This is a genomic window from Pseudomonas sp. GW821-FHT07G06 (genome assembly GCF_058986625.1).
The window spans coordinates 1-57,671 of sequence record NZ_JBYSVW010000021.1; the positions used below are offsets into that span (position 1 = coordinate 1).

General features: G+C 61.0%; 47 protein-coding genes (1 of these 47 running past the window's edge). 24 read left to right on the forward strand and 23 right to left on the reverse strand.

Annotated features, from left to right (window positions below):
* A partial coding sequence (locus AC3WJW_RS26575) for a hypothetical protein (protein WP_493728037.1) occupies window positions 1-357 on the forward strand: 357 nt, incomplete at its 5' end.
* Between the two features lie 397 nt (window positions 358-754).
* Window positions 755-1,456, forward strand: coding sequence for an EthD domain-containing protein (locus AC3WJW_RS26580; protein WP_493728038.1), 702 nt, complete (start codon window positions 755-757; stop codon window positions 1,454-1,456).
* 69 nt (window positions 1,457-1,525) lie between these two features.
* On the opposite strand, the gene AC3WJW_RS26585 is transcribed toward AC3WJW_RS26580, so the two are convergent.
* A complete protein-coding gene (locus AC3WJW_RS26585) occupies window positions 1,526-2,461 on the reverse strand; it encodes a LysR substrate-binding domain-containing protein (RefSeq protein WP_493728039.1) in 936 nt (311 codons plus the stop codon).
* Between the two features lie 90 nt (window positions 2,462-2,551).
* Between AC3WJW_RS26585 and AC3WJW_RS26590 the strand changes: the two genes are divergently transcribed.
* Window positions 2,552-3,502, forward strand: a complete 951-nt coding sequence (locus AC3WJW_RS26590) for a DMT family transporter (protein WP_493728040.1) — start codon at window positions 2,552-2,554, stop codon at window positions 3,500-3,502.
* Window positions 3,503-3,567: 65 nt separating this feature from the next.
* On the opposite strand, the gene AC3WJW_RS26595 is transcribed toward AC3WJW_RS26590, so the two are convergent.
* Genes AC3WJW_RS26595 through AC3WJW_RS26605 form a run of 3 tightly spaced genes read right to left on the reverse strand, consistent with a single transcriptional unit; the run spans window position 3,568 to window position 7,407 of the window.
* Window positions 3,568-4,995, reverse strand: coding sequence for a diguanylate cyclase (locus AC3WJW_RS26595; RefSeq protein ID WP_493728041.1), 1,428 nt, complete (start codon window positions 4,993-4,995; stop codon window positions 3,568-3,570).
* Window positions 4,996-5,018: 23 nt separating this feature from the next.
* Window positions 5,019-5,978, reverse strand: a complete 960-nt coding sequence (locus AC3WJW_RS26600; RefSeq protein ID WP_493728042.1) for an alpha/beta fold hydrolase — start codon at window positions 5,976-5,978, stop codon at window positions 5,019-5,021.
* A 16-nt stretch (window positions 5,979-5,994) separates the two neighbouring features.
* Complete coding sequence (locus AC3WJW_RS26605) at window positions 5,995-7,407, reverse strand: NAD(P)/FAD-dependent oxidoreductase (protein ID WP_493728043.1); 1,413 nt, start codon at window positions 7,405-7,407, stop codon at window positions 5,995-5,997.
* Window positions 7,408-8,221: 814 nt separating this feature from the next.
* Here AC3WJW_RS26605 and AC3WJW_RS26610 point away from each other — a divergent pair.
* Complete coding sequence (locus AC3WJW_RS26610) at window positions 8,222-8,503, forward strand: DUF2790 domain-containing protein (protein ID WP_493728044.1); 282 nt, start codon at window positions 8,222-8,224, stop codon at window positions 8,501-8,503.
* Window positions 8,504-8,771: 268 nt separating this feature from the next.
* Entirely contained in the window at window positions 8,772-9,425 is a 654-nt protein-coding gene (locus tag AC3WJW_RS26615) for a hypothetical protein (protein WP_493728045.1), read from the forward strand.
* A 102-nt stretch (window positions 9,426-9,527) separates the two neighbouring features.
* On the opposite strand, the gene AC3WJW_RS26620 is transcribed toward AC3WJW_RS26615, so the two are convergent.
* Both AC3WJW_RS26620 and AC3WJW_RS26625 read right to left on the reverse strand, forming a co-directional pair.
* A complete protein-coding gene (locus AC3WJW_RS26620; RefSeq protein WP_493728046.1) occupies window positions 9,528-9,827 on the reverse strand; it encodes a hypothetical protein in 300 nt (99 codons plus the stop codon).
* A gap of 243 nt (window positions 9,828-10,070) precedes the next feature.
* On the reverse strand, window positions 10,071-10,712 hold the full coding sequence (locus tag AC3WJW_RS26625; protein ID WP_493728047.1) for a response regulator: 642 nt from the start codon (window positions 10,710-10,712) through the stop codon (window positions 10,071-10,073).
* A 339-nt stretch (window positions 10,713-11,051) separates the two neighbouring features.
* Between AC3WJW_RS26625 and AC3WJW_RS26630 the strand changes: the two genes are divergently transcribed.
* From AC3WJW_RS26630 to AC3WJW_RS26645, 4 genes are all read left to right on the forward strand, one after another.
* Window positions 11,052-15,914 carry a response regulator gene (locus AC3WJW_RS26630; protein ID WP_493728048.1) on the forward strand — a complete coding sequence of 1,621 codons (4,863 nt, stop codon included), beginning with the start codon at window positions 11,052-11,054 and terminating at the stop codon, window positions 15,912-15,914.
* Window positions 15,911-17,041 (forward strand): ATP-binding response regulator, encoded by a 1,131-nt coding sequence (locus AC3WJW_RS26635; protein ID WP_493728049.1) that lies wholly within the window; start codon window positions 15,911-15,913, stop codon window positions 17,039-17,041. Before AC3WJW_RS26630 ends, AC3WJW_RS26635 begins: the two co-directional genes overlap by 4 nt.
* Before the next feature lie 116 nt (window positions 17,042-17,157).
* On the forward strand, window positions 17,158-17,898 hold the full coding sequence (locus tag AC3WJW_RS26640; RefSeq protein ID WP_493728050.1) for a Mut7-C RNAse domain-containing protein: 741 nt from the start codon (window positions 17,158-17,160) through the stop codon (window positions 17,896-17,898).
* A 293-nt stretch (window positions 17,899-18,191) separates the two neighbouring features.
* On the forward strand, window positions 18,192-19,172 hold the full coding sequence (locus tag AC3WJW_RS26645) for an alpha/beta fold hydrolase (protein WP_493728051.1): 981 nt from the start codon (window positions 18,192-18,194) through the stop codon (window positions 19,170-19,172).
* Window positions 19,173-19,254: 82 nt separating this feature from the next.
* Here AC3WJW_RS26645 and AC3WJW_RS26650 read toward each other — a convergent pair whose 3' ends face one another.
* Together AC3WJW_RS26650 and AC3WJW_RS26655 are read right to left on the reverse strand one after the other, a co-directional pair.
* On the reverse strand, window positions 19,255-24,771 hold the full coding sequence (locus AC3WJW_RS26650) for a trifunctional serine/threonine-protein kinase/ATP-binding protein/sensor histidine kinase (protein ID WP_493728052.1): 5,517 nt from the start codon (window positions 24,769-24,771) through the stop codon (window positions 19,255-19,257).
* An 83-nt stretch (window positions 24,772-24,854) separates the two neighbouring features.
* The gene (locus AC3WJW_RS26655; RefSeq protein WP_493728053.1) at window positions 24,855-25,526 is read right to left on the reverse strand and encodes a response regulator transcription factor; all 672 of its coding nucleotides are present in this window, start codon (window positions 25,524-25,526) and stop codon (window positions 24,855-24,857) included.
* Window positions 25,527-25,819: 293 nt separating this feature from the next.
* Between AC3WJW_RS26655 and AC3WJW_RS26660 the strand changes: the two genes are divergently transcribed.
* The gene (locus AC3WJW_RS26660) at window positions 25,820-26,848 is read left to right on the forward strand and encodes a GlxA family transcriptional regulator (protein WP_493728054.1); all 1,029 of its coding nucleotides are present in this window, start codon (window positions 25,820-25,822) and stop codon (window positions 26,846-26,848) included.
* A gap of 10 nt (window positions 26,849-26,858) precedes the next feature.
* Here AC3WJW_RS26660 and AC3WJW_RS26665 read toward each other — a convergent pair whose 3' ends face one another.
* A complete protein-coding gene (locus tag AC3WJW_RS26665) occupies window positions 26,859-27,794 on the reverse strand; it encodes a LysR substrate-binding domain-containing protein (RefSeq protein WP_493728055.1) in 936 nt (311 codons plus the stop codon).
* 324 nt (window positions 27,795-28,118) lie between these two features.
* On the opposite strand from AC3WJW_RS26665, the gene AC3WJW_RS26670 reads away from it, so the two are divergent.
* From AC3WJW_RS26670 to AC3WJW_RS26680, 3 genes are all read left to right on the forward strand, one after another.
* Window positions 28,119-28,511, forward strand: a complete 393-nt coding sequence (locus tag AC3WJW_RS26670; RefSeq protein WP_493728056.1) for a response regulator transcription factor — start codon at window positions 28,119-28,121, stop codon at window positions 28,509-28,511.
* A gap of 231 nt (window positions 28,512-28,742) precedes the next feature.
* Window positions 28,743-29,945 (forward strand): NAD(P)/FAD-dependent oxidoreductase, encoded by a 1,203-nt coding sequence (locus AC3WJW_RS26675; protein ID WP_493728057.1) that lies wholly within the window; start codon window positions 28,743-28,745, stop codon window positions 29,943-29,945.
* 78 nt (window positions 29,946-30,023) lie between these two features.
* Window positions 30,024-30,941 carry an MBL fold metallo-hydrolase gene (locus tag AC3WJW_RS26680; RefSeq protein WP_493728058.1) on the forward strand — a complete coding sequence of 306 codons (918 nt, stop codon included), beginning with the start codon at window positions 30,024-30,026 and terminating at the stop codon, window positions 30,939-30,941.
* Window positions 30,942-31,064: 123 nt separating this feature from the next.
* Here AC3WJW_RS26680 and AC3WJW_RS26685 read toward each other — a convergent pair whose 3' ends face one another.
* From AC3WJW_RS26685 to AC3WJW_RS26710, 6 genes are all read right to left on the reverse strand, one after another.
* Window positions 31,065-32,063 carry a 3-hydroxybutyryl-CoA dehydrogenase gene (locus tag AC3WJW_RS26685; RefSeq protein WP_493728059.1) on the reverse strand — a complete coding sequence of 333 codons (999 nt, stop codon included), beginning with the start codon at window positions 32,061-32,063 and terminating at the stop codon, window positions 31,065-31,067.
* Window positions 32,063-33,169 (reverse strand): NAD/NADP octopine/nopaline dehydrogenase family protein, encoded by a 1,107-nt coding sequence (locus AC3WJW_RS26690; protein ID WP_493728060.1) that lies wholly within the window; start codon window positions 33,167-33,169, stop codon window positions 32,063-32,065. Before AC3WJW_RS26690 ends, AC3WJW_RS26685 begins: the two co-directional genes overlap by 1 nt.
* A gap of 96 nt (window positions 33,170-33,265) precedes the next feature.
* The gene (locus AC3WJW_RS26695; RefSeq protein ID WP_008001107.1) at window positions 33,266-34,240 is read right to left on the reverse strand and encodes an AraC family transcriptional regulator; all 975 of its coding nucleotides are present in this window, start codon (window positions 34,238-34,240) and stop codon (window positions 33,266-33,268) included.
* Between the two features lie 85 nt (window positions 34,241-34,325).
* Complete coding sequence (locus tag AC3WJW_RS26700; RefSeq protein WP_102701151.1) at window positions 34,326-35,687, reverse strand: spinster family MFS transporter; 1,362 nt, start codon at window positions 35,685-35,687, stop codon at window positions 34,326-34,328.
* 160 nt (window positions 35,688-35,847) lie between these two features.
* On the reverse strand, window positions 35,848-37,098 hold the full coding sequence (locus AC3WJW_RS26705) for an OprD family outer membrane porin (protein ID WP_493728061.1): 1,251 nt from the start codon (window positions 37,096-37,098) through the stop codon (window positions 35,848-35,850).
* Window positions 37,099-37,736: 638 nt separating this feature from the next.
* Complete coding sequence (locus AC3WJW_RS26710; RefSeq protein ID WP_493728062.1) at window positions 37,737-38,087, reverse strand: BON domain-containing protein; 351 nt, start codon at window positions 38,085-38,087, stop codon at window positions 37,737-37,739.
* 554 nt (window positions 38,088-38,641) lie between these two features.
* Here AC3WJW_RS26710 and AC3WJW_RS26715 point away from each other — a divergent pair.
* The 4 genes from AC3WJW_RS26715 to AC3WJW_RS26730 all read left to right on the forward strand — a co-directional run bounded on the left by AC3WJW_RS26715 (window position 38,642) and on the right by AC3WJW_RS26730 (window position 42,001).
* Window positions 38,642-40,264 carry a DUF1254 domain-containing protein gene (locus AC3WJW_RS26715; protein WP_493728063.1) on the forward strand — a complete coding sequence of 541 codons (1,623 nt, stop codon included), beginning with the start codon at window positions 38,642-38,644 and terminating at the stop codon, window positions 40,262-40,264.
* A gap of 394 nt (window positions 40,265-40,658) precedes the next feature.
* Window positions 40,659-40,853: a hypothetical protein gene (locus AC3WJW_RS26720; protein WP_493728064.1), complete on the forward strand. Its 195-nt coding sequence runs from the start codon at window positions 40,659-40,661 to the stop codon at window positions 40,851-40,853.
* Between the two features lie 196 nt (window positions 40,854-41,049).
* A complete protein-coding gene (locus tag AC3WJW_RS26725) occupies window positions 41,050-41,703 on the forward strand; it encodes a hypothetical protein (protein WP_095967121.1) in 654 nt (217 codons plus the stop codon).
* Window positions 41,704-41,794: 91 nt separating this feature from the next.
* Window positions 41,795-42,001, forward strand: coding sequence for a co-regulatory protein PtrA N-terminal domain-containing protein (locus AC3WJW_RS26730; RefSeq protein ID WP_407802004.1), 207 nt, complete (start codon window positions 41,795-41,797; stop codon window positions 41,999-42,001).
* Window positions 42,002-42,605: 604 nt separating this feature from the next.
* Here the strand turns inward: AC3WJW_RS26730 and AC3WJW_RS26735 are convergent.
* The 7 genes from AC3WJW_RS26735 to AC3WJW_RS26765 all read right to left on the reverse strand — a co-directional run bounded on the left by AC3WJW_RS26735 (window position 42,606) and on the right by AC3WJW_RS26765 (window position 49,552).
* A complete protein-coding gene (locus AC3WJW_RS26735; protein WP_493728065.1) occupies window positions 42,606-43,313 on the reverse strand; it encodes a hypothetical protein in 708 nt (235 codons plus the stop codon).
* A 400-nt stretch (window positions 43,314-43,713) separates the two neighbouring features.
* On the reverse strand, window positions 43,714-44,463 hold the full coding sequence (locus tag AC3WJW_RS26740; RefSeq protein WP_493728066.1) for a hypothetical protein: 750 nt from the start codon (window positions 44,461-44,463) through the stop codon (window positions 43,714-43,716).
* 102 nt (window positions 44,464-44,565) lie between these two features.
* Complete coding sequence (locus AC3WJW_RS26745) at window positions 44,566-46,212, reverse strand: DUF5666 domain-containing protein (protein ID WP_493728067.1); 1,647 nt, start codon at window positions 46,210-46,212, stop codon at window positions 44,566-44,568.
* Window positions 46,209-47,051 (reverse strand): DUF6502 family protein, encoded by an 843-nt coding sequence (locus AC3WJW_RS26750; RefSeq protein WP_493728068.1) that lies wholly within the window; start codon window positions 47,049-47,051, stop codon window positions 46,209-46,211. Before AC3WJW_RS26750 ends, AC3WJW_RS26745 begins: the two co-directional genes overlap by 4 nt.
* 130 nt (window positions 47,052-47,181) lie before the next feature.
* Window positions 47,182-47,865 (reverse strand): hypothetical protein, encoded by a 684-nt coding sequence (locus AC3WJW_RS26755; protein ID WP_493728069.1) that lies wholly within the window; start codon window positions 47,863-47,865, stop codon window positions 47,182-47,184.
* Window positions 47,866-48,287: 422 nt separating this feature from the next.
* A complete protein-coding gene (locus AC3WJW_RS26760) occupies window positions 48,288-48,719 on the reverse strand; it encodes a glycine zipper domain-containing protein (protein WP_007971259.1) in 432 nt (143 codons plus the stop codon).
* A gap of 242 nt (window positions 48,720-48,961) precedes the next feature.
* Window positions 48,962-49,552: a CGNR zinc finger domain-containing protein gene (locus tag AC3WJW_RS26765; protein ID WP_493728070.1), complete on the reverse strand. Its 591-nt coding sequence runs from the start codon at window positions 49,550-49,552 to the stop codon at window positions 48,962-48,964.
* Between the two features lie 129 nt (window positions 49,553-49,681).
* Between AC3WJW_RS26765 and AC3WJW_RS26770 the strand changes: the two genes are divergently transcribed.
* On the forward strand, window positions 49,682-50,563 hold the full coding sequence (locus AC3WJW_RS26770; RefSeq protein ID WP_493728071.1) for an alpha/beta fold hydrolase: 882 nt from the start codon (window positions 49,682-49,684) through the stop codon (window positions 50,561-50,563).
* Window positions 50,564-50,575: 12 nt separating this feature from the next.
* Here the strand turns inward: AC3WJW_RS26770 and AC3WJW_RS26775 are convergent, their stop codons facing one another.
* Window positions 50,576-51,358: a FadR/GntR family transcriptional regulator gene (locus AC3WJW_RS26775; protein ID WP_493728072.1), complete on the reverse strand. Its 783-nt coding sequence runs from the start codon at window positions 51,356-51,358 to the stop codon at window positions 50,576-50,578.
* A gap of 160 nt (window positions 51,359-51,518) precedes the next feature.
* On the opposite strand from AC3WJW_RS26775, the gene AC3WJW_RS26780 reads away from it, so the two are divergent.
* The 6 genes from AC3WJW_RS26780 to AC3WJW_RS26805 all read left to right on the forward strand — a co-directional run.
* Window positions 51,519-52,829: an MFS transporter gene (locus AC3WJW_RS26780; RefSeq protein WP_493728073.1), complete on the forward strand. Its 1,311-nt coding sequence runs from the start codon at window positions 51,519-51,521 to the stop codon at window positions 52,827-52,829.
* Between the two features lie 15 nt (window positions 52,830-52,844).
* Window positions 52,845-53,819, forward strand: coding sequence for a D-erythronate dehydrogenase (gene denD, locus AC3WJW_RS26785; protein WP_493728074.1), 975 nt, complete (start codon window positions 52,845-52,847; stop codon window positions 53,817-53,819).
* A gap of 20 nt (window positions 53,820-53,839) precedes the next feature.
* Window positions 53,840-55,132: a 3-oxo-tetronate kinase gene (otnK, locus tag AC3WJW_RS26790; protein ID WP_493728075.1), complete on the forward strand. Its 1,293-nt coding sequence runs from the start codon at window positions 53,840-53,842 to the stop codon at window positions 55,130-55,132.
* The gene (gene otnC / locus AC3WJW_RS26795) at window positions 55,129-55,767 is read left to right on the forward strand and encodes a 3-oxo-tetronate 4-phosphate decarboxylase (protein WP_493728076.1); all 639 of its coding nucleotides are present in this window, start codon (window positions 55,129-55,131) and stop codon (window positions 55,765-55,767) included. Before otnK ends, otnC begins: the two co-directional genes overlap by 4 nt.
* Window positions 55,768-55,801: 34 nt before the next feature.
* The gene (otnI, locus tag AC3WJW_RS26800; protein WP_493728077.1) at window positions 55,802-56,605 is read left to right on the forward strand and encodes a 2-oxo-tetronate isomerase; all 804 of its coding nucleotides are present in this window, start codon (window positions 55,802-55,804) and stop codon (window positions 56,603-56,605) included.
* Window positions 56,606-56,954: 349 nt separating this feature from the next.
* A protein-coding gene (locus AC3WJW_RS26805; protein ID WP_493728078.1) for an aldehyde dehydrogenase family protein crosses the window boundary here: on the forward strand, window positions 56,955-57,671 show its start. It continues 774 nt past the right edge of the window; only the first 717 of its 1,491 coding nucleotides appear in the window; the start codon lies at window positions 56,955-56,957; the stop codon falls past the right edge of the window.

Genomic DNA, 57,671 nt, shown 5'->3' on the forward strand with positions numbered 1-57,671 from the left:
TCTTCAGCAATCTCCAGATCGCAAAATCAAAATCAAAAGATCGCAGCCTTCGGCAGCTCCTACATTATCTGTTTTCCCCCGGGATTCCGGGAAGTCCCTTTTTTATGGCACCTGGCTCAACCCCTTGCGGAAACCGTCCTCCAGCTTTCGACAAACCTCCGCGATGATGCTTTTTCCGACTGCCGGGCCGGAGTAGCTCTCTATTTCCTCGCGGCATTGTTCGGCGGCATCACGGGCCTGCATGCTTTCCCTGTCTTGCAATGTGTTGCTGACATAAAAGCCGACCGCCAGGTACAAGGTGATTGCGACAGTGATTCCGACGACGATCTTGCCGACCCGGCCCATTTTCTTTTCTGACGGTATTGGCCACCCGGGTGGGATTCGTATTTTTTGCCTGAGGTCGGATTGGCAGTGTTTACATAAAATGGCTTCAGCCATGATGACTTCCGCGCAATAGGGGCAACTCTTTTTTCCAGCCTCCACAGATGAAACTCCTTTTTCAAAACGAGATTCTATCATTGGGTTCGGGGGCGAAAGACAGCGTCGCTGCTCAGCCGGTTGATTCCACAGCCAGAAACGGACAGTGGAGCGTGAGCCCGAACCCAAAGCGCTGGCATCTCCCCGCCTGTTTTTTGTTGAATAGTCTGTTTGAGGTATTACCGAGGGCTGAGTTTGATCAACCATGACACCAGTATTTTCCCACGTGTCTGCACGGTTGCTTCATCCATCAATCACAACGAGGCGCTTGATAGCTATGGAAAAAGTCATCTATCTGCTGTGGCGTGATACTCAAGTCAGTCCTGATACCTTCACCCATCGCCTGCGCAGTGAAGTCGCCGGGCAATTGCTGGCACTCGGTGCCTGTGGCGTGCAATTGAACCTCTCCGATGTCGATGTGCAGCCCGCAGCCGGACTGCGCCAGGAAAACAACCGACCACTGCCCGATGCCAGCCTGTCGCTGTGGCTGGACAGTGCCAACGGGCCCGCTCGTGGTCCTTTCGACGGCGTCATCACGGCCGCAACGGCACGCATGGCTGCCTACCTGGTATGCGAGTCGGTAGCCATCGCCAATACTCGCTTCCCTTCAACGCCCGGTGAACGTACTCACGGGTTCGCCCAGTTGGCCCTGCTGACCCGACCTCCGCGTCTGACGCCCGAAGCCTGGCTGGACATCTGGCGCAACCATCACACTGAGGTGGCCGTAGACACCCAGGACAACTTCCAATACGTGCAAAACCTGGTGGTGCTGGCGCTGACGCACGGTGCGCCAAGGATCGATGCCATAGTCGAAGAATGTTTCCCACCCGCTGCCATGACCGATCCCCGGGCCTTTTTCGATGCAGTGGGCGACGAAGCGAAATTCCAGCGCAACCTGGCGACGATGATGGACAGCTGCAGCCGATTCCTCGATTTCGACAAGATCGACGTGCTGCCTACCAGCCAGTACTGTCTGTAGGACCGGGTAATCGCCAAGCGTGCGCGGCTGAATGTTGATGTCCACTTTTCCAGGGTGCTGATTCGGCCATCAGTCACCCATCGACCCCAGTAGCCACTGGCGAAATATCTCGGCAGCGGCAGAACGCTTGCGATGTTTGAGCGATACCAGGAACTCGCCATTACCCGTCACGCATTCGAAAGGCGTCACCCGCTGCAATTCTCCCTTGGCCAGCGCCTCATCCGCCATGAACGACCAGGCCAGGCCGATGCCCATGCCTTGTTGAACGGCCCGATACGCCAACGTCAGCTGGTTGAAGACCGGGGCTTTGTCCCGCGCGACGAAGTCGATACCAAAGTGGCCGAACCATTGATGCCAGTCCAGACACTGCCAGGCGCAGGTGTCTATCTGCACCAGGTTGGCTTGCGCCAATTGTTCGAGTGTCTCGACCCCCGAGACATCCAGTGAAGGATGAGCCACGGCGTAGACGATTTCCGGCAGCAGGAAATCGCTGTCCAGCGAGGGCCATTGGCCGGAACCATAGAGTACGCCCACGTCGAAATCATTAAGGCTGGCCTCATCGAACTCATTCATTGCGTGAACGTGTACGGCGATGTCGGGGTACGCCTTGTTGAATTCGATCAGTTTCGGGAACAGCCAGAATTGGGCCAGGGCATGGGTCGCCAGCACCGAGACGGCGTTGGACTGATGAACGTTGCGAATTCGCGTGACGCTTTGGTACATCGTGGTGAGGAGCACGTTGACCGTCATCAGCAGTTCATCCCCTGCGCTGGTCAACTTGACCCCTCGTGGCTTGCGCTCGAAGAGCGGGACGCCCATGCAGTCCTCAAGCTGGCGCATCTGTTTGCTCACGGCGCTCTGGGTCAGAAACAGTTCGCCGGCGGCGCCCGTGAAGCTGGCGTGTCGTCCCACGGCCTCGAACGTGATCAGGGTCTCCAATGGAGGCAAGGTACGCAGATAACGGTTAATGACGGTTCTCCGGGACGGGCGATTGCCGCAAGACATTCCCCTGCGGAATGGGTGACCAACTTTATATCGCAGGTGGCGCTTACCTGCCATGGCTAGAATGCGGCTGAACAGCCTGCCAGAGCCGAGATGATGAACAGTGGAGTTGTATTTGCGATATTGGCGGGTGCCATCTGGGGTGGCGTGATTATCGGCCCTTCGTTGCTGCCGGAATTCAATGCCGTGCTGATCAGCAGTGTGCGGTTTGCCCTGTACGGGATGATCTCGCTCCTCGTGGCCCTGCCCATCGCGTCCCGCCTGCTGTCGCGTTTGACGCGCAACGATGCCTGGATGCTGCTGCGCCTGTCACTGACCGGCAATATCCTGAACTACGCGCTCCTGGGTGCTTCCGTACAACTGAGCGGGGTGACCGCGGCCGCCCTTATCAACGGCATGATGCCGGTCGCCATCACCTTTCTGGGGCGTAGCGATGCAGGGTCCCTGCCCCTGACCAGGCTCAAGCTCCCCCTGCTGATGGTATTCCTGGGCATCGTATCGGTCAGCCTGGAACATTCGGGCACGGGGGCGGCGAGCACCTCACTGTCTTCCCGGTTGCTGGGCTTGGCCTGCGGGTTCAGTGCCGTGGCCTGCTGGTCGTGGTACGCCACCCACAACGCCCGTTATCTCAAGCAAAGCCATTTCAACAGCAGCGAGTGGTCGACGCTGACCGGCATCGTGACGGGCATCGTGGCGATCGTGTTCGGCATCGCGGCCTTGATGCTGTTCCCGAACCTGGTGCCCTCTGAGGTTGAAAGCAGCCGCTGGACGACTTTCCTGTGGGTTTGCCTGTTCCTGGCACTCTGTGGTTCATGGCTGGCCAATGGGCTCTGGAATGCTTGCTCGCGTCGAATGCCCGCGTCGTTGAGCGGCCAGATGATCGTGTTCGAAACGCTGTTTGCCTGCGTATACGGCTTTCTGTTCAGCCAGCGCATGCCTGGCTTGATGGAAGTGGTCTCGATCATGCTGCTGGTGGGCGGGGTCGTATGGGCGGCGAAACGTCATCGGATGATGCCGGTGAAACAGGCTGAACCCTGCGAATGACAGCCGATACCGTGGCGCAAAGCCGGGTATCGGTGCCGACACTTTCAGCGACTTCGAGACGATGGTCAGGGCAGAGGCTGGAGGCTGGTCTTGAAGGCAGTGACCACACGGTTACGGCCTTGGTGTTTAGCGTGATACAGGCGTTGATCGGCTGTACGCAGAATGGCCTCGATGGTGTCGCCATCGCGACCGGATTGCGATACACCGATGCTCACTGTGACCACGGTTGACCGCTGCAGGCCATGAAAAGAACTATTGGCCACGGTGCTTCGCAGACGCTCGGCGATTTCGTGCGCGCCTTCAAGTGAAGTCTGAGGCAGCAGTATCATGAATTCTTCTCCGCCCACTCGGGCCACACCGTCATACGGCCGGATCGAATCGAGGCATTTCTCCACGAAACTCTTCAGGATGTCGTCGCCAACCTGATGCCCGAAGCGATCGTTGATGGACTTGAAATTATCCAGATCCAGTGCCAACACGGAGAACGGCGCATCGCCGCGTTTGGTCCGGCCGATTTCGCCCTCGACCCGCTCCATGAACCGACGCCGATTATCAGCGCCTGTCAGTGGATCGGTCGCCGCCAGGTGCCCGAGTTCCTGATTGGTGCGCTGGAGTTCCTGCAGGGCGCTCTCGGCATACGCCATCGCTTCGGCAAGACGCACCATCAACTCTTCCTGGCTGTAGATCCTGGAAAACGACCGCGTGGTGAGGAACGCTTGCACGACCCCATAGCTCAACATGAAGAACCCACCGGCGAAGATCGCGTGGGCGAGCCACCACATATGGTTCCACGGACGTGCAAGGATGAAGGCAAGGGAGGACAGCCCGAACGCGGTGACCGAGATGATGAAAATGGTCATCAGCGGTGAACGGATACGGCGCAGCAGGAGTATGGTCACGGTCAATGTGGAAAGAACGAGGGCACCCCCCTCCATCGACAGGCGCACCGCGAGATTGCCGGCGATCGACGAATTCGCGACGTACGCCACTGCCAGGTCAACCACCAGGAACAGTCCTATCCAGGTCAACCACGGACGGGCCTTCATTCGTTGGTCCGCGGCATCCGGTGGGCGGTGGTACGACAGCATTCCGATTAACAGCAAGATCGACATGACCAGTCGAGAGGCCGGTCCATACAGCAGGAAGAGCCAGATATTGTGGTGTGCAAGCCCGGTGAACGCACCATGCAACGCGTAGATCACTACAAAGCCGAGAAATCCAAGCGTCATCCATCGCAGCAGCGGCTCTCCCGATGACTGATAACAGCGCCACGTGACGTAAGTAACAAACAGGCCGGCCAGGGTGGCTGCCGTGATCGCAAAGATATGGAACAGGTGATTCTCGAATAAAAGCGTGGGGTCCTGAAAAAAGTACAAGTAGCCAATCAGATAGGCCGGAACCAGCGCAAACCCTGCGAGCAGCAAGCAGGCGTAGACCTTGACCATCAGGCGAACGGCTTCAGGTGGCTCGTCGGTGGCGATGAAATTGATCATGGGTCCCTCCGGTTTCGATCCGTTCATAGTTTTTTCAGGAAGCCCAGTAGCAGCTCATTGACCTCTGTCGCGCGCTCTTGCTGTACCCAGTGGCCGGCACCTTCGAGGATATGACACCCGCGCAGTTCCGGCAGTGTCTGCGCGAAGGCTTCGATCTGCCGCGGGGAACTCGGAAACTTCAGCACGCCGTCGCGGCTCCCGGCTATGAACATCGACGGCTGCCGAATAATGCAACCGCGCCAGGGTGCCAGCAGTGCCCATGAGCGCGTCATGTTGCGGTACCAGTTCAAGCCGCCGCGAAATCCGCTGCGGGTGAATTCACGGCTGTAGTAGGCAATATCCTCCAGGCTTAGCCAGCCTGGCAGGGTTTCGGGCTCGATCATCGCGCCCAGGAAGCCCTGCCCCGGCTGCAGCCGGCCGAACACCGGCCCCTCGGGCCCGTCACCCGAGCCATTGAAGTAGATGCGCCGGATCGACGACTCGACGTCCCTTTCCAGCTCGGTCTCGGCCACACCCGGCGCCTGGAAATACTGGATGTAGAAGTCACTGATACCCCGCGAGACCAGCGCGCTGAGGAGCTCCACGCGCGCCGGCGGCGAGAAGGGAACGCTCATGCCGACCACGGCGCGAAACAGATCGGGTCGCATCAATGCTGCGCTCCAGGCCACCTGCGCGCCCCAGTCATGGCCGACGATCACGGCTTGCTGCTCGCCGAGTGCGTTGACCAACTCGACCATGTCGCCTACCAGGTGGAGCGTGGTGTAGGCGTCGGGCTCGGCCGGCGCATCTGTGCCGCCATAGCCGCGCATGTCGGGTGCTACCGCCCTGTAGCCGGCGGCCGCCAGCGCCGCAAGCTGGTTGCGCCACGAGTACCACAGCTCCGGAAAACCATGGCACAGCAGGACCAGCGGGCCGCTACCTTGCGTGGCTATCCGCATGCGGATGCCGTTGATGTCGAGCAGTTCGAGGTGTGGCTCGTTCATGTGCGCTTCCTGCGATTCAAGCGATGGCCCCCAGCAACCGTGGCAAGCTCGCCAGCGCCTGTTGCCTGCTGACAGAGAGCCGATGCAGCTGTGCCAGTTTTTCGGTGTCGGTTTCCTGCAGCCCCCTGACCACCGCCGTCATGAAGAACAAACGCGACTGCTTGATCCAGCGGGACAAGCCTTCATGCTCTCCCCAGCGTAGCTGGTTACCCAGGTAGACCGCCCAGATTCTGATCCAGTCCGTGGGGACATGAGGCGGCGGGACCATCCTGCACATTGAGTTCATTTGCGCTTGATCGACCAGGTGGCTCTCCACATAGGCAATCAAGGCTGCGCTGAACACGGGTTGGCAGCTGCTGACCATCAACAGGTTGATCTTGCCGCCGTCGAACACCTTCATGTCAGGCAGTGTCGGGATGGCACTGGCGCTGCAGTCAATGTGCAGAGCATGTGGGCTCGTGGTAATGCTGCCCTGCTCGAGCGCAATGCGCGTTGGCTCGATAACGCGCACCCTCCCCAGGCGCACGACGTTGTCGATGCGTCGAAGCTCGCGTAACTCCGCTTGAGTGACGGTGGCGCAGCGGTAAGCAGTGGGTTCGACGGACTTATCTATGCGCAAGAGCTGGCCCGCCGCCTCAAGCCTGGAGAACAGGTCCGGGATCGAGTCTGCGGCGGCGATGGCCTCGAACTGTGCCGTGAGGCCGCCGATGGTTTGTTCGAAGCTGTCGAGGCCGGGTTGCACGTTGGCCCGATCGATCAACCACGGATCGTTCGGCATGATCCAGCAGATTGTTGCGGGCGCAACACCGTTTTGCAGCAACCACAGGCAAGCGTCGATCCCGGTCTTGCCCGCTCCCACCACGACGTAGCTGGCGTATGGGTGGCGGATTTTCGGCAGGTCGTTCAGTGGCACGCATTGCACGCCGGGTTCCACCCTGTACCTGGGCGGGTGGGTCGAGGGCACCGCTGTCTGGGCATGGGTGGCGTCCACCACCTTTTTGCACACCCGGACCTGATGATCTGCGCCGCTGACGAGCGAGGTAAACCGGTGGTCGTCAAGGCGGTCGCCGGTGTAGTTGCACATGGGGAAAAAACGGACTCGACCTGAGGCCAGAAACTGCTGATTCATCACCTGATCGAAGTAGCTCACCACCTCGGCGCCGGAGGCCAGCTCATACAAGCCCTCGTTCAGTGCCGTCGTGTCTTTCGTACCACTGCCCAGTTCCCGTGAGTTGACGCCATAGCAGGTCGAGGGCTGATGTAACCGCACGAACGGGTAGGCATCATTCCAGTGCCCGCCAGCTCGTTCGTGTCGATCCACCATCACGATGCGTGCATTCGTTTCCTTGAGCAGCGTATCGACGAAGGCCATGGCCGTCGCGCCAGCACCAATGACCAGATAGTCGGTTTCGATCGGATTTTCGTCCATATGGCTGCACCTTCCTGAAGGTTGCCCTCCTTCAACCTCCGTAGATTAGCCACCCATGCCACGGGCAATAGAACGAATGCTTCTGACCTCCATAACCAATGGAATTAATGGCTGCAGCCCGCGCGCTAGACGGACACCCCGCCAACCGCCGGGCATCGATTGTGGTGATTACCGGCTGAATCCACAGCCGATTGTGCCTGTCACGAAGGACTCGGCCGACTGACTTGAAGGCACTGATTCACCCTGCTTAAAAATGGTTCATCACGCAATCCCGGGGGGGGAACACGGATAACGAAATATCTGTAGGAGCTGCCGAAGGCTGCGATCTTTTGGTTTTGCTTTTGCGATCTGGAGACTGCTGAAGATCAAGATCAAAAGATCGCAGCCTCCGGCAGCTCCTACAGGGATTTTTGTCCGTCCACGATATTCGCGGTGTACCCGGTCAATGTAGGAGCTGCCGAAGGCTGCGATCTTTTGATCTTCTTGCCCCCTCACGCCCTGAGCCTGTCCGTCAACCTGTGACGACCTCCATCGGCGCTTCTACCAACGTCGACCGGCTGCTCCTACAGAAGAGAAAGAGCAAAAAAAATCCGTCATGACATGTTATGACCTCCTTCAAAAACGGGCTTTGACCAACAAATTCAGGGGTTTTAGGACGAATGGTCGAGAGGCGTCAAGCGCGGGGAATTGCAGAGAGTTTGCAGCCACTACAGGCTTTTCAGACGGGCACGTTCGTCGTGGTTAAGTGAACTTCACTTTCATGACGTGTCACATTAAGTCCTTGTCAAGTGAACTTCAGTGGAGGTAAAGCCTTATGAGCATGGCCACGATCGTTAGTGCCGTGATTTCCAGTCTCGCACCCAGTGTCTTTGACCAGAACAACCTGCAAGACCCCGGTGCGCATGTCTCAGCCGTCGAATACCACTACGGTATGGACATCGATGTGAAACGGGTATTGCAGCGCACCGATACATCCGACAAGACCGGCGTCGTCCCGGTGACCCTGGTCTACGAAGACAGCGAGGGCGAGATTCACAAGATCCGTTTCCTCGAATGGGGTGGAAGCCCTGCCGCCGACCCTACCAGCATTGCCTGATCCGCACGTCGATCGGGTTCCGGGCCTCGCCGGCCCCAGAAGCGGAAGTTAAACCTCCTGTGCACTCAGTGCGATTGAGGTTTTGTGTTACCTGAAAATGGACATATTCGAATGACTGAAAGTTCATTCGCGAAACTCACTATTATCTTGGTGGCGTATTGCCCCAGGATTAATTGATAACAATGGCTGGATCTGAATGGCAGTCAGCAACGGTAATCAAGCCGTGCCGCGAGCCAAGTTGATTCACTATTGAATAAAAGAGGTCACCATGGAACTTAGTATGTTTTCTTCGTCCACCGTGGAATATGTGCGTTTGGGCGTTGTATATTTTCATCTCATCGCCTGTTGCGTGGCAATCGGGCTGGTCTTGACCAGTGACATTGCAATGGTCAAGCAACTCCTGAAGGGGGATGCGTCAGGTCATCAAGATGACGCGCACATGGAAAGCCTTCAAAAAACCGTATCGCTTGCACTTGTAGCGCTCTGGATTACTGGCATTGGTATCGTCGGGATCGATTATGCCGGTAAAGGGATGGAGTATTTCCTCAATCCAAAACTGCAAGCCAAAATCGGCATCGTTGTGCTGTTGACCTTTAACGGTTACCTGTTGCATAGCGCTGTATTGCCGGCACTGAAAAAAGCCGGTTCGTTACTCAAACTGTCCTTCAGCCTGCGCATGCTGGCGCTGTTCTCCGGTGCCCTCTCTGCCGTGTCCTGGTTCTATGCCGCCATGCTCGGCGTCGGTCGTCCGCTGGCCTGGAAATACTCGCTGGTCGAGTTGCTGGCAGCCTATCCGGTTCTCATCGTCGGCGGTTTCGGGATGATGGTCCTGCTCACTGCCTGGGCAAAAGACAGAGACACCGAAGCGCGTATGAAGCAAGGCTTCAAGACTCCAGGAAACGCCGCTCTCGCTGGATGGTGAAGCCAGGCTGAACAAGGAAGTTCAGCTTTAGCCAATAGAGCCTGCTGTTAGCAGTTCGAAAACGGTGCTGCTAACACCGGTTTAACCGAGATCCCGCGGCCTCTATCGCTTCCCCTTCATGCAGACTACGGAAAGATAAGCTCCCCAGAGAACACCACATACGGCAAGTATCAGCTCCGGATTGAAAACACTCTGATCGACCGGGGCCACCAGGATTTCGCTGTATAGGCACATGGCGCCCGCGATCAACGCAATAAAGTAGCCAGTGCGTGTTCTGGTTCGGCGCAGCAATAGAACCTTTTTCAGACCCTCTTCTTTCCATTCCTGACGGGGCATGAGTTGGATCTCCTCCAGCAGCACCACACCCCACAGTAATGCGCATAACCCATAACCTATCATCATGATGCCCTCCAGTTTGAACGTTGATTCAACATGAATGCAGCGTGCACTCAGTGCTCAACTTGTGAATATCCATTCCGGAGTCTTTTCTGACTCGTTGACGAAGACAACTCCATAGAGCGGACCAAATTTTTCCGAGGGGTAACTATGCTTGATTGGGACAGCCCCCGCTATCGACGTTAGCAGGAGTTCCTTGTGGAGATAACGACCTAAAGCTTGTAGTGATTCCACTACAAGTGGTCACCTCTAGGTCAACAGGCCGTTTTCGAGTGCATAGCGAGCCAGTTTCGCATTGCTGTCCATCCCGGTTTTTTCCAGGATGCGTGCCCGGTACGTCGTGACGGTACTCGGACTCAAATGCAGTATCTGAGCGATACGGACAATTCTTTCGCCTGCAGCGAGTAGCTTAAGTACTTCCAGCTCCCGGTCGGATAGCGCTTCGTGGGGGGCCTCGTCGCCTCTGCCGATGGCGTGGACCAGTTTTTCTGCCAGCTCAGGGCTGACGTGCTTGCCGCCTGCGGCCACCTTGCGGACTGCCGTCACCAGGGTGTCTGCGGAAATATCCTTGGTGAGGTATCCCGCTGCGCCGTGCTTGATTGCACGTAACGCATAGGCCTCGACCGAATGCATGCTCAACATCAGAACGGCGAGCTTGGGCTTGTGCGCACGCATGAGTTTGAGAAGCTCGAGGCCGTTCTTGTCGGGAAGCTGAATATCGACCAGCGCCACGTCGAAATCCTGCTCGCGGACCAGGAGCATGGCGTCTTGTGCCGTCTCGGCTTCACCCGTTACGTCGATCTCGCCGGCAGTCTCCAGCATGCGTCGCACGCCGCTACGCACGATGCTGTGATCATCCACCAGCAGGACTCTGATTTTTCGGTCAGTCATCTATCTTTTCCATTCGCACCCGCAAGGCCCTGGCCGTATCGTGTCTCGATGTACAGATGATGTTGAACCCGCCGGCCCAGAGGCGCGCGCTCATGCATTCCCACACCAACCCTGCGGCCATTGGCCAGCAAGCCATTGAATCTACTGCCGGGCTCTACGTTAGCAGGTCGGGATTGCACTGCAAGATGACAATTTCCCCCAGGATCCGGGGCATTGCACCAACCTTGCTAGTATTTCGTAAGCCAGCGCGCAGTTTTCAACAGGGTAAACACTGCATTGCCGGCTCTTGCGGCAAGGGGTGATGCCTTGCCCGCGGCATCATTCTGACTGGACAAAGACATGGCCACAGTGACGACACCGATCGCAGTATTGGACATGAAGACATTGCTGGCAGCGCTGAAGTCGTTGCGCAAAGGTGACTTCACCACGCGCATGCCGGAAGACTGGACCGGCATGCCGGGCAAGATCGCCGACACGCTCAACGAGATCATCGACATGGCGGCCGAGACCACCACCGAATTCGAACGCGTAGCGCAACTGATCGGCAAGCAGGGCAAGGTCGATGAGCGAATCCAATTGCCGATGATGAAAGGCTCGTGGCAAAAGATCGTCAACTCCAGCAATGCGCTCACCAGCGACCTCATCAGCCCGATGAACGAGATCATTCGCGTGGTCGGTTCGGTGGCCGAAGGTAATCTGAGCCAGCAGGTACCGCCGGTACTCGACGGTCTGAAACTGCGGGGCCAGTTCCTCAAATCCGCCGAGATCGTCAACACCATGGTGACGCGACTGGGTTCCTTCGCTTCCGAGGTCACCCGCGTGGCGCGGGAAGTCGGCACTGAGGGGATTCTCGGTGGGCAGGCCAATGTCAAAGGGGTGTCCGGCACCTGGAAAGACCTGACCGACTCCGTCAACGACATGGCCGCCAACCTGACCACCCAGATGCGCAACATCGCTTACGTGACCACTGCCGTGGCCAAAGGCGATCTGGGCAAGACGATTACCGTCGAAGCCAGGGGTGAGATTCTCGAGCTGAAAAACACCATCAACACCATGGTCGGCCAGCTTTCGAGTTTCGCTGCGGAGGTGACCCGCGTGGCGCTGGAAGTCGGCACCGAAGGCAAGTTGGGAGGCCAGGCGGAAGTGCGCGGCGTATCAGGCACCTGGCGCGACCTGACCGAATCGGTGAATGGCATGGCGGCCAACCTCACCACCCAGGTGCGCAACCTCGCACAGGTGACAACGGCGGTGGCGCGCGGCGACCTTGGCAAGAAAATTACCGTTGAAGCCAAGGGCGAGATTCTCGAACTGAAAAACACCATCAACACGATGGTCGACCAGCTCTCCAGCTTCGCCTCGGAGGTGACCCGCGTCGCGCTGGAAGTCGGTACCGAAGGCAAACTGGGCGGACAGGCCGAAGTGACCGGTGTGTCCGGTACCTGGAAGGACTTGACCAATTCGGTCAACGGCATGGCGGCCAACCTGACCACCCAGGTGCGCAACATTGCCGACGTGACGACGGCGGTGGCCAACGGCGACCTGTCGCGCAAGATCACCGCCGAAGCCAAAGGTGAAATTCTCCAGCTCAAGGAAACCATCAACACCATGGTGGACCAGCTCTCGACCTTTGCCGACGAAGTGACGCGCATGGCTCGCGAAGTGGGGACTGACGGCAAACTCGGCGGCCAGGCCAAGGTGACGGGCGTCGGTGGCACCTGGAAAGACTTGACCGACTCGGTCAACAGCATGGCGGCCAACCTGACCAATCAGGTGCGCAACATCGCCGACGTGACGACGGCGGTGGCCAAAGGCAACCTGGGACGCAAGATCACCGTGGAAGCCAAGGGCGAAATCATGGAGCTGAAGAACACCATCAACACCATGGTGGACCAGCTCAACAGCTTTGCCGCCGAAGTGACGCGGGTGGCGCGCGAAGTCGGCACCGAAGGCAAGCTCGGGGGGCAGGCACAGGTACAAGGCGTGTCCGGCACCTGGAGGGACCTGACCGAGAACGTGAACTTCATGGCGGCCAACCTGACCAGCCAGGTGCGAGGCATCGCGAAAGTGGTGACCGCCGTGGCCAACGGCGACATGAAGAAGAAACTGACACTGGAAGCCAAGGGTGAGATCGCTGAACTGGCCGACACCATCAACGGTATGACCGATACGCTGGCGCTGTTCTCCGACCAGGTGACCTCGGTGGCGCGTGAAGTGGGCGTCGAGGGCAAGCTGGGGGGCCAGGCCAACGTGCCGGGTGCTGCCGGCACCTGGCGCGACCTGACTGACAACGTCAACGGTCTGGCGGCCAACCTGACCAACCAGGTGCGCGCAATTGCCGATGTGGCGACGGCCGTGACCAAGGGCGATCTGACGCGTTACGTGGAGGTAGAAGCCAAGGGTGAAGTGGCGGAGCTCAAGGACAACGTCAACGAGATGATCCGCAACCTGCGCGAAACCACACGGCAAAACGCGGAGCAGGACTGGCTCAAGAGCAATCTGGCGAAATTCAACCGGCTGCTGCAGGGCCAGCGCGATCTGGCGGCAGTTTCCAAGATGGTGCTGTCTGAACTGGCTCCGCTGATCAACGCCCAGCACGGTGTGTTCTACATGATGGACGAGAACCCGCCGGATCCGGCGAAACTCAAGCTGCTGTCCGCCTATGCGTACAAGGGCAACATCAACGTGAACGATGAGTGGCGGCTCGGCGAGGGCCTGGTCGGGCAATGCGCCTACGAGAAGCGGCGCATCCTGCTGACCGATGTACCGGCCGATTACGTCGCGATTTCATCGGGACTGGGTGCTGCCGCCCCGCTGAATATCATCGTGTTGCCGATCCTGTTCGAGAACAAGGTCAAGGCCGTCATCGAAATGGCTTCGTTCACGCGCTACAGCATCATTCATCAAACCTTCCTTGATCAACTGGCCGAATCGATCGGTATCGTGCTCAACACGATCGAAGCCAATATGCGCACCGAAGAACTGCTCAAGCAGTCGCAATCGCTGGCGCACGAACTGCAAAGGCAACAGGAGGAATTGAGACAGACCAACGAGGAACTGGAGGACAAGGCCGGACTGCTGGCGGAGCAGAAAGCCGAAGTCGAGCGCAAGAACCGCGAAGTCGAAATCACCAAGCTGTCGCTGGAGGAGAAGGCGGAGCAGCTGACGCTGACCTCGAAGTACAAGTCCGAATTCCTCTCCAGCATGTCCCATGAGCTCAGAACGCCATTGAACAGCTTGCTGATCCTGGCCCGGCAGCTCAGCGACAACGCGGAACACAATCTCACCCCCAGGCAGGTCGAATATGCCAAGACCATCCGCAGCGCGGGCAAAGACCTGCTGGAGCTGATCGACGAGATTCTCTACCTGTCCAAGATCGAGTCGGGTACGGTCACACTGGACCTGAATGAAGCACTGTTCGCCGATCTGCACGACCAGATCGAACGCACCTTCCGGCCGGTCGCCGAAAGCCGGGGCCTGACCTTCACGATCGAACTGGCACCTACCCTGCCCCCCGCCTTGTGGACCGACGAAAAGCGCCTGCTGCAGGTGGTCAAGAACCTGCTGTCCAACGCCTTCAAGTTCACGGAACAAGGCAGCGTCAAGATCAGCATCACGCCCGTTGTGTCCGGGTGGAGTGTGGATCACAGCGAACTGAATCGCGCCGATGCGGTGGTCGCCTTCGTGGTCACCGACACCGGCATTGGCGTATCGGCCGGCAAGCAGAAGCTGATCTTCGAGGCGTTCCAGCAAGCCGATACCGGAACCTCACGAAAATACGGCGGCACCGGCCTCGGCCTGTCGATCAGCCGCGAGCTCGCACACCGGCTGGGCGGTGAGCTGCGACTGATCCCCGGCGAGATCGGCAAGGGCAGTACTTTCGCGCTGTACGTGCCCTTGCGTACACAGGATGCCCAGCGTCAGATGCTGGATGAATCAGTGACAGAGACGGTACCTGGCCAGGTCAGGCGTGACCTCATGTCAGGCCCGACTGCACAGATACTCGACGACCGCGAGTCGGTCCAACCCGGCGACCAGGTGCTGCTGATGCTCGAGGGCGACGCCCGATTCGCCGGCATCCTGCTCGAGGCCGCGCACCAGAAGGGGTTCAGGGCTATCGTCACGGCCCGTGGTGCGGATGCACTGGAGCTGGTCGAGCGTTTCAAACCCGCCGCGATCACGCTGGACCCGGGCCTGACGGACATCGATGGCTGGTCGCTGCTCGAGCAGTTGAAGCGAAATTTCGCCACGCGTCACATCCCGGTCCAGATCATCTCGAACGCTGACGACCGCACACGCGGGCTGCGCTATGGCGCTTTCGACTATCTGCTCAAGCCGGTCACAGCCGACGAGATTCAACATGCGCTGGTCGGCATCGTGGCTTACGCAGGGCGCAATACCAGGAGTCTGCTGCTGATCGACGGCGACGAAGCGAACCGCGACCGCATCCTCGATCTACTCGGCAATACCGACGTGAAGATCGAAACGACCGCCAGCGGCGCTGAAGCCTTGAAGAAACTGGCAAAGAAACGCTACGACTGCATGGCAATCCATCTCGAACTGCCCGACGCATCCGGCATCAAGCTCCTCGAGACGTTGCAGGAAGACCAGGCCATGCGTGAACTGCCGATCGTTGTCTATGGTGCACAGACACTGACCAAGCCACAACACGAGCGTTTCAGGACACTGCTGGGCAAGGGCGTGATCAAGGCCGTTCAGTCTCCCGAGCGCATACTCGACGAAACCGCACTGTTTCTACACCGTGTCGTCGACAGGCTGTCGCAGACCCAGCGCAGGATGCTGGAAAAACTCTATGAGGGCTCGGACAGCCTCGAGGGTAAAAAGGCCCTGGTGGTCGACGACGACGTGCGCAATATCTTTGCCCTGACCAGCGTGCTCGAGAGCAACAACATGCAGGTGGCCACGGCCGAAAACGGCCGAACCGCCATAGACTTGCTGCAGCAGCAACCCGATACCGACATCGTGCTGATGGACATCATGATGCCCGAGATGGATGGCTTTGAAACCATGCGTCAGATCCGTACCTTCAAACGATTTGAAACCCTGCCCATGATTGCGCTGACGGCCAAGGCGATGATGGGCGACCGTGAAAAGTGCATCGAGGCAGGCGCCTCGGACTACGTCAGCAAGCCGGTGGATACCGACCAGTTGCTGTCGCTGATGCGCAAATGGCTCTATCGATGAAGGAACCTCCGGTATTCAAAGAGCGCGCCCAGGTGCGGCACCCTGCCCCGCCTGATGGCGTGCCAGCCTCCGTGTTGCTGGTGGATGACAATCCCGCCAAGCTCACGGCGCTCGCCGCGGTGATTACCGACATGGGCCTCGATGTCGCCACCGCGACGTCCGGACGCGAGGCGCTGCGCCTGCTATTGCAGCGCGACTTCGCCGTCATTCTGCTCGACGTGAAAATGCCGGCGATGGACGGTTTCGAAACCGCTGCACTCATTCACGGCCGCCCGAAGTCGGCCCATACGCCCATTATCTTCGTCACCGCGGAGGCCGACACGGATTCCGAGCGATTCCGCGGTTATACGTCCGGCGCCGTGGATTACATCTTCTCGCCGATAGTGGCCGAAGTGCTTCGCGCCAAGATCCAGGTGTTTGTCGACCTGTTCTACTTGCAGCGCAAACTGACGATGCAGACCGAAGAATTGCTGCAATCGAAGCGGCAGCTGCGTGAACTGGCCTCCTATCAGGAGCACCTCAAGGAAGAGGAGCGAAAGCGCATCGCTCGCGACATCCACGACGAGCTGGGACAGAGTCTGCTGGCGTTGCGCATCGATGTCTCCATGCTGCAGGCGCGCACCGGTGCCATGCACCCCAGGCTGAACGAAAAGGCCAGCGATGCGCTGAATCACCTCGATACAGCCATCCGCAGTGTGCGCAGTATCATCAATGATCTTCGGCCGCCCGTACTCGACCTGGGATTGCAGGCCGCGATCGAGTGGCAACTTGAAGAGTTCCGGCAGCGCAGCGCAATCGATTGCACGATGTCGGCGAAAGACGAAAATTTCCGTTGCGACCTGAATGAAAAATCCGCCACGACGCTGTTCCGCATCGTGCAGGAATCACTGTCGAACATTGCCCGGCACGCGCAAGCGACACAGGTGCACATCGAACTCTCCAGGGAGGGTCGCCGGCTTTACCTGCAGATCAAGGACAACGGCGTAGGCATGACGGATCGCAAAAAACTGAACTCGTTCGGGCTGGTGGGCATGAAGGAACGCATCAGCATGCTGGGTGGGGAGTTCAAGATCGACAGCGCACCGGACAAAGGAACGAGATTGAGCATATCGCTGCCCATCGACTGACCTGGATAACAATTTCAAGCAGTACATCCTGCATCGAAGCTCCATGGCATGGGAACAGCCGGAGAAAATGTCCGGACCGGACTCGCTCACCCTGCAGCCCTGCCATACTGTTCAGCATGACCAGTGCAACCTTTCGCTTCTACGAGGAGCTCAACGATTTCCTGCCGGCCGAACGGCGGCGGCAATCCTTCACTTGCAAATGCGCGCGAGGGGCGACGGTCAAGCACATGATCGAGGCGCTCGGGGTACCGCACACCGAGGTCGAGCTGGTGCTGCTCAACGGCGAGTCGGTGGGCTTCGAGCGGGTGATCCTCGACAGTGACCGGCTGGCGGTGTATCCAAAGTTCGAAGCGCTGGACATCAGCCCGCTGCTCAAGGTTCGTACGCAACCTTTACGGGTGCTGCGCTTCGTCGCTGATGCGCACCTTGGCGGGCTGGCCAGCCTGCTGCGCATGAGCGGCTTCGACACCCTCTATGACAATGGCTTCGAGGATGGCCAGATCGCCGAGATCGCTGCGCAGCAAGGACGCATTGTGCTAACCCGCGACCGCGAACTGCTCAAGCGCCGGATCATCAGCCATGGCTGTTATGTGCATGCCCTGAAACCGTCACTGCAGCTGCGCGAACTGTACGAGCGCCTCGACCTGGCGCGTAGCGCACGGCCATTCAGCTTGTGCCTTCATTGCAACCTGCCGCTGCAAGAGATCAGCCCGGAACTGGCTCGGCCGCAGGTGCCGCCACGCGTTGGCGCCCTCTATTCACACTTCCTGCGCTGCGACGCCTGCAAACGGGTTTACTGGGAGGGTTCGCACTGGCGCGGCATGTGTGCACTGCTGGCGCCTCTTCTGGACCGATAGCCGCGCGGATGATCATATTTCTGCCAGTCTGTCGACAAGCTCCGGGCCGCTGATGGAACTGTTGGCGGGTAGATGATCTCGGCGGCAATCCCATGGTGCAACCTTCCAGACCATCCACGAAACCTAAGTATGATTGCGCGATACCCATGGACGATGGTGCGGACTATGGCCTGGGAATAGGGTTTGCGGACCGGTACTTCGGCCTCATTGCGAAAAGCCTTGCGCACTTCGCGAGACCGGTCGTACCGGTCCTCATTCGCCGCAACAGCGGTACCCAGACGAGAGCATTCACCATGACCGACGAAACCAAAGGAACCACCCGCCGCGCCCTGATGAACGCCGGCGTGGCGGCTGCCGCGCTGGCAGTAGCCGTGCCTGCCCTGGCGGGTCAATCGAGCACAGCCCAAACGCCGGCGAGTGGCGGTTCACGCCGCCGGGATCAGGGCTCGGGATACTTCACGCTCAAGGACGGCACGCGTCTTTTCTACAAGGACTGGGGCACCGGCCAACCCATCGTGTTCCATCACGGCTGGCCGCTGTCCGGCGACGACTGGGATAACCAGATGCTGTTCTTCCTCGGCAAGGGCTATCGCGTGATCGCCCACGACCGGCGTGGTCATGGCCGCTCCAGCCAGTCCGCCGTGGGCAATGATATGGACACCTATGCCGCCGATTTTGCGGAGCTGGCAGCCCACCTGGACCTCAAGGGCGCCGTGCACATCGGCCACTCCACCGGTGGCGGCGAAGCGGCCCGCTACGTCGCGCGCCATGGCGGCGGTGGTCGTGTCGCCAAGGCGGTGCTGATCGGTGCCGTGCCGCCCATCATGCTGCGCACGGACAAGAACCCGGGCGGCCTGCCACTGAAAGTGTTCGACGGCTTCCGCGAGGCGCTGGCGGCGAGCCGCGCGAAGTTCTACCGGGACGTGGCCGCCGGCCCCTTCTACGGCTTCAACCGACCGGATGCCAAGGTCTCCGAAGCGGTGATCGACAACTGGTGGCGCCAGGGCATGAGTGGCGGCGCCAAGGCGCAATACGACTGCATCAAGGCCTTTTCGGAAACCGACTTCACCGAGGATCTGAAGATGATCGAGGTGCCAACCCTGGTCCTGCATGGTGAAGACGATCAGATCGTCCCCATCGACGACTCGGCGCGGCTGACCATCAAGCTGCTCAAGCACGGAACGCTGAAAACCTACCCGGGCCTGCCCCATGGCATGTGCACCACCCATGCCGACATCATCAATGCGGACCTGCTGGCGTTCATCCAGGGCTGATGGATCGACCGACGTAACGCAGTGCAGTTGCAGGCAAAAAGGTCCGGAGGCTGCTGCTCCGGACCTTTTCCCCCGAATCACTTCACTCAAGCTCAAGCTCAAGCGCCGCGCCCGTTGCGGGATGCGCCGGCAGTGTGAACTGCACCAGCGCACCACGCGGCAGGTTCGCGTTGGCCCACAGGCGACCGCCGTGGGTATCGATGATCGAACGGCAGATCGACAAGCCCATGCCCAGGCCGGTGGCCTTGGTGGTGTAGAACGGCGCGAAGACCCGCTCGGCGCTCTCCGCGGCGAACCCTGGCCCGCTGTCGCCGACCGTCACCCGCATCCCGTCCGGCTCGTGCCCGGTGCTGATGAGCAGGTGGCGCTCCCCATCGGGCACGCCGCACATGGCCTCGAGGGCATTGATGATCAGGTTGAGCAGCACCTGCTGCAGCTCCACCCGGTCTGCATTCACCTGCGGCAAACCGTCGGCGAGCCGAGTACGCACCACAGCGCCATGCTTGACGGCTTCGCAGCGGGTGAACTCGACCATTTCGCGCACCGCCGCGTTGACGTCCACCGGCTGCTTCTGCGGCGGCGTCTTGCGGATCAGCTCACGGATGCGCCCCAGCACATCCGCCGCACGATTGGCATCCTTGATGATGCGCCCCAGCCCCTGGCCCACCTCGCCCAGTTCCGGCGGTTGCGCGTCCAGCCAGCGCAAGGCGGCGTTGGCATTGGTCACCGTGGCGGCGATCGGCTGGTTCACTTCGTGGGCGATGGACGCCGCCAGTTGCCCCATGGTGGCCACACGGTTGGCATGGGCCAGTTCCGTCTGCACCTCGCGGTAACGCCGTTCGCCATCGCGGACCTGCTCCTCGGCCTGCTTGCGTTCGGTCAGGTCGAGCACGAAGGCCACCCCTTCCTGCACGCTGGCCTCGAAGGCAGCCAGGCCGACGATCACCGGCAGGCGGCAGCCGTCCTTGCGGATGTATTCCTTTTCGAAGGGTCGTGCACGGCCGGTGCGCACGGCCGTGGCGAGGGCCTCTTCGCTTTCCGCGCGCCGCTCCGGCGGGGTCATGTCGTGCCAGCGTACACGCCCGGAAACCAGGTCGTCGCGCTCGTAGCCAACCATGCGCAGGAAGGCATCGTTGGCCTCGATGATCTCGCCATTGGTACTCCAGACGATGATGCCGATGATATTGGCGTCCACCAGTCGGCGGATCTTCGCCTCGCGTTCGGCCACATCGCGGTACAGGCGCGCGTTCTCCAGCGAGATCGCCGCCTGCGACGCCAGCAGCCGCAAAACGGCGATTCGTGCCGGGCTGAACGCGCCGGCCACGAGGTTGTTCTCCAGGTAGAGCGCGCCGGTGAGCTTGGCCTGATTCATCAGCGGCAGGCACAGGATCGACCGCGCCCCGCGCTGGTGAATGTAGGGGTCGGCGGCGAACGCAGGGTCGGTCGAGGCATCCTCCAGGCACAGGTTCTCCCCGGTTCGCAGCACCTGGTAGAGCACCGACTCCGCCAGCGCGGCCGCGCTCACCGGCCCGTCGCGTAGCTGTGTGGTGCCATTACCGGTGTCGGCTTCCGCCGCGATGCGCGGTTCGCCGGCCTCGGCGAGAATGAGCAAGCCACGCTCTGCGCCGGCCTGCTCGATGGCCGTGCGCATGACCATGTCGATCAACTTTTCGAGGACGATCTCTCCCGAGGCCGCCTGGGAAACCTTGAGCACCGTGGCCAGGTCCAGGTGCTCCACCGGAGTAGCGATGGTAGTGGTCGGGCCGGGTGCCGGCTCCTCGTTGCGCAGGTGCCGGTGGCGCCCCTCCAACTGCCGGACCTTGCCGTCGGCGCCCCAGCGCAGGTAGCCATAGCGAGCATCCTGCAGGTACAGCCGGGCGATCTTGCCGAGGCCGCGCGCGCCGTAGAAGCGCGCCGCGAGTTCGTTGGCCAGCGCTTCCAGATGCACGAAGCCGCTATCCTGCGCCAACTGAATGGACTGCTCGTAGAGCATTTGCGCCTCGACCAGACGTCCCTCGATGCGTGCGATTTCGGCGCCCACCAGTGCAACCCGGCAAGCGAAGGTTTCCGCGCACTGCTGCGCCCAGACTTGCAGCAGGCCATGGTGTTCGGCCAAAGCCTGCCGTTGCGCAGCCGGCTCCCCGGTGGAGTCGGGATCAAAACGGGCGGCCAGGGTCAGTGCCGCGTAGAAGTGATACTCGGCTTCCTCGAGGAATGACGAAGCGATCCACATCAGCGCCTTGGCCTGCGCCGCGCAGTCTGCCGCTACTGCGTAATCGCCGGCCAGGTAGCGTGCCTGCAGTTTGCGCACCCAGTACTTGCACGCCGCCAGCGCCAGGTCCGGCGTGCTGCCCAGGTGCGCCTCGAAGCGCGCTTCATCGAACTGGCCATCATCGAAGCAGCCAAACACCGGGGTCTGTCCCCGCAGCATGCGAATCAACGCCAGCTGGGTGCTGATAAAGTCGATGACCAGACCGAAGTGCACCTTCTGCGCGTAGGCGAGACCTTGCTCGGCTTCACCCTGTACTTCCTGCAGCGGTTCGCCGATGAACAGGAGGTCGGAGATCAGACCATTGCCGGCATAGGCGCCATACGGCAGGTCGCCGACGCGGTTGGCTGCGACGAAGGCGCGATGCAGCAATTCCCGAGACTCGCGCACCGGTCTCATCCAGCGCGCAACGAACATCGAGAAACACAGGTAGGTGCTCGCCTCGAATCGTGTCAGGCCACGCCGGTCGACCAATTCGCAGCCCAGACGACCGAATCGGTAGCCCGCCTGATAGTCGCCGAAGCGCCGACCGGCCACCCGCCCGACGTTGGCATAAAGCACGCAGGAAGCGTCGCAGTTACCGCGCTCCATACTTAGACTGACCGCCTTGCAGATGGTCAGGCAGGCCAGGTTGGCGTCAGTCTGCAGAGCCGGTGCGAACAGCTTGCTCAAGGCGTCGAGGGTGACCAGCGAGGCGGCGTCCTCCATCAGCGGCAGATCGATGAGCTGCTCGATGCTCCGTTCGCCCAGCTGTATCCAGATCTGCTCGTACTCGCGGCGCACCTCCTCGTCGTCCGGGTGGGATGACCACTCGATACCGACCTGGCGCAAATACGCCAGGCACACACCTACCGCCCGGTCACTGCGATCGAGCAGCAGGCAGACGTCCATTTGCAGGCAGGCCACCGCCGCGCGATGCACCGTGGTCGTGGCGCGCTCCGCCAACGCGGTGAGGCGCTCGTCGGCCAGCGCCAGTTGACCGGTCAGGAACTCGCACTCCGCGCGGTTGAGTTCCAGGGCGAAGCGCAGTTCGTGGCGGCGCTCCCAGCAATCCTCGTCGAGCAACTCCGCGCCGGCTCCCAGGTAAGCCAGCGCCGAGGCATAGGCAGTGGAAGCCTTGGCGCGCTGGCCGGCCAGCAGGTTGAACTCGGCCAGTTGCTCACGCTCACCGCGCGCGTTCATCAGACTGGCGCCACGGTTCAGTTGGCCGACGATCTCGAAGATGGCTTCCTCGCGCCGCTCCGTTGGCGTCTGCGCCGCCAGAATCCGGCCGATCCGCAAGTGCGCCTCGGCCCTGGAAGTGTCAGCGATCAGCGAATAGGCGGCTTCATGGATGCGGTCGTGGGCGAACGCACAGGCACCCTCCAGTTGCACGACCAACTCCTGGCGCACCGCCGCCCACAGCACCGCATGGACCCGAACCGGCGTCAGGTCCAGCACGGTAGCCAGGGTGTCGATCTGCGCCACGCTGCCCAGGCACGCCAGCTGCTGAAGCGCCTGCCGGGTCTCCGCTGGCAGGCGCGCGAGCTTGCCGACCATGAGATCGACGACGTTGTCGGTGTACCCCTTGGCGTGGATGCGCTCCGGTTCCCAGCGCCACCGGCGCACCGTATGGTCGTAGCTCAGCAGCTCCTCCTCGGCCAGGGCCTGAAGAAACTGGATGACGAAGAACGGGTTGCCGCCAGTCTTGTCCTGCACCAGCCGGGCCAGGGCCACGACGCCGGGTGGAGGGCATCGCAGCGCCTCGGCGATCAGTTGTTCGATGTGCGCCCTGGCCAGCGGTACCAACCTGATCTCATCGACGCGCACGCCGGCATGGCGAATGGACTGGAGCTTGCGGGTCAGCGGATGGCTGGCATCCACCTCGTTGTCTCGGTACGCGCCCACCAGCATCAGGTGGCGCAGTTCCGAATGGGTCAGCAGGTCTTCGAGCAGGTCGAGGGTCGCCGCATCCAGCCATTGCAGGTCGTCGAGGAACAGCGCCAGGGGGTGATCCGCGCGGGCGAACACACCGATGAATCGGCGAAACACCAGCAGGAAACGCCGCTGCGCCTGTTGCGGTTCCAGCTCCGGCACCGGCGCCGGCTCGCCGATGATCAGCTTCAGCTCCGGAATCAGGTCGGTCATCAGCCGGGCGTTGGGGTCCAGCGCCTCCAGCAATGTGCTGCGCCAGTCAGCCAGCACCTCGTCGCTCTTGCCCAGCAGCGTGCGGACCAGACCCTGGAAGGCCTGCACCAGCGTCGAGTAGGGGATGTCGCGCTTGTACTGGTCGAACTTGCCGGACGCAAACAGCCCGCGTGGCGGCACCAGTACCTTGTGCAGTTCGTTGACCACCGAGGACTTGCCGATTCCGGAGTACCCGGACACCAGCACCAGCTCCGGAGCGCTGCTATTGACGATGCGCGAGAAGGCCTCGACCAGGATTTGCACCTCGCGCTCGCGACCGTAGAGTTTTTCGGGGACCAGCAACCTGTCAGTCGCGCCCTGCTCGTCCAGCGAAAATGCTTCGATGCGCCCATCGCGCTGCCAGTCGGCCACGCACCGGCGAAGGTCGTGCTCGACCCCCGCGGCGCTCTGGTAACGCTCCTCGGCAGTCTTGGCCAACAGCTTCATGACGACTTGCGACAGCATGAACGGCACACCGGACACCCGCTCGCAGGGTGGCAGCGGCTTGCGCGCGATGTGGCAGTGCACCCACTCCATCGGGTCATTGGCGCTGAACGGCAGGACGCCAGTGAGCATCTGGTAGAGCGTGATGCCAAAGGCGTAGAGATCGCTGCGCGAGTCGATGGAGCGATTCATCCGCCCGGTCTGCTCGGGCGCCATATACGCCAGGGTGCCGGCAATGGTCTCCGGCGGCTCGGGTGCCTGTCGTTCGCGTGGCAACCGGGAAGTCAGGCCGAAACCGGTCAGCCGTGTCTGGCCGTCGCGGCAATTGACCAGGATGTGATTGGGCTTGAGATCCTTGTGCACCAGGCCACGCTGGTGCAAGTGGCGCAGCGCTTCGGCGATGCTGATGGCCAGGCGCAGACAGGGCTCTACCTCCAGAGGGGTCAGCAGCAGGTGCGACAGTGGTTCGCCGCCCGGGTCGTCGAGCAGTAGGCGCGTCTGCCCGCCTTCGCGCGTCAGCGCCTGTGGCCGCAGGGCCCAGGTGCTGTCCAGGTCATCCTTGAGGCTGTATTCGTGAGCCAGTCGGTCGAGGGTCGCGGGCAGCGGTTGTTCAGCGGACGGCTGCACCAGCAACTCACTGTCGCCGCCCTGCCCCAAGCGCTGAACGCGGGAGAACACCCGCTCGCCATCGTCCCACAAGATCTGCTGTCTGCTCGCCATCGGCACGGCACCGTTCAGGAGGTTTCTGGTGCCGCTCGGAAGGGTGGCCTGCGGCGTGTTTGGCTATTGGGCGCGGGCCCCGCTCAGGTTGCCCGGCGCGCAGGTTCGACGCCCAGCGTTTCGGCCATGCGCACGAGCTCGGCAACAGAACGTGCGCCCAGCTTCTTCATCACCTGGCCGCGGTGGACCTTCACGGTCACTTCGCTCAGGTTGAGCTCCGCCGCGATCTGCTTGTTCATCAACCCCGCCACCACGAAGCGCAAGACCTCGCGTTCTCTTTGAGTCAGCGCCTTGAAGGCGGTGCGCAGGGCCGCGCCTGAATGCTCGGCAAGCAGGCGCTCGCTGTCACGGGCCAGGGCACTGGCGACGGCGTCAAGCATGTCCTGATCACGGAACGGTTTGGCCAGGAAGTCCACCGCGCCGGCCTTCATGGCCTTGACCGTCATGGCGATGTCGCCATGGCCGGTCATGAACACGATGGGAATGCGAACGCCGCTCTTCTCCATCTGCTCCTGGAATGCCAGGCCGCTTTCGCCGCGCAGGCGCACATCGAGGATCAGGCAACCGGGCACGTCGTGTTTGGCAAAAGCGAGGAAATCCTGAGAGGATTCGAAGGTCTGGACCTGCAGACCGATCGAGCGCAACAACCCATCGAGCGCAAGACGCATGGACTCATCGTCATCGACCACATAGACCACCGGTTCCTTGGGACCCCGCGGGCTTTGCGGCGGGTTGGGATTCGACCACGAAGTCATCTTGCCTCCTTAGCGGGACCGCATCATGGGCGGTGTGCAGGTCAAAAAAGATAGTCCATGATGACACCCGCAGCAATTCGCCAGCCAAACGGTCATCCGCAACCGGGGCGGTGTTTTCGGGAGTTGGCGTCAGCATGCGCGCGGTGGCGCAACGACTTGAGCTGCGAGCAAAGCTAGCATGCCCATGCACGCCGGCGTTAGGCCAGAAAACCCTGAAAAACGGCCAGCCGCGTGTGCTTGAAAACTCCCCGTGCAGGCCCTGGTTCAGCCGCCATTCGAACAGGCAGGATTCCATGACAAACGCCCCCACCCTGCACCACTCGACACACCACCAGCCCTGGACGGGCCCGCGCGAGGTGGTGTTCGTCGCCTACCCGCAGATGGGCCTGCTCGATCTCAGTGGCGCGCAGACGGTGTTCTGGGCGGCCAGCAAGGCACTCTCCCAGCGCGGGTTGCCCGGCTACCGGTTGCGCACGGCAAGTCTCGATGGCGGCCTGGTGAGCACCGTCGAGGGGCTGGCGGTGGACACCTGTTCGCTTGGCGAGCTCGATCTCGCAGCCATCGATACCCTCGTCGTTCCCGGTGCTCCCGATATCTGCCAGACCCTGGAGAGCCACGTCGAGCTGGTGGCGTGGCTACATCGCGAAGCGCCCGCCGCACGCCGCGTGGCCTCGGTCTGCAGCGGCGCCTTCCTGCTGGCCAAGGCCGGCCTGCTCGATGGCTGTCGCGCCGCCACCCATTGGGCCTTGTGCGACGCGCTGCAACAGCGCTTCCCCGCCCTGGAGGTGGACGCCGACGCAATCTTCATCCAGCAGGGCGCGGTATGGACCTCGGCGGGCGTGACCGCCGGCATCGATCTGGCACTGGCCCTGGTGGAGGCTGACTGCGGCCGCGAGGTCAGCATGCAGGCGGCCCGCGAGCTGGTGGTGTACCTCAAGCGTCCGGGTGGACAGGCGCAATACAGCACGCTGTTGCAGATGCAGGCGCAGGACAGTTCGGTATTCGACGAATTGCACCTGTGGCTGGCCGAGAACCTGGACGATCCGAAGCTGACCGTGGAGCGCCTGGCGAAACAGGCGAAGATGAGCCTGCGTAACTTCTCCCGGGTCTACAAGCGGCATACCGGGCGCCCGCCCGCCAAGGCCATCGAACTGTTCCGCCTGGAGGCGGCGAAGCGTCTGCTGGAGACCTCGCCGCGCAACATCGAGCAGATCGCCCGCGCCTGCGGATTCGCCGACGAGGAAAGGCTGCGCACCACCTTCCAGCGTCACCTGACGATTTCGCCGCGCGAGTACCGCAGCCGGTTTACCCGCGAAAGCTGAAGCCCCGCCCTCAGGCCACGGCCAGCACCACCGGGCGCTCCGGCTGCTGCGCCAGATAGCGCGCGAAGCAGGCGCGCAACCAGCGCTCGCGCGGGTCCGCATGGCTGGCGCCACGCCAGGCCATGGACAGGTCCGGGCTCGACAGGGGCAGCGGCGCGTAATCGACACGCATCCCTTCCAGGCGGACCATCGCCTGGGCCACATAGTCAGGCACGATGGCCAGCAGGTCGCTGCTGTCCAGTAGTGCGGGCAAAGCGCTGAATTGGGGGACCGTCAGCACCACACGGCGCTGACGACCATGGCGAGCCAGGGCGCGGTCGACATCGTCGGTCACATGTCCCTGCGTGGAGACCACCACGTGCGGGCGCCGGCAGAACTCCTCCAGCGTTACGGGGCCGACCGCCGAGTCGGCACGCAGCAACATCGGCTGCATGGGCCGCAAACGACGGCAGCGGGAGCTCGCCGGCAGGTCCCCGGTCAGGCTGATGCCCACGGAGATGTCACCGCTGACCAGCAACTGCGGCAGCTGCCACTGATCCACCCGATGGACCACCAGCGTAACGTTGGGCGCTTCGATGCGCAGGTGTTTCATCAAGCCTGGCAGCAGCGCGTACTCGACATCGTCGGAGAGCCCGACATGGAAGGATGCTTCGCTGGTGCCCGGATCAAACGCCTGGCTGCAACTCAGGGCAAGGGCAATACCTTCGAGCGCAGGCGCCAGTCGTGCGTGGATTTCCTCGGCTCGGGCCGTGGGTTCCATCACCCGCCCGGTGCGGATGAACAGCGGATCATCGAACATGGAACGAAGCCGCCCCAATGCGCTGCTGACGGTGGTCTGACCCAGGAACAGGCGTTCGCCCGCCCGGGTGACGTTGCGCTCACGCATCATGGTTTCGAAGACAACCAGCAAATTGATGTCGGCATGCCGCAGATCGTTTCTGTTCATTTGACCACCCGCCTGGTGAAGTTGGATTCGAACAGCGCCTCGTCGCATCCGAATATGTGTTCGGGGTCTGCGATGTGATTGCAGCGTATTCAGGCAAGCCGGGCGAGTCTTTAGTACATGAGGCCAATGAAAGCATCCCTTGGATGCTCGAACTTATACTTGCGTATTCTCCTCTCGAACTTTGCGCGACAGTTCTCACGAGCACCCGACTTCCAGTCAGGATTTCCACACTCAGGTCTTGTTCATTTATACCTAGGTATACTTTTCCGACTCAGGCGACGGCGTATCTTGCAAGTACGGCAGGCGCCGCCACGAGTGCCCCACATGATGCAACAGACTGAAATCCGCAACAGGGCTGTCATTGCAGTCGTCGACGACGACGAATCCCTTCGCACTGCCCTGGAAGGCCTACTCCGTGCCTCTGGCTACCAGGCGCGCACCTACGACGGAGCCCGCGAGTTCCTCGACTCCGACGGTCCGGCGAACGCCCACTGCCTGATCTCCGATATCCAGATGCCCGGCATGTGTGGCGTTGAGCTGTACGAGGCATTGCGCGCCCGCGACCTGCACATCCCGGTGATCTTCATCACCGCCTACCCGGGCGAGAATCCGCGCATCACTTCGGGCATGCCCGGGGTGATCGCCTGCCTGCCCAAACCGTTCGCAGCCGAACAGTTGCTGGCTTGTGTCGAAGCCGCCTTGCGACAAGTGCACTGAATACCCTGGCCAGGTTCCCGACCGATACCTTCGTATAACTTTCTTCAACGGATGCGTAATTCCCGCACACCGATGGAGAAGTGCACCCCGAAGTTCGCTCCCATAGCATGAATCCACAGCGGACGACTGGAAACAGAACAACACCGCTTGTATTTCGTGGCAGCCATTCATTGTCACGCCGAGCTTGAAGCCACTGCTTCAGGTTTCATTCATTCGAGTCAGGAGCACATCATGAAACAGCAACTTCTGGTTATTGGCGCGGGGTTCGGCGGTCTGTGGAGTGCCTTGAGCGCCGCCCGCCTGCTGGACATGCATGACCGCCAGGATGTGGAGATCACCCTGCTGGCGCCGCAAGCCGAACTGCGCATTCGCCCGCGCTTCTATGAAGCCGATGTGCATAGCATGTTCGCCCCGCTGGATGCCCTGCTCGACGCGGTGAACGTGCGCTTCGTCAAAGGCACCGCTGAACGCATCGACGAGCAGACCAGACGCGTCGGTTATCGCGACGAGGCCGGCCGCCCTGCCGAACTGCCCTACGACAGGCTGGTGCTGGCCTCCGGCAGCCGTTTGTCACGTCCCCCGGTGCCGGGCCTGAACGAGCACGCCTTCGACGTTGACCAGATCGAGTCTGCCGCTCGCCTGGAGCGTCATCTGATGTCGCTCGGCAACCAACCTGCCAGCCGCGCCCGCAACACGGTAGTGGTCGCCGGTGGCGGCTTCACCGGCATCGAGACAGCCACCGAAATGCCGGCCCGCCTGCGCGCCGTGCTGGGTGCCGACCAGGACGTACGAGTGATTATCGTCGATCGCGGTGAGCGCATCGCCGCCGCCATGGGCGACGGCATTCGTCCTTCCATCGTCGAGGCCTCCGAAGCGCTGGGCATCGAGTGGATCACCGGCGCAACGGTCGCTTCGGTAGACGCCAACGGCGTAACCCTTGCCGACGGCCGACACATCGAGAGCCACACGGTGATCTGGACCGTTGGTTTCCGCGCAAGTCCCCTCACCGAACAGCTCACTGGCGAGCGCGATGGCCAGGGCCGTCTGCACGTTGACGGCAACCTGAAGGTCCGTGGCCAGGACAACGTGTTCGCCGCAGGCGACGTGGCCTACGCGGCCACCGACGATATCGGCAATTTCGCCGCGATGTCCTGCCAGCACGCGATCAGCCTGGGCCGCCACGCCGGCAACAACGCCGCCGCCGACCTGCTGGGCGTGCCCCCGACCCTCTACCGCCAGCCCAAATACGTGACCTGCCTGGACCTGGGTGCCTGGGGCGCGGTGTACACCGAAGGTTGGGATCGGCAGCTGAAGCTGGTGAAGGCAGAAGCCAAGGAACTCAAGACGCAGATCAACACCCTGTGGATCTACCCCCCGGCCGCCGACCGGCGCACCGCCCTGGCCGCAGCCGACCCGCTGATCCCGGTGGCCTGAACACCTCACGCCATTTTCCTGCCGTCGCGGGAGCGACATTCGCCTGATGTATTCGACCCAAGCAATAGGAGAACGACCATGACCATGCCTCTGAAATCCTTCACCCGGCAGCAAGCGGATGCCGAGGAACTGGTGCCTTCGCGCTATGCACTGCGGCTCGGCGAGATTGACGTTCTGGTGGTCAGCGATGGCGTGCTGCCGCTGCCGACCGAGACCATGTCCACCAACGCCGACCCGGCTGCCCGCGCGGCCTGGTTCAAGGACATGTACCTCGGGCCGGACCTGTTCGACTGGGCACTGAACGTGCTGGTGGTACGCAGCGGCGAGCAGACCGTCCTGGTTGACGCCGGGTTGGGCGGCCAGTTCCCCGGTTTTCCGCGAGCCGGGCAGTTCCCCAAGCGACTGGAGGCCGCCGGTATCGACCTCGCGTCCATCACCGACGTGGTGATCACCCACATGCACATGGACCATATCGGCGGGCTGCTCGTCGATGAGGTGAAGAACCGCCTGCGTCCCGACGTGCGCATCCACGTCACGGCCACCGAAGTCGACTTCTGGACAACCCCCGATTTCTCCCAGACCTCGATGCCCCAACCGGTGCCGGACGTCCTGCGCAGAACCGCCAACCAGTTCATGGAGCAGTACCACAGCAAGCTGCACATCTTCGAGGATGAGCATGAGGTGGCACCGGGCGTGGTCGCCAAACTCACCGGCGGCCACACGCCCGGGCACTGCGTGGTCTACGTGACCTCCGGCGGCGAGCGCCTGACCTTCGCCGGTGACGCCCTGTTCCCGGTGGCCTTCGACCATCCCGACTGGCACAACGGCTTCGAACACGATCCCGAGGAATCGGTCCGCGTTCGAGTCCGCCTGCTACAGGAAGCGGCGGCGAGCGGCGAGCTGTTCGTCGCCACTCACCTGCCCTTCCCCTCGGTCGGCCGAGTGGCGATCGACGGTGATGCTTTCCGCTGGATTGCAGCCTTCTGGGATTATTGATCGCCTGCTGGTATCAGGCCTGCGCCTGGCCTGCTCAGATCACGCAACTGGATCGACTGAGAGCGGGCGAAGGCCCCCGCTGCAACCTCGTGTAGTCAGGGCCCGGCATCCGGGCCCTGAGGCTCAGGCCTGCTTCAAGGCGCTATCGAACGCTGGCGTCAACCCCGACAATTGCAGCTTGCGGACAAAATCGCCAAGACGCTGCTGCTTGTAGGCTTCCACGTCCATGTCACGGTAGTCGTAGAAACCTTGGCCATCTCGCAAGCCATTGCGGCCGTTTTGCATGTTGTCGGCGATCACCTGTGGCGATTCGAAGCGCGGTGACAGCGCTCCACTCAGGTAGCGCGAGGCGTAGTACAAAATGTCGCCGCCGCCCCAGTCGATGAATTCAAGCAGGCCCAGCACCGAGAAGCGCAGCCCGAAGCCGACGCGCACTGCGGTGTCGATATCTTCTGCGCTGGCCACGCCCTCCTCCACCATCCGTGCGGCTTCGTTCATCACCAATGCCTGAATGCGCGGCACGATGTAGCCAGCCACCGGATTGCACACCACGGGCACCTTGCCGATCCGCTTGAGCAGTTGCAGCAGCCGTTCGACGACCTGAGGGCAGGTCGCTTCGCTGCGGCTGACTTCCACCAGCGGCATCAGGTACGCGGGATTGAGCCAGTGCGCGTTCACGAAGCGCGCAGGCTCACTGACCATTTCGCTCAACTCGGTGACGAGAAACGTCGACGTCGTCGAGGCGATGATGGTCGACGCCGGGACATGCTCGCTGACCCAGGCGAAGGTCTCCTGCTTGACCGCGATGACCTCCGGCACCGCTTCGAACACCAGGTCGCACAGGCGCAATGCCTCTGCGGCCTGGGACCGGGATTGCAGCGCCAACCGGGCTATCGCAATGTCCGCCTGTTCCGGCTCAAGCACGCCAAGGCGTACCAGCATCTGCAATTCGCTGCGGATGTTGTTGCGCACACGCTCGAAGTAGCCGTGTCGCTCATCCTCCGCGCGATCCTTTATATCGATGAGGGTGACCGGCAGGCCCGCATGGATGAACGCCAGGGCAATGCCCTCGCCCATCCGGCCGGCGCCGACCACGCTGACCTGGGGCAGCGCGGCGTTCATCAGTTGTAGCCCTTGGTCAGCAGTTCGGTCATCTGCGCCCGACTCAGCGTGGCCAGACCGAGGTTTTCCAGGGTGCGGCCTTCGGCGTAGAGATCCCGTGCAGCAACGACCGAGGCAATGCTCAGCAGACCCTGCGCGACCGGAGTCGGCACACCGGCCCAGCGGCCGACGGACACCAGGAAGGACAGGCCCAGGCGTGTGTCTTCAAGCATGTAGCGGTGCTTCTGCAGGTCGATGTCTTCGCGCCAGTCGCCGCTGTCGGTCAGCTTGCCGTGGGCACCGCGACCGTACATCCACTCATCGCCTTCGGTGGTGTTGTAGTGGTCGGCCAGGGGGAAGTGCGGCGCGCCGTAGGTCAGTGCTTCGCGCACGGCCATGCGCTCGGCATCGAGCTGGTTGGTCACGCGGCGGATCGACGGTTGGGTACCTTCGTTGTGAATGTCCCAGGCCTCGAAATGCTCCAGGGGACCGGCGTTCATCATGATCAGCGGCGGATGGATGATCGGGCCTGCGTTCATCAGCGCACCACTCAGGGCGTCTTCAATCGGCTCGACACTCGGATAGGCCTCGCGCAGCACCGCGAAAGCATGCTCGGACAGGTTGCTGGGAAATACGCCGGTCGGCAGGCGGGTGGCATAGCCGCTGATCACCAGGTCGCTGGCGCCATGCTTGCGTACCAGGTACGGCAGCGTACCGGTTTCAGCGAAGGCGACCTTGCTCCGGTTGCCCGCATCGGCCATGGCCTTGGCGAACACGAAGCTGCCGAAAGTGCCCGGCGGCAAGAACACCACCTGACCGTCGTGCAGGTGCGGCGCAACATGTTTGGCCAGGTCTTCGTGGGAGGTCGACGGCAGCGGGATGATCACCAGTTGCGCATCGCCCAGGGCTTCGGCCAGGTCGTCGGTGAACGAGAGCTTGTCGCCCTGCTGGCCGACGGACAACTGGCGAGTGCCCTTGTAGTCCTTGATGGTCAGGCTGCCGATGGCCAGCAGCTCCTTGAGCGCGGTGGAATCTCGACGCCACAGGCGGGTCGGGTGCCCCTTTTCAGCCATTTCGACAGCAGCGGCGTAACAGCCGTGACCACCACCCAGCACAGTAATATTCATGCAGATACTCCTTTTTGTCAGTGACTCGATCCTATCGAGCCGCACCGTCGCGCACTTATCCGATTGCGCAGCCGACTGACGGATTGCGCAGGAGTCTCAATGCTTCTGCCGCCGCAGGGTGTCCGACGGCAGACAGCCATAGCGTTGCCGATAAGCGCTGGAGAAATGCCCGAAGCTGTTGATGCCGTGACGCAACAGGATATCGGTGACGGTTTCACCGGCCCTGCCCTGTTTGAGCGATTCGTGGATCACCGCCAGGCGACGGTCACGGATGTATTCGACCGGTGCCTGCTGAAGGAACTGGTTGAAACCGTTTTGCAGGGTGCGCACCGAGACGCCACACAGTTCGCTCAGGGTCGTCAGGCTGATCGGTTCGTCGAGGTGTTCCTCGATGTAGTCGCGGGCCTTTTTCACGTGGTGCGGCAGCGGCGCGCGCGAGTCGATCAAAAGATCCGCGGAGTAGTTATGCGGCAGCTGTGTGAGCAGCAGTTGCATCAGGTATTCGGACAAGCCGCTGGCGAGACGCGAACCGTCCACGCCGCTGCCGTACAGCCGGCAGATGTAGTCCAGGGTGTGATAGAGGCTGACGACGCCCGCGCCCAGGTGGTCGACGCTGACATCAAAGATCACCGACTGCCGCAGACTGCGGCCGAGCAGGCGTTGCAATTGTGTCTCCAGGGCATCACGGTCGACGCGCAGGATCAGGTTGCGGCACTCGCCATCGGTGACGATGCGGCTTTGCGCGAACGGCGAGGAAACGCTCAGGTAGCCCGACTGCATCGCCGCGCTGCGCCGCCCGTGGGCCACCTCGCAGTGCCCCTGCAAGGTAATGCGAAACAGGTACTGATCGGCAATGTCGCCGATGGTGATCTCCACCGGGGCGCCATAGCGCAGGTCGAGCAGCGCCGAATCGCCGAAAAACACCCCGTTGAGCCGGGTGTAGATCGGCTCGTCACGCAGTACGTTGAAACTGTGGGGGCACAGGTATTGGCTGACCTTGTCCTTGATCTCGCGGTAATCGGCCGAGCTGAGCAGGCTGTGCCGCTCCAGCAGGTGTACATCATTCAACATCACGGGTTCTCCTGTCCTGGAGCACCTCGGCCCCGCGCCCTTCAAAGGGAGCGAGGCCGAGGCGCCGATCGTGGACTATGACCAATCAGGCCCGGGTCGGATACTCCCGGGCATAGCTTTCCCGAAAACGACGGCAGCCACGCCAGAGCAGCAGCACCGTCAACGCCGATGCACCGGCGATCACCAGCGACATCGACGAACCCACCGCCGCGGGCGATCCGAAGTAGCGGTCGGTCAACAGCGCCACCAGCGTGGTGCCCAGGCCCAGGCCCAGCAGATTGCTGATCAGCAGGAACACCGCCGAGACCTGCGCGCGCACCTGGTTCGGCGCGAGGATCTGCATCGCCGCCGTGGACGCCGGCATCGGGAACGAAGCGAAGAACATCGCCGGCACCAACAGCGTCACCGACAGCCACAGTTGATCGACTTGCGGGAACAGCACGGCCGGCACCGCCATGCCGAGGGCACCGATGACGCCGGTGCGCATGGCGGCGTCCTGATGACCTTTCTTGGCCAGGTAGTCGGTGAGCCATCCGCCGAACAGCACGCCTGCGGTATTGGCCACCAACAGCACGGTGCCGAGCATGTAGCCGGCCTCCATTGGCGACAGGCCGAACTTGCGGATGTACAGCGCCGGGCTCCAGCTCATCATGCAGAACAGGGCCATGGCGTAGAACGAAAAGCCCAGGTAATGGCAGGTGAAGGTGGCACGGTGGCGACCGAGGAAACGCAAGCCATCGCTCATCGCAACCTTCTTGGCCTGCCCCTGTGCATCGACCTGCAGCCCCTTGCGCGCCGGGTCGCGCACGGTAAGCCAGATCAACAGGCCGACCACGATACCGGGCAGGCCGACAATGAAGAACGCCAGTTGCCAGGCCTTCATTGCACCGAGAACGGCGACTTCGATGGTGTTCATGTCCTTGAGCATCGCGATCACATAGCCACCCACCAGGAAGGCCAGGCCACCACCGACGAACGAGCCGATCGAGTAGATACCCACTGCGCGGCCGAGTTTTTCCTTGGGGAACATGTCGCTGAACATCGAGTAGGCTGAGGGCGACAGTGCCGCTTCGCCGACACCCACGCCAATGCGAGCGAGGAACATGTGCAGGAAGTTCTTGCTCATGCCGCAGGCGGCAGTCGCCAGGCTCCAGAACACCACGCCGACGGCGATGATCTTCGGCCGGGAGAAGCGATCCGCCAGGTAGGCGATGGGCATGCCCATGAACGCGTAGAACAACGAAAAGGCCAGCCCGTGCAGCAAACTGAACTGGGTGTCGCTGATCTGCAGGTCGGCTTTGATCGGTTCGATCATCAGCGCCAGGATCTGCCGATCCACAAATGAAAAGATGTAGGCGATCATGCACAGGCCGACCACGTACCACTCGTAAATGTAGGTTTTCTTCTTCTGCTGTTGCAGGACCGCGTTATCGACCTGGATATTCACTCGTGTTTGCTCCTCTTGGAATCCGCTCATGGGCGCAGCGCGCCGGGTGACGGTGCACAGCGCACCGACTGGGAAGTCGCGGGGCAGATGTAAAGGACAAAGGGTTCGAACATGGTCAGGCCTCTTATTGTTATGGGGTCAAACGCCGGGTGGACCGGGCTTACCAGAACTTCCAGGTGTAGGTCGTGGCGAAACGGAATTCGTTGTAGTCGTAGCCGTACTTCTGTTTCACGTCGATGTTGCGCAGGTCCAGACCCAGGCCTTGCAGCGCCCCGCTCTGCACCACGTAGCTGAGCCCCAGGAAGCGTTCGCTTTCCTGGTTGTCGCTCAGGTTGGCGCCACGGTCCCAGTGGGTTCCCTTGATGTAGCGGGTGTAGAGCTTCAGCCCCGGCATGCCCATCCCGGCAAAGTCATAGCTGTAGCGCGCGCCCCAGGACTTTTCATCCGGGCGGACAAACCCCAGGGACGACCAGTGCACCAGATATGGTTGCGGGATAAACCCGTTCATCGTCGGGAACACGCTGTCACCGAGCATGCGCTGGTAACTGAGGCCAAACATATGGGCGCCTTTGAGCAAGGTGAACAAGCCACCGTAGGAACGGTTGTCGATCTCACCGTTCAAGGCATTGCCATCTTCATTGTTATTGAAGTAGCGCAAGTCGGTCTTGAGTTTGTAGCCATTACCCAAGTCAGCCATATGCATCAGGCCGAAATAGTGCTGCTGATAAATATCGTGCAACACGCCATAGAAATAACTGGCTTGCAGGTTCCTGGTAATGTCGTAAGTGGCGCCGCCGAAGTCCAGGCCGTCACTGTCGAGATTATCGGTGGAGCCAAACTTGTACAGTTTCTCGTGGTTGGAAGATTCCCGTGTCACGGCAGACCAGAACCGGCCACCGGTCATCGTCAATCCATCGACTTCCCTGGACTCGACCACCGCCCCTTGATAGATCGTATCCAGTTGCCGACTGGTGTCATCGTACGCCACCGGCAATTGAGGGCGAAGGTCACCGACCTTCAACTCGGTCTTGCTGTAGCGCATCTTGAAGGTTGCACCGGCGCGACTGTAGTCATCCGCCGTCTGCTGGTCACTGACGCTGAAAGGCAGCGAACCGTCGTTGCCCGATGAGTCCAGGCGCACTGCGTATTGCGCATCCACATCAAGGCCGATCGCCAGGGCCGTGTCGGTGTAACCGGACGTAAACTGTGCATCGAAACCCTGAGACCAACTATGCACTTCAGAAGCCGGCGCATTGTTATTGGTGTAATTACGGTGCAAGTAGAAGTTACGCGTATCCACTTTCAAGTGACTGTCATCAACAACATCGGCATAGGCTGCCCATGGCGAACAGATCATTCCCAACACGCCGGCAATACCAAGCCCACGGCAAGATTGTTTTACCTGAAGCATCTAACTTCTCCACATCTGTATGTGCTGGGCACTGTATTTATAGGAGCAGATTCGAACTAAAAGTTAAAAATACCGGCAGCCGAACACCGAGCCTTCTTGCGCAGGAAGGCGAATTGCATCAGGGATATAAAGAACGATGGGTTCGAGCATGGTCAGGCCTATTGTTGTTATGGGGTAAAGCGCCAGGCGGGCTCAATGCAACAGCCAGCCAAGACGACACGCCTCTTGTCTACCCAAGGTAAGTCAGTAGGCGCCGCGCCGATATCGAGATGAACAGCATCCGTTGGGGGGAAAACTTCAACCCGGCTAAAGGTTTCCCTTAGTCAACTCAAACGCGCAGGGCACACCGTGCGAGATGGCAAGCCTGTATTGCATAAGCCTTCCTATAGCGAGGTCTTGTTGTTGGATGGGCCCTAAACTAGCGATTGCGCTGCCTGCCAACCTCCCCGATTGCGCAGGCGATTCTCCAATTACGCAGCCTGATGCAGACCCTTGGATGACAGACAGAAAACGGCCTGAGCAGCCACTAGGAAATGTCCACGAAGCCATGGGTGTTTCACTCTGGGGCACAGGGGCATTCAGCTTCCCTGCGCTCTCGGTTCCCGACCGGGAGCGCGGCGCCTACAAAGTTGCCATTGTCATTTGTCGTCCATTTTTGTTGACGATTGTGGCCGGCGCTCAGTGCTCTCTTCGGCGTTGGGCGCTTCTGGAAAACTCCCTGGCGTGAACACATGGGTCTGCAGGTCGCTGGCATCGACTTCGGCGACACCATGAACCGAACGGGCCAGATCAATGGCCTGTTCACACTGTCTATGAGTGTTGACGCGGCCGCTTAACCCCACTATGCCCGCATGGGTTTTGACATTGATATGCAGGCCAAGGGTCGGATCGGAAAATGCCAGGGCCGACTTCACCTTGGCGGTAATCCATGCATCGTGAACGGCCATTTCCAGACCATGAGAGTAATGCTGGAAGGAGTGAATTTTCATGGCTGAACCCTCTCTCGAGTAATCAGACGTATTGTCCATCCCTTTTGCTGTGCTGCCCTCTGCTTGTCAGGTGAACGCTATCTATGGATACCTGATTCGTTTTGGAGCGCTCGCCACACAATCATTGACAGACATTAATTATAGTACGGCCGTTGCCTGCGGTCAGAGCGCTGTCCCCCTGAACGTCCGCCTTGGTCGCGCTGTGCCAGGCGCAATACCTGCAGAGCCTCCAAACAGTCCTTATAGCGATCAGCCCTGATCAACCCATGGCTGCCGATGTCGACCGACAGAAAACGGCCAACAGTTGCCGCTGGCTGGAGCGATGGCAAATGTGCACCTATGCTTGGGTCGGCTGGAAGAACTGATCGAGCATTCAGTGCTGCTCCGTCACCTGTGCGCAATATCCGTCAAAGGTCATCCGGGCGTATCAGTTTCAGCACACCTTCGATGACCTGGAACCAGGCTGTGGATTGCCCGGCTTTCGAAAATCCTTGCGCCATGCCCTTCCTCAGTTTGAGTCATCAATACTTCAAACGTCCCCCCGGGAGACACCCATGGCGCACCTTCTCAAACCAATCGCCGTACTCACGTCCTTTTTTACCCTGATGTTGCCGGTGCTGACCTCGGCGCAGGCGGCCACCGACATTCCACCCGCCGTCAAGACGCCGGACCGTGTCGAGACCCGAATCGGCGTGCTGGAATTCAAGGATGGCGCGCCAAGCGCTGAAACCGCTCGCAATGTCTATGACACGCTGGCGTTCACTCGGGGTGTCGATGCCTTCGTGAACAGTTTTTCCGGCGCCTCGGCCTATGCGATTCGCGAGGGCTTCCACAGCATTGGCGCTGAAGACAACTCGGTGGTCATCTTCTCCGAGCTGATGGACTCCAACTCGCTCTTTCTCACGGCCAACGCCGATACGATCTACTCGGTGGCAACGCTCGACCTGACGAAAGGACCCTTGGTGATTGAAGTGCCACCCAAAGCCCTCGGCACGCTGAATGACATGTGGTTTGGCTGGATCATCGACATCGGCGCGCCCGGACCTGATCGCGGTGAAGGGGGTAAATACCTGATTCTGCCACCCGACTACGAGGGTCCTGTTCCTGATGGCGGCTACTTTGTCGGCCGCTCCAAGACCAACCATGTGCTCTACGCCGTTCGCGCCTTTATGGAGAACAACGACCCGAAACCTGCCGTTGATCTGATCAAGGAAAAACTCAAGATCTACCCCTACACGCCGGGCGGCCACGGCACCAGCATTGCCACGGCACTCGAAGGCAAAATCCGCTTGGAGCCCATCCCCCCGATACCGCCAACGAAGTTCATCGAGGGCAGCGGCAAATCCTTCAACACCATCCCGCCCAACGATTTTTCCTACTTCGAGATGCTCGACAAGCTTGTACAGCTGGAACCTGCCACCTCGTTCAGCCCGGAACTCATGGGCCAATTGGCAGCCATTGGTATCGTGAAGGGCAAACCCTTTGCGCCGGACGAGCGGATGAAGAAGATCCTCAGCGACGCGGCAGCCGTGGGCAACGCCGCTGGACGAGCGCTGAACTGGCGTGGTGCCGAGTATCCCGGCTGGGCCTATTACCCGAACTCGATGTGGGCCAACATGCTGTGGCAAGGCGGCTTCAATTTTGAAACACCGCCGCCGTTGATCACCAAGGAGGGCCTGTTCAAGCCATTGCCACCGACTGGCGCACGCACGCTTGATTCGCGCACGGCCTTCTACTATGGCTACACCATGGATTCACCGGGCATGATCATGCGCGTGCCCAACGTAGGCTCACAGTACCTCATGGGTTTCACTGACGCCGACAAGAACCCCTTCGATGGCGCAAAGACCTATAAGGTGACCCTGCCACCCAAGATCCCTGCGGCGAAATTCTGGTCCTTCACCGTCTACGACAACCAGACGCGCTCCATGCTCCAGACACCACAGCGCTACCCCCGTGCCGGCAGTCAAACCTACCCGTCACCGGCGGCCGTCGAAAACGCGGATGGTTCCATGACCATCTACTTCGGCCCTTCCAGACCTGCGGACGCCAAAGCCGGCAACTGGATACAAACCATGCCGGACAAGGGCTGGTTCATGCTCCTGCGCCTCTACAGCCCCCTTGAGTCGTTCTTCACGAAAGAATGGCGCCCGAGCGAGGTCGAACTGGTTCGGTGAGATAAACACAGGGTCAGCACCACCTCCCGGGCGGTGTTGACCGCCGTGTCAATGCGGATGAGGCCTATGCGAAAAGTTTGCTCATGAACCTGGCCGACTCTAAGTCCCCGGTGTGCACATTTTTATTCATCAAACCAAAGCTGTGGTCGGGTGCCTTATCACCCCCGTAGCATTGCCGGAGCAACGAGGTGCATTGCACGACGCAATCAACTGTCCGGAATATGCTTTTTCGAGGGAAAAATTGGCAGTGCATTGCCCTGGTTTTTTACCCCGACCAGGGCTTTTTTGATGGCTGATTGGCTTACACCCACCGATTTTTACCCTGGAATATGCAAAAAAAGACGAAAAAATCGACGGGGCTTTCATCCACCTTCCGACTCGCTGAAAGCCAGTCATGGTGCTGGCTGCGCCCTCCAGTGATGTCAATATGCAACCAGTTTTGGCACTGCCGTTGGTCAGCAAAATTGATCAAAAAATGAACGGAGACGGCTTTTTTCGTTCAGAATACGCAACAGGTCACACGGGCTCCGATGCCCAGCTGACTCAAGAAGCGGAAGTTAAACCTCATATAGACGCCCAGTGCGAATGAGGTTTTTTGTTACCTGAAAATGGAACTAACCGAATGATCAAAAAGTTCATTCGCTAAACTCGCTTTTTTCTTCGCAGCACAACGCCGCAAGATTAAACAATAGAAATTGCTGGATCCTGACTGCAGTCAGCAACGGATAAATTCAACTAGCCGTGCTGAAGTCATGTTGATCCACTAAGAGTACAAAGAGGTAATCATGGAACTTGGTATACTGACTTCGCCAGCCGCGGAATATATTCGCTTGGGCGTTGTATATTTCCATCTTATCGCCTGCTGCGTGGCAATCGGGCTTGTGTTGACCAGTGACATTGCCATGGTCAAGCAACTCCTGAAGGGGGATGTGTCGGGTCACCATGATGACGCGCATCTGGAAAGCCTTCAAAAAACCGTATCGCTTGCACTTGTAGCGCTTTGGATTACGGGCATTGCTATTGTCGGAATAGATTATGCCGGCAAGGGGATGGAATATTTCCTCAATCCAAAGTTGCAAGCCAAAATCGGCATCGTTGTGTTGTTGACCTTTAACGGTTTCCTGTTGCATAGCGCTGTATTGCCGGCACTGAAGAAAGCCGGTTCGATACTCAAACTCTCCTTCAACCTGCGCATGCTGGCGCTGTTCTCCGGCGCGCTCTCTGGTGTGTCCTGGTTTTATGCCGCCATGCTCGGTGTCGGTCGTCCGCTGGCCTGGAAATACTCGCTGGTCGAGTTGCTGGCGGCCTATCCGGTTCTCATCGTCGGTGGCTTTGGAATGATGGTGCTGCTCACCGTCTGGGCGAAAAACAAAAACGCTGAAGGCCGTATGGAGCAACGCACCTGGGGAACCGGAAACGCTGCTCTGGCTGGCTGGTGAAGTCAGGTTGAACAAGCCCGTTCAGCCTTTGCCAATGAATTCCGTTTTTAACTATTTACCCATCTCACTTTTCTCACTTGAGGATATCCAAATGAAATCCATGAAAGCTCTCTTCGTCATCGCCGCTCTTACCGTTTCTTCTCTGGCGATGGCCACCGGTGGTGGTGACAAGACATTCAATCGCATGGAGTCGGCCCGCAAGGTCTCGATGGAAGCCTTCCAGGTTGCGCAGAAGCAGAAGGCTGAAGCCGCTGTAGCTCAAAGCAAGGCCAAGGCGACCAATCGCAGCAACGGCTGATCGGTGTAGCGCGACCGCGCAACACGATGGCAAAAAAGGGACTTCACGGAATCCCGGGGGCACACAAATAACGAAATATCTGTAGGAGCTGCCGCAGGCTGCGATCTTTTGATCTTGATCTTCAGCAATCTTCTGATCGCAAAAGCAAGATCAAAAGATCGCAGCCTGCGGCAGCTCCTACAGGTATCGGTGTTCCCCGCAATGACGTGAACAACCAAAAAAAAGTCGCAAACCCTGCAGGGTTTGCGACTTTTTTTCGATACGTCCTTCAAATTCCCGGGACGTTTTCTACGGGTATGCCTGCCGTTGTGTAGCGTGCAGGCCTAGTTCTGTACCTCAACCACGTCGACATCCGGCGCGTCTGGGGCATCTGGAGCATCAGGGGCGTCTGGAGCGTCAGGGGCATCCGCCACATCCTCTCTGGCTGCCCTCTTCTCGGCCTTGGCCGCCTCTCTGGCCGCGTTCGCATCAGCCTTGGCGTCGTTCCTGGCAGCATCTGCAGCAGCCCGGGCTGCATCTCTGGCTGCATCTGCGTCTGCCTTGGCGGCGTCCCTGGCGGCATCTGCAGCGGCTCTCGCAGCATCTCTGGTTGCATCCGCACCCGCTACACCTGCAGCTTTTGCAGCGTCACGGGCAGCATCCGCCGCAGCTCTGGCGGCATCTCGGGTTGCATCTGCATCAGCTTTCGCAGCATCCCGGGCTGCGTCTGCATCAGCTCTGGCAGCGTCTCTGGCTGCATCTGCGTCATTTTTGGCCGCGTCCCTGGCTGCATCTGCGGCATTGTTGTCAGCCCTATTGGCCCTATCAGCCCTATCAGCCCTATCAGCCCTATCGGCCTTATCGGCCCTATCGGCTCTATCAGCCTTATCAGCCCTATCAGCCCTATCAGCCTTATCAGCCCTATCAGCCCTATCAGCCCTATCAGCCTTATCGGCCTTATCGGCCTTATCGCCACGGGCATTGCCTGGGCCTGCGTTTCCGGCAACACCACCATGGTCACCATCGCCACGCCCCATGCCGCCATGTCCTGCGCCACCATCACCGCCACCATCGCCATGGCCACTGCCAGCGTTACCGCCTCCGCCATTACCACCGTGACCACCGCCTCCGGAGCCACTGCCGCCACCGTGACCACCACCGTTACCACCAGCGCCGCCGCCACCGTGGCCGCCTCCGCCGTCACCACCATGACCGCCGCCTCCGGAGCCTCCGGAGCCACCGCCGCCGCCACCACCGTGACCGCCACCGCCTCCGTTGCCGCCTCCGCCTCCGCCTCCGCTGCCGCCACCACCGCTGCCGCCATCTTTGGCATGCACGCTGGAGAAGCTACCGACGTAATCGGGCACCAGCACAGTCGATGCAGACAGGACTGCGCCAATTGCCAGAGCCAACAAACATTTTTTGAGAAGCATGATGCACCTCCGCTTGGAGTTGCGTAGTCATGTCCGTATCGAACGCAATGTCCAGTGAGTTCCCGGCCGCCCATTGGAGCGGCCAGCCAACCGGCACGGCCATTAATTTGCAGCAAAAACAAGCAACTGCGGTTTCCGAACGATCCTTCAGAGCCAGTCGGCATCTGTACGTGGGAAATATTCCCACACTTTTAGATTAGGCCTGTCAGCCCGTGTGTCAACCACCGACCATCCGGACTGAAGCAGGCGCAGGCCTGGGTTGAGACGACAAAACCCTCGGGGCCGGGCAACAGGCGGGTATCAGTAGGTGTGGGTGAACACCAGTCCAGCCTCGCCATCCGGGCTCGCATCGGAATACCCCTTGACGGCATACAACTGAAACTTCCAGTTCTGATTGAGCTTGTGGGTGAGGAAGAGGGTGAGTTCCTTGATCTGGTCACCCGTGGATACGACCTTCTGCCGCCAGTCGTAGGACACTCCCGCCGTAGTGCGCGCGTACACGGGCATGGCGAAGCCCAGGCCGGCGAATATCGGGTTGTCGAAGTCGGAGCCTGACGGATCGCCGAATTTTTTCCAGCCCAGCGTGGCGAACCCGGTCACCCGGCCGAAGGCTTTGGCGACATCGACCTGGGCGGAATAGTCGGTTTTGCCGGTGCCCAGGCACTTGTCTTCGTCGGCTGTGGGCAACTTGACCTTGCCGATCAGGTCAACGAACAGCCCGCCAATGTTGCCGTCAAGCACGGCATAGTCGGCACCGGCGACAGTGTCGCCCAAACCGCTTTCCACTTTGTCGCAACCGCCGGGCAACGGCTCGCCGTCAGGGCCGACCGAAGGATTGGTGATGCGCAGCCAGGGCACAGTGAGCTTGTAGGTCATGGGACCGGTTTCGTATTTGCCCACCAGCGGGACGTACCAGGTTTCGGAAGTCGTGCCGGTGCCATAATCGCCCCGAGAGTAGTCGGTTCCGATCGAGGTCGAGAAGGTATCGGCCAGGGCCGGCAAGGCCAGGCTGGCCAGCCAACCGATGAGCAGGGTGCGCTTGGGGTCCATGTTCACCTCGTGTCTTGCGTCATCGAAGTCCACACGCAGGCTTTGTTGCGTGACTTACACAGCCTAGTGACTTATGGCGCAAGTGCATCATGCCTTTACTGTTTAACCCGACTTGCCAGAGCGGTCGACTTTTTCAACGGTTTCGACTTTTTCGACTTTTTCGACTTTTTCGACTTTTTCGACCTTCTCGACTTTTTCTGGCCGATCAACCTTGTCTACTTTCTCAACCTTTTCTGGCCGATCGACTTTCTCGACTTTCTCCGGACGTTCGACTTTTTCGACTTTCTCTACCTTCTCTACCCTCTCCACTCTCTCGACTTTGCCGGATTGCTCGACCTTCTCGACTCGCTCCGACTTGCCGGACTTGTCCACGTCCACGTCCACGCGTTCGATCCTGTCGCCACCGCCATGATTGTCATTGCCCCCGTGGCGAGTATCGTCGACGACGCTGCCACCGCTCTCGGAGCGGCCGCTCCTGTCACTGCCCGAGTTCCCCGAATCCCCCGAGTTGCCGGAACTGTTGGAGCCGCTCGAGTCGCCGGGGCTGTTGAAATCCTCCGAGCTGCCCGAATTGCCCGAGCCGCTTGAATCGTCCGTATTTTGCTCGCTGTTTCGAAGTCGCCCGTGCTGGTTGCTGGCGGGCGAATCGGAGCGCTCGCGGGGCAATTCGATACGCGTGGCCTGTACCTCCCGTGCGCCGCTGAACACGCCGGTGACCCGCACGCGTCGATCCAGCGTCAGCTGCGAAGACTGCACACCGGCAAACACGGTGTCGCTCGCCATCGTCACATTGAAGCCACCCACCACCAGGCGACGGTCCTGCCGGCCCTGTACCAGGCCCTCGATCACCGCATTGTGTGCCCGGCCAATGAACGGCAGGCTCGGGTCGGGGCGACTCTGGCTCACCTCCAGTTCGCGGCCCGACCACTGGCCGCGCACCAGCATTTCCTGCGCCGGTCCCGGATGATTGCCAAGTTTGAGCCCTTGCAGATAACCGCTGCGATCGATCGGGCCGATGGCACTGGCCTCCTTGAGGCCGGGCGCGCGATCGATGCGGCTGGCCACCACTTCACCACGGGCGTCGCGCAGCCCGCTGACCCGTACGGGATCACCCGCACGCAGGCCAGGAGCGACTTGAGCACCGTTGGCCAGGCGTACCGGTTGGCCCATGACACGCATGGGCATGGAGTCTCTGGGCAGGGCTGTCAAAGGGCCTTCGTAGACATGCAGGATAGAAATGCGCCCGGCCTCCAGACCGCGCCGGGAATTGAACGCTTCCACGGCAACCACCTGGCCTACTGCCAGGCGGGTGCTGGTGGCGGCAATGCCGTTCTCGCTGACAGGGACGTTTTTGTTGAAGTGCACTTCCACGCCATTGACGCAGATCGAGGCGAACCCGGTGATGGTGCCGACAATGCCGGTGCCACCGATCCCGCCGTTGTCGTCGCTGATGCCCGTACCACCCACGCCGCCGGCGACGGCACCGGTGCCGCCAATGCCGCCGGGGCGTTTGTTCAGCGGTGCGCCGGTACCGCCCACCCCGCCGTTGTCGGTGCCGATGCCAGTACCGCCCATGCCGCCAGGCGCCGCGCCCGTACCGCCGGTGCCACCTGGAGCCTGGATGAGCGGCACTTCACTGCTGCCCGCCTCATTCTGGCTGACACAGGCCGGCGCGGCTTGCAACACAATCGGAAGCCCGAGGCCCAGAGCGAGGGCAGCTGCTCGAATCAGGCGCAAATGGATGGTCATGGCTTGGGAGCCGTCGGTGAGTTGGGATCGCAAGCTTCAGTGTAGAAGTACAGGCCGACCGTGATGCGCTGGCGCGGTTCGAGGCTGGGCAGGTCGCGAAATTCCAGCTCGGCGGCGAGTCGATTGAAGCTCAACAGGGCCTGCATTCCCTCGCTGGCAACGGCCTCGCGCAGCGCCTCGACGCTCATCGGGGCCAGTGCGTCATAGTGGACGCTGCGTTCAAAAAAGGCCGGGCCTTCGCTGCTCAAGTTGTGTACCGCAGCGCAGGCATGATCGTGCAGGTTATGCCCCAGGTAAGCCGCTTTCTCATCGAAGCCCTTTTGCGGCACGAAGGCCTGGGCTTCGAGGTGCACACGCTCCTGTTCGTCAAGGCGCACGACGCCCAGGCGCAGCCATTCGTCCAGCACCACCCGCGCCCGAATGTCCGTGCTGACCTTCGCCACCAGTGCATCGAAGGAACGGTCGCCGCCGACACTGGCCAAGCGAGGCAGCGGCAATGGCTGGCCGGCGTCGTTGCAGAAGGGTGCGCGGGTCCAGGCGTTGACCAGTTGCGCACCGAAGGTGATGTTTTCCGGAAGCGTGGAAGTAGCGGGGTCGCCGGTGTTGCGCAAACGCCGTACGTCCTTGCGATGCACACCGGTGAGCAGACTGATGCGGCTGTCGGTCGGTGACTTGTCGCCCAGACGGAACTCACGGTCCGCCACATCGACGAACACCTCCTTGAGCAGATCGGCGAAAACCAGGTACGTGACGCCTTTGCGCAGCATCAGGCGTACCAGCGGCCGCATGACATGGCGCAGGGCTTTGAGGAGCGAGGTGGGCAAGGTAGACGATTGCATTCAGCGCATTCCCGGACAGTTAACCCCAGTATAGCTGCGTGGGAAATAATCCCATGAATGCAGGCAGTATTTTTTGCGTGCCCCCATGCAAAACCGGTCTCCCGGGTTTTGCATGGGGCATCAGGCCGCTTCAGGTCCGGCTGTTGTCGTCGCCGGGTTCACCGCCGGTGTGGACGCCCTTGTCGTCACCGGGCTCGCCGCCGACGTGAACGCCATGGTCGTCACCTGGCTCGCCGCCGACATGAACGCCATGGTCATCACCTGGCTCGCCACCGACGTGAACGCCGTGGTCATCACCTGGCTCGCCGCCGACGTGAACGCCGTGATCGTCACCTGGCTCGCCACCGACGTGAACGCCATGGTCGTCACCCGGTTCTGCATGGGTGCCACTGCGACCGGAGTTCGAGTTTCCAGAACCGGCATGGCCTGAATTCCCATTGCCACTTCCATGGTCGCTGCCGCTATGGCCACTGTTGCCGCCATTGCCACCGCTGTTACCACCGTGGCCTCCACTGCCGCTACCACCACCGCTGTTGCCACCGTGGCCTCCACTGCCGCTACCGCCGTTGCCACCGTGGCCTCCACCACCGCTACCGCCACCGCCGTTGCCACCGTGGCTTCCACCACCGCCACCATTGCCGCCACCGCCACCGCCGTTACCACCACCACCACCACCACCACCACCACCACCATCCTTGGCATAGGCAGTGGCGTCATGGGAAATGGAGTCCGGTACCAAAACGATGGAGGCCGAGAGGACGCCACCGATTGCCAGCGCCAATAAACCTTTCTTGAAAAGCAGGTAAGTGTTCATCGTGCATTCTCCTGGTGATTTACCGCGAGCAGTGCCAACGCGATCCGCGTTGTAATCCGGGAGCGGCATGGGAGTAAGCTTTATTGTTTATCCTGAAATCTTGGCGTGGGAATTTTTCCCACTCGATGAAAGCTAGCCCTTTCTGGCTCCGGGTCAACCCGCGCAGGAGAAAGCCGACCGACGGTGAGACACGTCAGCACCTGGCGTAAATGGATAACGCAGTGTGAAAGCAATCGAATGATCGGCAGAACGCCAATGGCTCATGGATAAAGGGGAAGTGGCGAGAGACCTCTACCCCGGGTGATCACCGAGACGTCAAGGCGGCTCGGACATGACCTGAAAGACCACCCATAGGGGGAGCGCCATGCCCGCTCCCCTTTTTGAAACAAAGCATTCCAGATGCTCTGTCTCGGCACCCGCGATCAGTCGTGATGTTTGTGCTTATGTTTATTCTTGTATTTATTCTTATGCTTGTAGCCGGAATCGTGGTGGTCGTCGTCATCGGCCATATTGTTGCCGATCGCCCCCCCTGCAGCACCGCCCAGACCCGCGCCGATCAGGCCACCGGTGGAACCACCGACACTGTTGCCGATGACCTGGCCACCCGCTGCACCGAGACCTCCGCCAATAGCGGACTCGGTCTTCTTGCCACTCTTGGCGGTCATTGCGCCCCCGGCCGCGCCACCGACGCCGGCTCCGATCGCAGCGCCAGTGCTACCTCCCATAGCCTGACCGACCACGCTGCCAAGAGCGCCGCCGACACCGCCACCGATAGCCGTGTTGGTGGCTTCGCCGGCGAGGGAGTACTGCGATACAAGCAGACTTAATGCAACAACAGTGAATGACTTACGCATCAGACGGACCTTTAGGAACACACAAAAGGAGAAAGTCTGTTGGTACGAAACAGTCAGGTCAACAGATATTCGACCGTGCGTTGGTTTGGATCAGCCAATCGGTGGGTAGCAGAACCGAACATCCATCAACTTCCCTGGCCCAGGCTCAAGCGGCGCCATCGGGATCACTCGAAATCCTGGTGTCAAATGACTCGACTCCGGAAACGAAGCAGCCCCACCAATACCGCGCAGCGTTATGGCCTTCAGTCCGCGACACCCTGGCGTCGCTTGCGGAATTCGGCGACCTTATGCCGGTTTCCGCACAGCGCCATGCTGCACCAGCGTCGCTTGTGCGATTTGGTGCGGTCGTAAAACATCAATGTACATTCGGCGCTTTCGCATTTGCGGACCAGGCTGAAATCGCCTTCGGCCAGCAACTCCGCGGCGGCGTAAGCGAGCCTGCCCAGACGCTGGTGGCCGGCATCGTCCTGGTGCAAGCGCTCCAGCACCGGCGCGCCCGCCTCCTCCCACACCAGTTGCGGCACGACCCGCAGCAGAAAGGCATTGAGCGCTGCCGGATCCGCCACGCGGTTCTCTCGACGGGCGGCGAGCAGGCTCTCGATGCAATCGCGCAGCTTGCGCAACCGGGCAAGCAACTGCCCGTCACCCTCCGCCACGTCCGCCGCCAGACCGAAACCGATCTGCTCCAGCCAGCGCGCCGCGTCGGCATCGCTGTTGAGCAGGTCGCGCCGCTGGCCTTCGACCACCATTCGGGTGTTCAGCAGATCCAGCGCCGGATGGTCGGCCAGCACCAGCGGTAGGGGCAAGTCAGGCGTGGTGACGGCGTCAGTCATGGAAATCTCCCGGAAATCAATGCACGAATTGTAACCCACAAAAAATATTTTACCAGTTACAAAGTCCGTGCAAAATGAAAACAGGTAACCCGTATAAATAACTTTAACAAGTTACATTGGAGATCCATCATGACCACGCTCCCGCACACCACCATTGCCTGCAAATTCGTCGACGCCGACGGCATCCGGGTTTTCTACCGCGAGGCCGGTGCTGCCGACGCTCCCGTACTCTTGCTGCTGCACGGCTTTCCCAGCTCGTCGCACCAGTTCCGGGGCCTGATCCCGCTGCTCGCGGACAAGTACCGCCTGATTGCACCGGATCTGCCCGGGTTCGGTTTCACCGAGGTGCCCGCCGAACGCAACTACGTCTACACCTTCGATGCCCTCGGCGAGACGATCCGCCAGTTCGTCGATGCGCTGGGCCTCAAGCGTTATGCGATGTACTTCTTCGACTATGGGGCGCCGGTCGGTCTGCGCCTGGCGCTGGCGTACCCGGAGCGGGTCAGCGCGATCGTTTCGCAGAACGGCAATGCCTATCTCGAAGGCCTGGGGGATGCCTGGGCGCCGATCCGCCAGTATTGGGACGAGCCGTCGCCCGCCAATCGCCAGGTGATCAACGATGCCATCCTGCACCTGGAAGGCACGCGCTGGCAGTATGTGGAAGGCGTGAGCAACCCCGATCTCATTGCACCCGAGGGTTATCATCTGGACGCGCTATTGCTGGAGCGCCCCGGCAACAAGGACATCCAGCTCGATCTGTTTTATGACTATCGGAACAACCTGAAGCTGTACCCGGCGTTCCAGCAATTCTTGCGCGATGCCCAAGTGCCAACGCTGGCGATCTGGGGCAAGGGCGATCCGTTTTTCATTCCGCCAGGTGCCGAGGCCTACAAGCGTGACAACCCCAATGCAGTGGTCGAAATGCTCGATACCGGCCACTTCGCGCTGGAGACCCACGCCGTGCAGATTGCTCAACGGATAGTCGACGTGGTGGGCTGCCATCTCGACTGAGAGGTGCGCAGACTAGTTTCTCGTTCCCGGATTCTGCCAGAACGAGGGATCGGCGCTCTTGAGCCGCTCGACTGCGTTATTGATGTGATTGAGCGCCGCATGCCGCGCGCCTTCGGGGTCGCGCGCGGCAATGGCCGAATACACCGCGAAGTGTTCGGCCCGCACGGTCTTGGCCAGATCCCGGCGGCGCTCCTCGTTGGAGCGTGTGATGCGGATCGCCTCTTTGATGAATTGCGCGATGAATTCGTGCAATGAGGGGTACAGCGGATTGCCGGTAGCCCTGGAAATGGAGTGATGGAACCCTAGGTCTTCCTCTACCCCATCGCGACCCGCCTGCTCGGCTGCATCAATGGCCTTCAGCGCCTGGTGGATGGCTTCCAGCTGCGCAGGTGAATGCCGCTGGGCCGCCAGTGCCGCCGCCTCGCCTTCGATGCCGCGGCGCAATTCGGTGACCCTCAATACCGCCTCGATCGAGCCGCCGACATCCAGGTCGATCGTGAACGCTTTGATGTGCGCACCTTCGCTGACCACGGTACCGCTGCCCTGGCGAACCTCCACCAGACCGGCTGACTTCAGGCGCGAGATCGCCTCGCGGATGACTGTCCGGCTGACGCCGAAACGTTCCGAGAGTACGGGCTCGGTGGGCAGGCGATCGCCCGGCAGCGCTTCGCCGCTGGCGATATAGGCCTTGAGGGCCGCCGTCACCTGATCGGACAGCGTGCCCTTGGCGGAGTCCTTCAGGACACCCAGCGCATCGGTGCTACAGGAAGATTTGTCAGGAATGGGCATAGGCATCTCTGGGCTCAAATCGGTGAACGGTACTGCATTTTAGACCCGCCGTCCTCCCTCGATTTAGCCGTTGAATTCGTATGACGTATTATGATAAAAAACGCCACATCATGTAATCCGACAAAAACAACGTCACCCACTACAAAAATAAGGATGGGGGAAACACATGACTGAATCAGTGATTCAAACCGGTGTCGCCGTGCCCGCCGATCGCTTCGAGGATCTGGCGTATCGCAAAGTGGCGTGGCGTATTCTGCCGCTGCTGTTGTTGTGTTATCTGGTCGCCTATCTGGACCGGGTGAACGTCGGTTTCGCCAAATTGCAGATGTCCGACGATCTGCAATTTTCCGAAGCCGTCTACGGCCTTGGCGCAGGGATTTTCTTCATTGCCTACTTCCTCGTGGAAATTCCCAGCAACCTGATCCTGCATCGCGTCGGCGCGCGGTTGTGGATCGCACGCATCATGATCACCTGGGGAATCATCTCCTCGGCCATGGCACTGGTGAGTACGCCAATGTCCTTCTACATCATGCGCTTCCTGTTGGGGATCGCCGAAGCCGGGTTCTACCCGGGCGTCATCCTCTATCTGTCCTACTGGTTCCCGACCCATCGTCGCGGCAAGATGTATGCCCTGTTCGCCACCGCCGTGCCGCTGTCCGGCTTGATCGGCGCGCCGTTGTCCGGCTGGATCATGAGCGCCTTCAACGGTGACCACGGGTTTGCCGGCTGGCAATGGCTGTTCTTTCTCGAAGGACTGCCCTCGATCGCCGTCGGTATCCTGGTGATTTTCTGCCTCAGCGACCGCATCTCCAGTGCCGGCTGGCTCACCCGGGAAGAGAAAACCCTGCTGCAGACGCGCATCGACGCGGAGTCCGCCGGCCACCAGAAACACAGCCTCAAAGAGGTGTTCCTGCAGCCGCGCATCTGGCTGCTGACGGCCATCTACTTCTGCATGATCGCCGGTTTCTACACCGTCGGCTTCTGGTTGCCGACCCTTATCCGCCAGGCCGGCGTCAGCGATGTCTTGCAGGTCGGCATGCTCACCGCCATCCCTTACGCAGCGGCAGCAATGACCATGATCCTGGTCTCGCGTAGCGCCGACCGGCTGCGCGAACGGCGCTGGCACCTGGCGCTGACCGCCGTGCTCGGCGGTATCGGCCTGTTCATCTCCGCCACCTGGAGCGACAACTTCACGGTTTCCATGATCGGCCTGACCCTGGGCTCGATGGGGGCCATGAGCACCCTGCCCTTGTTCTGGAGCCTGCCGACCGCCTTCCTCGGCGGCACGGCAGCGGCAGCCGGCATTGCCCTGATCAACTCCTGGGGCAACCTGGCGGGCTTCGTCTCGCCGTACTTGATGGGGTTCCTCAAGGACGCCACCCACAGCACCACGATCGGCATGTATGTGATGGCAAGCGCATTGTTCCTCGGCGCCCTGCTGGTCTTCAGAATTCCCGGAAAACTCGTCAACCGCTGACGTTTGGAGTAACTCATGAATATTCTCGTGACCGGTGCAGCCGGCTTCCTCGGCCGCCGCCTGATCGAAGCGCTGTTGCTGCGTGGTTCGCTCACCGACCGTACTGGCCACTCCCGGCCCATCGGGCAAATCGTCGCCTTCGACATGGTCGAACTCACGGGGATCGATGATCCCCGGGTGAAAGTGGTGTGTGGCGATATCGCCAACCCTGAAGTACTGGACCGCCTGATCGATGCCAACACCGACAGTATCTTCCATCTGGCGGCGGTGGTTTCCAGCCAGGCCGAAGGCGACTTCGAACTGGGCATGCGCATCAACTTCACCGCCACCCAGAACATGCTCGAACGCGTTCGCCGGCTTGGTACCTGCCCGAAATGGGTGATGACCAGCTCGGTCGCGGTGTTCGGCGGGCAGTTGCCGGAACGCGTCCGCGATGATCAGGTCTGGGCGCCGCAGAGTTCCTATGGCACGCAAAAGGCCATGAACGACCTGCTGCTCGCCGACTACAGCCGGCGCGCCTTTGTCGATGGTCGCAGCCTGCGCATGCCGACCATCGTGGTGCGCCCGGGCAAGCCCAACCTCGCCGCGTCCAGCTTCGCCAGCGGCATTATCCGCGAACCGCTCAACGGCCAACCCAGCGTCTGTCCGGTACCGCTCGATACCCGGCTCTGGCTGATGTCGCCCGCGCAGGCGATCGCCAACCTGATCCATGGTCATGAACTGTCCGGCGAGCAATTGACCCAGGGTCGGGTGATCAACATGCCGGGCCTGTCGATCACCGTCGAACGGATGATCGACGCCCTGCGCCAGACGGCCGGTGCAGAAGTGGCCGGGCGGATCCGCATGGAACGCAATCCGGCGATCGAGCGCATCGTCGGCTCCTGGCCAGGCGCCTTTTGCGCCACCTACTCCCGGGACCTGGGCTTCACCGCGGACGAGGATTTCACCGATGTGATCGAGCAGTTCATCAACGAGTACCTGCCCGGCTAAACCCGATTGAGGAGTTCAACATGTTGAATGCCCCTGCCCGGCCGCTGCTGGGCTGCATCGCCGACGACTTCACCGGTGCCACCGATCTTGCCAACATGCTGGTGCGCGGCGGCATGCGCACCGTGCAAAGCATCGGTATACCCGCCAGCGATGTCGCCGGCCAACTCGACGCCGACGCTATCGTCATCGCCCTGAAGTCGCGGACCGTGCCGGCCGCCGATGCCGTGAAGGAATCGCTCGAAGCGTTGCGCTGGCTGCGCGAGCGTGGCTGCGAACAGATTTTCTTCAAATACTGCTCGACCTTCGACTCGACCCCCGCCGGCAACATCGGCCAGGTCAGCGACGCCTTGCTCGAGGCACTGGACAGTGATTTCACCCTCGCGTGTCCGGCTTTCCCGGAAAACGGTCGCACGGTCTTTCGCGGGCATTTGTTCATACAGGACCAATTGCTCAGTGAGTCGGGCATGCAGCATCACCCGCTGACGCCGATGACGGACGCGAATCTGGTTCGCGTGCTGCAAGCGCAGACCCGGGGCAAGGTCGGCCTGTTGCGCCATGACAGCGTGTCCGGTGGCGTCGAGAGCGTGCGAGCGCGCATCGCGCAGCTTCGCGCCGAAGGGGTGCGCATGGCCGTCGCCGATGCCTTGTCCGATGCCGATCTCCATGTGCTGGGCGAAGCCTGCGCCGACCTGGCGCTGCTCACCGGCGGCTCCGGACTGGCGCTGGGCTTGCCGGACAACTTTCGACGCGCCGGCAAATTGCGCGACCTGGACGCCGCACAAGTGCCGGCGGTCGAAGGCGGTGAAGTGGTGCTCGCGGGCAGCGCTTCGCAGGCCACCAATGGCCAGGTAGCGACCTGGCTGCAGGCAGGTCGCCCGGCCTTTCGTGTCGACCCCTTGGCCCTGGCGGCGGGACAGCCAGTCATCGAGGAGGCATTGGCCTTCGCCGCTGACCATTCGCAAACAGTGCTGATCTACGCCACCAGTACCCCGGATGAGGTCAAGGCGGTGCAACGTGAGTTAGGCGCCGAGCGCGCCGGGCATCTGGTCGAGCAGGCCATGGGCCGGATCGCCGGCAGGCTGCGCGAGGCAGGTGTCCGACGCTTCGTGGTCGCCGGAGGGGAAACCTCGGGGGCCGTGGTCCAGGCGCTGAACATCCAGCTGTTGCGGATCGGCGCACAAATCGACCCGGGAGTGCCCGCTTGCGTCAGCACGCCCGGTGAGCCGCTGGCCCTGGCGCTCAAGTCGGGCAATTTCGGTGGCGCGGATTTCTTCGACAAAGCCCTCAAGCAACTGGCAGGAGTACCGGCATGAACAACGAAAACGCCCTGCGCGAAGAGATCTGTGAGGTCGGCGCTTCGTTGTATGCCCGTGGCTACACAGTGGGCAGCGCCGGCAACATCAGCGCCCGGCTGGAGGACGGCTGGCTGATCACGCCCACGGACGCGTGCCTGGGGCGCCTCGACCCGGCCGCGATTGCCAAGGTCAGCCTCGCGGGTGAATGGGTCAGCGGCGACAAACCGTCAAAGACCCTGGCCCTGCACCGCCAGGTCTACGATCGCAACCCGGGGGTTGGAGGCGTGGTCCACACCCACTCGACCCACCTGGTGGCATTGACGCTGGCCGGTGTCTGGCATGAGGATGACATCCTGCCGCCGCTGACGCCCTATCAGGTGATGAAGGTCGGGCACATCCCGCTGATCGCCTATGAACGTCCGGGCTCACCGAAGGTGGCCGAACGTGTGGCGCAACTGGCCAACCGCGTGCGCGGCGTGATGCTTGAGCGCCTGGGCCCGGTGGTCTGGGAAAGCTCGGTGTCCAAAGCCAGCTTTGCCCTGGAAGAACTGGAAGAAACCGCACGCCTGTGGCTGATGAGCAATCCACGACCGGCTCCGCTGCACCAGACGGCGCTGGATGAATTGCACGAAGCCTTTGGTGTGCAGTGGTAACCCACAGATCGATTTTTTGACCGCAGGAGTCTTCATGCCTCGTTTCGCTGCCAACCTCAGCATGCTCTACCCCGAACATGACTTTCTCGACCGTTTCGCCGCAGCCGCCGCCGATGGTTTTCAGGCAGTGGAATACATGTTCCCCTACGACTACAGCCCACAGCAATTGAAACAGCGGCTCGACGACAATGGCCTGGTCCAGGCCCTGTTCAACGCACCGCCTGGCAATATCGCGGCCGGGGAAAAAGGCACCGTGTCCCTGCCAGGCCGTGAATCGGAGTTCCGCGCCGGTTTCGACCAGGCCCTGGAATACGCCGCGGTACTGGGCAACGACCGCATCCATGTCATGGCCGGGCTGCTGGCCAACGAAGCGGATCGCGCCAGGCACCAGCAAACCTACCTGGAAAACCTCAGCCACGCAGCGACACAAGCCGCCAAGGCCGGGATCACCGTATTGCTGGAGCCGATCAACACCCGCGACATGCCGGGTTTTTTCCTCAACCACCAACATCAGGCCCAGGCCATCTGCAAAGCGGTCGGCCAGGCCAACCTCAAAGTCCAGTTCGACGTCTACCATTGCCAGATCGTCGAGGGCGACGTGGCGACAAAGCTGCGACGGGATTTCGCCGGCATCGGCCATATCCAGATCGCGGGCGTGCCGGATCGCCACGAACCCGACATGAACAACGAGCTGAATTATCCCTACCTGTTCGAGCTGATCGATCAACTGGGGTACACCGGTTGGGTCGGTTGCGAGTACCGGCCGCGCGGCGACACCTCCACGGGCTTGCAATGGCTGCGTGATTGGCAGGGTCGGTCAACTCAAGGCCATGCATAGACGGCTTTTCATCAAAGTTGGATCGCCCCTGATTTCCTGGACGCTGCGAAGTCTCCAATGGTTGCCGACTGCCTCTGACGAGAGGCAGTCGGCAACCATTCAGGATTGGGCATGAATTATTTGCCCCACAGTTACCCGGGTCTTAGGACTGATCCAGTCGTACCTGCATCTCTGGCGACTGCCCCATTCTGAAACAGTTGTACGGGTTCGATACAACTCCACTGTGTCCGTCATTGCCTGTGTTGCCTGCCGATAAGCGCTGCGCCCAGTGCCTGCGGTACTTTCCTGTGGATGGCACACCCGTTGCTCCAGGGTCACGAACAAGACCCATAACAACGAGGCCTCACCCATGGACCATCTACCGCTGCATCACAAGACCGTCGAATTCCTTTCCAGGCAACCGCGCATGCTGATCGGCGCCGAATGGATGTTTGCTTCCAGCGGCGCGACGATGGCCGTGCGCAATCCGGCTACTGGCAACCTGTTGTTGGAAGTGCCATCCGCTGACCATGTCGATGTGGACCACGCTGTAGAAGCCGCGCGCCATGCCTTCGACGACTCCGCCTGGAGTCGCATGCGCCCGCGCGAGCGGCAAAACCTGCTGTGGCGTCTCGCCGAACTGATCGAGCGTGATGCCCAGGTGATCGCCGAACTCGAATGCCTGAACAATGGCAAGAGCGCGCAGATGGCGCGGTTGGTGGACGTTCAATTGTCCATCGACTTCCTGCGCTACATGGCTGGCTGGGCGACCAAGATATCGGGCAGCACTGTGGATCCGTCTTTGCCGCTGATGCCGGATTCTGATTTCCACGCCTTCATCCGTCGCGAGGCGGTCGGTGTGGTCGGTGCCATCGTCGCCTGGAATTTTCCCTTCATGCTGGCGTGCTGGAAACTTGGCCCGGCCCTGGCCACCGGTTGCAGCCTGGTACTCAAACCGGCCGATGAGACACCACTCAGTGCGCTCAAGCTGGCCGAACTGGTGCTGGAGGCCGGTTATCCCACCGGTGTATTCAACGTGGTGACGGGGACAGGGCTCAATGCCGGCGTTGCCCTTACCCGCCACCCC

What these genes read in the sequence shown, in the direction of transcription:
- AC3WJW_RS26765 (WP_493728070.1), bottom strand. Translation starts at nt 49,552, where the DNA reads ATGACTGACGCCGTCACCACGCCTGACTTGCCCCTACCGCTGGTGCTG.
- AC3WJW_RS26760 (WP_007971259.1), bottom strand. Translation starts at nt 48,719, where the DNA reads ATGCGTAAGTCATTCACTGTTGTTGCATTAAGTCTGCTTGTATCGCAG.
- AC3WJW_RS26690 (WP_493728060.1), bottom strand. Translation starts at nt 33,169, where the DNA reads ATGAATATTACTGTGCTGGGTGGTGGTCACGGCTGTTACGCCGCTGCT.
- otnI (WP_493728077.1), top strand. Translation starts at nt 55,802, where the DNA reads ATGCCTCGTTTCGCTGCCAACCTCAGCATGCTCTACCCCGAACATGAC.
- AC3WJW_RS26595 (WP_493728041.1), bottom strand. Translation starts at nt 4,995, where the DNA reads ATGATCAATTTCATCGCCACCGACGAGCCACCTGAAGCCGTTCGCCTG.
- AC3WJW_RS26665 (WP_493728055.1), bottom strand. Translation starts at nt 27,794, where the DNA reads ATGAACAGAAACGATCTGCGGCATGCCGACATCAATTTGCTGGTTGTC.
- AC3WJW_RS26580 (WP_493728038.1), top strand. Translation starts at nt 755, where the DNA reads ATGGAAAAAGTCATCTATCTGCTGTGGCGTGATACTCAAGTCAGTCCT.
- AC3WJW_RS26730 (WP_407802004.1), top strand. Translation starts at nt 41,795, where the DNA reads ATGAAATCCATGAAAGCTCTCTTCGTCATCGCCGCTCTTACCGTTTCT.
- AC3WJW_RS26645 (WP_493728051.1), top strand. Translation starts at nt 18,192, where the DNA reads ATGACCGACGAAACCAAAGGAACCACCCGCCGCGCCCTGATGAACGCC.
- AC3WJW_RS26705 (WP_493728061.1), bottom strand. Translation starts at nt 37,098, where the DNA reads ATGCTTCAGGTAAAACAATCTTGCCGTGGGCTTGGTATTGCCGGCGTG.
- AC3WJW_RS26650 (WP_493728052.1), bottom strand. Translation starts at nt 24,771, where the DNA reads ATGGCGAGCAGACAGCAGATCTTGTGGGACGATGGCGAGCGGGTGTTC.
- AC3WJW_RS26695 (WP_008001107.1), bottom strand. Translation starts at nt 34,240, where the DNA reads ATGTTGAATGATGTACACCTGCTGGAGCGGCACAGCCTGCTCAGCTCG.
- AC3WJW_RS26635 (WP_493728049.1), top strand. Translation starts at nt 15,911, where the DNA reads ATGAAGGAACCTCCGGTATTCAAAGAGCGCGCCCAGGTGCGGCACCCT.
- AC3WJW_RS26780 (WP_493728073.1), top strand. Translation starts at nt 51,519, where the DNA reads ATGACTGAATCAGTGATTCAAACCGGTGTCGCCGTGCCCGCCGATCGC.
- AC3WJW_RS26590 (WP_493728040.1), top strand. Translation starts at nt 2,552, where the DNA reads ATGATGAACAGTGGAGTTGTATTTGCGATATTGGCGGGTGCCATCTGG.
- otnC (WP_493728076.1), top strand. Translation starts at nt 55,129, where the DNA reads ATGAACAACGAAAACGCCCTGCGCGAAGAGATCTGTGAGGTCGGCGCT.
- AC3WJW_RS26675 (WP_493728057.1), top strand. Translation starts at nt 28,743, where the DNA reads ATGAAACAGCAACTTCTGGTTATTGGCGCGGGGTTCGGCGGTCTGTGG.
- AC3WJW_RS26735 (WP_493728065.1), bottom strand. Translation starts at nt 43,313, where the DNA reads ATGCCAAAGATGGCGGCAGCGGTGGTGGCGGCAGCGGAGGCGGAGGCG.
- otnK (WP_493728075.1), top strand. Translation starts at nt 53,840, where the DNA reads ATGTTGAATGCCCCTGCCCGGCCGCTGCTGGGCTGCATCGCCGACGAC.
- AC3WJW_RS26620 (WP_493728046.1), bottom strand. Translation starts at nt 9,827, where the DNA reads ATGATGATAGGTTATGGGTTATGCGCATTACTGTGGGGTGTGGTGCTG.
- AC3WJW_RS26755 (WP_493728069.1), bottom strand. Translation starts at nt 47,865, where the DNA reads ATGAACACTTACCTGCTTTTCAAGAAAGGTTTATTGGCGCTGGCAATC.
- AC3WJW_RS26715 (WP_493728063.1), top strand. Translation starts at nt 38,642, where the DNA reads ATGGCGCACCTTCTCAAACCAATCGCCGTACTCACGTCCTTTTTTACC.
- AC3WJW_RS26585 (WP_493728039.1), bottom strand. Translation starts at nt 2,461, where the DNA reads ATGTCTTGCGGCAATCGCCCGTCCCGGAGAACCGTCATTAACCGTTAT.
- AC3WJW_RS26605 (WP_493728043.1), bottom strand. Translation starts at nt 7,407, where the DNA reads ATGGACGAAAATCCGATCGAAACCGACTATCTGGTCATTGGTGCTGGC.
- AC3WJW_RS26720 (WP_493728064.1), top strand. Translation starts at nt 40,659, where the DNA reads ATGGTGCTGGCTGCGCCCTCCAGTGATGTCAATATGCAACCAGTTTTG.
- AC3WJW_RS26745 (WP_493728067.1), bottom strand. Translation starts at nt 46,212, where the DNA reads ATGACCATCCATTTGCGCCTGATTCGAGCAGCTGCCCTCGCTCTGGGC.
- AC3WJW_RS26660 (WP_493728054.1), top strand. Translation starts at nt 25,820, where the DNA reads ATGACAAACGCCCCCACCCTGCACCACTCGACACACCACCAGCCCTGG.
- AC3WJW_RS26725 (WP_095967121.1), top strand. Translation starts at nt 41,050, where the DNA reads ATGGAACTTGGTATACTGACTTCGCCAGCCGCGGAATATATTCGCTTG.
- denD (WP_493728074.1), top strand. Translation starts at nt 52,845, where the DNA reads ATGAATATTCTCGTGACCGGTGCAGCCGGCTTCCTCGGCCGCCGCCTG.
- AC3WJW_RS26600 (WP_493728042.1), bottom strand. Translation starts at nt 5,978, where the DNA reads ATGAACGAGCCACACCTCGAACTGCTCGACATCAACGGCATCCGCATG.
- AC3WJW_RS26680 (WP_493728058.1), top strand. Translation starts at nt 30,024, where the DNA reads ATGACCATGCCTCTGAAATCCTTCACCCGGCAGCAAGCGGATGCCGAG.
- AC3WJW_RS26640 (WP_493728050.1), top strand. Translation starts at nt 17,158, where the DNA reads ATGACCAGTGCAACCTTTCGCTTCTACGAGGAGCTCAACGATTTCCTG.
- AC3WJW_RS26750 (WP_493728068.1), bottom strand. Translation starts at nt 47,051, where the DNA reads ATGCAATCGTCTACCTTGCCCACCTCGCTCCTCAAAGCCCTGCGCCAT.
- AC3WJW_RS26610 (WP_493728044.1), top strand. Translation starts at nt 8,222, where the DNA reads ATGAGCATGGCCACGATCGTTAGTGCCGTGATTTCCAGTCTCGCACCC.
- AC3WJW_RS26630 (WP_493728048.1), top strand. Translation starts at nt 11,052, where the DNA reads ATGGCCACAGTGACGACACCGATCGCAGTATTGGACATGAAGACATTG.
- AC3WJW_RS26625 (WP_493728047.1), bottom strand. Translation starts at nt 10,712, where the DNA reads ATGACTGACCGAAAAATCAGAGTCCTGCTGGTGGATGATCACAGCATC.
- AC3WJW_RS26710 (WP_493728062.1), bottom strand. Translation starts at nt 38,087, where the DNA reads ATGAAAATTCACTCCTTCCAGCATTACTCTCATGGTCTGGAAATGGCC.
- AC3WJW_RS26655 (WP_493728053.1), bottom strand. Translation starts at nt 25,526, where the DNA reads ATGACTTCGTGGTCGAATCCCAACCCGCCGCAAAGCCCGCGGGGTCCC.
- AC3WJW_RS26615 (WP_493728045.1), top strand. Translation starts at nt 8,772, where the DNA reads ATGGAACTTAGTATGTTTTCTTCGTCCACCGTGGAATATGTGCGTTTG.
- AC3WJW_RS26670 (WP_493728056.1), top strand. Translation starts at nt 28,119, where the DNA reads ATGATGCAACAGACTGAAATCCGCAACAGGGCTGTCATTGCAGTCGTC.
- AC3WJW_RS26770 (WP_493728071.1), top strand. Translation starts at nt 49,682, where the DNA reads ATGACCACGCTCCCGCACACCACCATTGCCTGCAAATTCGTCGACGCC.
- AC3WJW_RS26685 (WP_493728059.1), bottom strand. Translation starts at nt 32,063, where the DNA reads ATGAACGCCGCGCTGCCCCAGGTCAGCGTGGTCGGCGCCGGCCGGATG.
- AC3WJW_RS26775 (WP_493728072.1), bottom strand. Translation starts at nt 51,358, where the DNA reads ATGCCTATGCCCATTCCTGACAAATCTTCCTGTAGCACCGATGCGCTG.
- AC3WJW_RS26740 (WP_493728066.1), bottom strand. Translation starts at nt 44,463, where the DNA reads ATGGACCCCAAGCGCACCCTGCTCATCGGTTGGCTGGCCAGCCTGGCC.